The 55,842-nt window shown below is 63.8% G+C and carries 54 protein-coding genes, 1 tRNA gene and 1 pseudogene (1 of these 56 only partly in view); 23 read left to right on the forward strand and 33 right to left on the reverse strand.

Annotation, left to right across the window (positions count from 1 at the left end):
• Positions 1-510: 510 nt before the first annotated feature.
• On the forward strand, positions 511-699 hold the full coding sequence (locus PSUB009319_RS20090) for a hypothetical protein (RefSeq protein WP_124383960.1): 189 nt from the start codon (positions 511-513) through the stop codon (positions 697-699).
• Between the two features lie 388 nt (positions 700-1,087).
• Here the strand turns inward: PSUB009319_RS20090 and PSUB009319_RS22970 are convergent, their stop codons facing one another.
• Complete coding sequence (locus PSUB009319_RS22970; protein WP_185453512.1) at positions 1,088-1,321, reverse strand: hypothetical protein; 234 nt, start codon at positions 1,319-1,321, stop codon at positions 1,088-1,090.
• Between the two features lie 66 nt (positions 1,322-1,387).
• Here PSUB009319_RS22970 and PSUB009319_RS20100 point away from each other — a divergent pair, with 66 nt between their 5' ends.
• Positions 1,388-1,771, forward strand: coding sequence for a hypothetical protein (locus PSUB009319_RS20100; protein WP_124383962.1), 384 nt, complete (start codon positions 1,388-1,390; stop codon positions 1,769-1,771).
• Here the strand turns inward: PSUB009319_RS20100 and PSUB009319_RS20105 are convergent.
• Positions 1,726-2,889 carry an acyl-CoA dehydrogenase family protein gene (locus tag PSUB009319_RS20105; protein ID WP_124383963.1) on the reverse strand — a complete coding sequence of 388 codons (1,164 nt, stop codon included), beginning with the start codon at positions 2,887-2,889 and terminating at the stop codon, positions 1,726-1,728. The two genes, PSUB009319_RS20100 and PSUB009319_RS20105, sit on opposite strands and share 46 nt — an antisense overlap.
• Before the next feature lie 125 nt (positions 2,890-3,014).
• Here PSUB009319_RS20105 and PSUB009319_RS20110 point away from each other — a divergent pair, with 125 nt between their 5' ends.
• A complete protein-coding gene (locus tag PSUB009319_RS20110; RefSeq protein WP_124383964.1) occupies positions 3,015-3,935 on the forward strand; it encodes a LysR family transcriptional regulator in 921 nt (306 codons plus the stop codon).
• On the opposite strand, the gene PSUB009319_RS20115 is transcribed toward PSUB009319_RS20110, so the two are convergent.
• Entirely contained in the window at positions 3,936-4,853 is a 918-nt protein-coding gene (locus tag PSUB009319_RS20115) for a LysR family transcriptional regulator (RefSeq protein ID WP_124383965.1), read from the reverse strand.
• Positions 4,854-4,977: 124 nt separating this feature from the next.
• Here PSUB009319_RS20115 and metE point away from each other — a divergent pair, with 124 nt between their 5' ends.
• On the forward strand, positions 4,978-7,305 hold the full coding sequence (gene metE / locus PSUB009319_RS20120; RefSeq protein ID WP_124383966.1) for a 5-methyltetrahydropteroyltriglutamate--homocysteine S-methyltransferase: 2,328 nt from the start codon (positions 4,978-4,980) through the stop codon (positions 7,303-7,305).
• A 68-nt stretch (positions 7,306-7,373) separates the two neighbouring features.
• Here metE and PSUB009319_RS20125 read toward each other — a convergent pair whose 3' ends face one another.
• The 6 genes from PSUB009319_RS20125 to yddG all read right to left on the reverse strand — a co-directional run bounded on the left by PSUB009319_RS20125 (position 7,374) and on the right by yddG (position 15,426).
• Positions 7,374-8,159, reverse strand: a complete 786-nt coding sequence (locus PSUB009319_RS20125; protein WP_124383967.1) for a crotonase/enoyl-CoA hydratase family protein — start codon at positions 8,157-8,159, stop codon at positions 7,374-7,376.
• A gap of 42 nt (positions 8,160-8,201) precedes the next feature.
• Positions 8,202-11,303, reverse strand: coding sequence for an efflux RND transporter permease subunit (locus tag PSUB009319_RS20130; RefSeq protein ID WP_124383968.1), 3,102 nt, complete (start codon positions 11,301-11,303; stop codon positions 8,202-8,204).
• Entirely contained in the window at positions 11,300-12,472 is a 1,173-nt protein-coding gene (locus tag PSUB009319_RS20135) for an efflux RND transporter periplasmic adaptor subunit (protein WP_124383969.1), read from the reverse strand. Before PSUB009319_RS20135 ends, PSUB009319_RS20130 begins: the two co-directional genes overlap by 4 nt.
• Positions 12,469-14,028, reverse strand: coding sequence for an efflux transporter outer membrane subunit (locus tag PSUB009319_RS20140; RefSeq protein WP_124383970.1), 1,560 nt, complete (start codon positions 14,026-14,028; stop codon positions 12,469-12,471). Before PSUB009319_RS20140 ends, PSUB009319_RS20135 begins: the two co-directional genes overlap by 4 nt.
• A gap of 132 nt (positions 14,029-14,160) precedes the next feature.
• The gene (locus PSUB009319_RS20145) at positions 14,161-14,316 is read right to left on the reverse strand and encodes a DUF3309 family protein (protein ID WP_004634893.1); all 156 of its coding nucleotides are present in this window, start codon (positions 14,314-14,316) and stop codon (positions 14,161-14,163) included.
• 177 nt (positions 14,317-14,493) lie between these two features.
• Positions 14,494-15,426 (reverse strand): aromatic amino acid DMT transporter YddG, encoded by a 933-nt coding sequence (gene yddG / locus PSUB009319_RS20150; protein ID WP_124383971.1) that lies wholly within the window; start codon positions 15,424-15,426, stop codon positions 14,494-14,496.
• A 171-nt stretch (positions 15,427-15,597) separates the two neighbouring features.
• On the opposite strand from yddG, the gene PSUB009319_RS20155 reads away from it, so the two are divergent.
• On the forward strand, positions 15,598-16,479 hold the full coding sequence (locus PSUB009319_RS20155) for a Rossmann-like and DUF2520 domain-containing protein (RefSeq protein WP_124383972.1): 882 nt from the start codon (positions 15,598-15,600) through the stop codon (positions 16,477-16,479).
• Positions 16,480-16,570: 91 nt separating this feature from the next.
• A complete protein-coding gene (locus tag PSUB009319_RS20160) occupies positions 16,571-17,800 on the forward strand; it encodes an MFS transporter (protein WP_124383973.1) in 1,230 nt (409 codons plus the stop codon).
• Between the two features lie 18 nt (positions 17,801-17,818).
• Here the strand turns inward: PSUB009319_RS20160 and PSUB009319_RS20165 are convergent, their stop codons facing one another.
• The 5 genes from PSUB009319_RS20165 to PSUB009319_RS20185 form a co-directional block, all read right to left on the reverse strand.
• Complete coding sequence (locus PSUB009319_RS20165; protein ID WP_124383974.1) at positions 17,819-18,364, reverse strand: NADPH-dependent FMN reductase; 546 nt, start codon at positions 18,362-18,364, stop codon at positions 17,819-17,821.
• A gap of 54 nt (positions 18,365-18,418) precedes the next feature.
• The gene (locus PSUB009319_RS20170) at positions 18,419-18,994 is read right to left on the reverse strand and encodes a DNA-3-methyladenine glycosylase I (protein ID WP_124383975.1); all 576 of its coding nucleotides are present in this window, start codon (positions 18,992-18,994) and stop codon (positions 18,419-18,421) included.
• Positions 18,995-19,003: 9 nt separating this feature from the next.
• Entirely contained in the window at positions 19,004-19,975 is a 972-nt protein-coding gene (locus PSUB009319_RS20175; RefSeq protein ID WP_124383976.1) for a magnesium and cobalt transport protein CorA, read from the reverse strand.
• A gap of 29 nt (positions 19,976-20,004) precedes the next feature.
• Positions 20,005-20,502, reverse strand: coding sequence for a MarR family winged helix-turn-helix transcriptional regulator (locus tag PSUB009319_RS20180; RefSeq protein WP_124383977.1), 498 nt, complete (start codon positions 20,500-20,502; stop codon positions 20,005-20,007).
• Between the two features lie 80 nt (positions 20,503-20,582).
• Positions 20,583-22,175: an MFS transporter gene (locus tag PSUB009319_RS20185; protein ID WP_124383978.1), complete on the reverse strand. Its 1,593-nt coding sequence runs from the start codon at positions 22,173-22,175 to the stop codon at positions 20,583-20,585.
• A gap of 260 nt (positions 22,176-22,435) precedes the next feature.
• Between PSUB009319_RS20185 and PSUB009319_RS20190 the strand changes: the two genes are divergently transcribed.
• From PSUB009319_RS20190 to PSUB009319_RS20235, 9 genes are all read left to right on the forward strand, one after another.
• Positions 22,436-24,451 (forward strand): glycoside hydrolase family 28 protein, encoded by a 2,016-nt coding sequence (locus PSUB009319_RS20190; protein ID WP_124383979.1) that lies wholly within the window; start codon positions 22,436-22,438, stop codon positions 24,449-24,451.
• 80 nt (positions 24,452-24,531) lie between these two features.
• The gene (locus tag PSUB009319_RS20195) at positions 24,532-25,524 is read left to right on the forward strand and encodes a TRAP transporter substrate-binding protein (RefSeq protein ID WP_124383980.1); all 993 of its coding nucleotides are present in this window, start codon (positions 24,532-24,534) and stop codon (positions 25,522-25,524) included.
• A 138-nt stretch (positions 25,525-25,662) separates the two neighbouring features.
• Positions 25,663-26,151: a TRAP transporter small permease gene (locus tag PSUB009319_RS20200; protein WP_124383981.1), complete on the forward strand. Its 489-nt coding sequence runs from the start codon at positions 25,663-25,665 to the stop codon at positions 26,149-26,151.
• Between the two features lie 6 nt (positions 26,152-26,157).
• Complete coding sequence (locus tag PSUB009319_RS20205; RefSeq protein ID WP_124383982.1) at positions 26,158-27,510, forward strand: TRAP transporter large permease; 1,353 nt, start codon at positions 26,158-26,160, stop codon at positions 27,508-27,510.
• 70 nt (positions 27,511-27,580) lie between these two features.
• On the forward strand, positions 27,581-28,789 hold the full coding sequence (locus PSUB009319_RS20210; RefSeq protein WP_124383983.1) for a porin: 1,209 nt from the start codon (positions 27,581-27,583) through the stop codon (positions 28,787-28,789).
• A gap of 228 nt (positions 28,790-29,017) precedes the next feature.
• Entirely contained in the window at positions 29,018-29,671 is a 654-nt protein-coding gene (locus tag PSUB009319_RS20215; RefSeq protein WP_124383984.1) for a GntR family transcriptional regulator, read from the forward strand.
• 212 nt (positions 29,672-29,883) lie between these two features.
• A complete protein-coding gene (locus tag PSUB009319_RS20225) occupies positions 29,884-31,011 on the forward strand; it encodes an acyltransferase (RefSeq protein WP_124383985.1) in 1,128 nt (375 codons plus the stop codon).
• An 85-nt stretch (positions 31,012-31,096) separates the two neighbouring features.
• Complete coding sequence (locus PSUB009319_RS20230; protein ID WP_260393064.1) at positions 31,097-31,327, forward strand: alpha/beta fold hydrolase; 231 nt, start codon at positions 31,097-31,099, stop codon at positions 31,325-31,327.
• Positions 31,328-31,402: 75 nt separating this feature from the next.
• Complete coding sequence (locus tag PSUB009319_RS20235; protein ID WP_124383986.1) at positions 31,403-32,023, forward strand: TetR/AcrR family transcriptional regulator; 621 nt, start codon at positions 31,403-31,405, stop codon at positions 32,021-32,023.
• A gap of 19 nt (positions 32,024-32,042) precedes the next feature.
• Here PSUB009319_RS20235 and paaE read toward each other — a convergent pair whose 3' ends face one another.
• From paaE to PSUB009319_RS20280, 9 genes and pseudogenes are all read right to left on the reverse strand, one after another.
• Positions 32,043-33,137: a 1,2-phenylacetyl-CoA epoxidase subunit PaaE gene (gene paaE, locus PSUB009319_RS20240; protein ID WP_124383987.1), complete on the reverse strand. Its 1,095-nt coding sequence runs from the start codon at positions 33,135-33,137 to the stop codon at positions 32,043-32,045.
• Between the two features lie 21 nt (positions 33,138-33,158).
• Positions 33,159-33,671 carry a 1,2-phenylacetyl-CoA epoxidase subunit PaaD gene (paaD, locus tag PSUB009319_RS20245; RefSeq protein WP_124383988.1) on the reverse strand — a complete coding sequence of 171 codons (513 nt, stop codon included), beginning with the start codon at positions 33,669-33,671 and terminating at the stop codon, positions 33,159-33,161.
• Positions 33,665-34,465 (reverse strand): 1,2-phenylacetyl-CoA epoxidase subunit PaaC, encoded by an 801-nt coding sequence (gene paaC, locus PSUB009319_RS20250; protein WP_124383989.1) that lies wholly within the window; start codon positions 34,463-34,465, stop codon positions 33,665-33,667. Before paaC ends, paaD begins: the two co-directional genes overlap by 7 nt.
• A 9-nt stretch (positions 34,466-34,474) precedes the next feature.
• Positions 34,475-34,762 carry a 1,2-phenylacetyl-CoA epoxidase subunit PaaB gene (gene paaB / locus PSUB009319_RS20255; RefSeq protein WP_124383990.1) on the reverse strand — a complete coding sequence of 96 codons (288 nt, stop codon included), beginning with the start codon at positions 34,760-34,762 and terminating at the stop codon, positions 34,475-34,477.
• Between the two features lie 19 nt (positions 34,763-34,781).
• Entirely contained in the window at positions 34,782-35,801 is a 1,020-nt protein-coding gene (paaA, locus tag PSUB009319_RS20260; protein WP_124383991.1) for a 1,2-phenylacetyl-CoA epoxidase subunit PaaA, read from the reverse strand.
• Positions 35,802-35,956: 155 nt separating this feature from the next.
• Positions 35,957-37,405: a DHA2 family efflux MFS transporter permease subunit gene (locus tag PSUB009319_RS20265; RefSeq protein ID WP_124383992.1), complete on the reverse strand. Its 1,449-nt coding sequence runs from the start codon at positions 37,403-37,405 to the stop codon at positions 35,957-35,959.
• Positions 37,406-37,445: 40 nt separating this feature from the next.
• A pseudogene (locus tag PSUB009319_RS20270) lies at positions 37,446-37,798 on the reverse strand (SRPBCC family protein).
• 229 nt (positions 37,799-38,027) lie between these two features.
• Positions 38,028-38,459 carry a VOC family protein gene (locus PSUB009319_RS20275; RefSeq protein ID WP_124383993.1) on the reverse strand — a complete coding sequence of 144 codons (432 nt, stop codon included), beginning with the start codon at positions 38,457-38,459 and terminating at the stop codon, positions 38,028-38,030.
• 73 nt (positions 38,460-38,532) lie between these two features.
• On the reverse strand, positions 38,533-38,805 hold the full coding sequence (locus PSUB009319_RS20280; RefSeq protein ID WP_185453513.1) for a nuclear transport factor 2 family protein: 273 nt from the start codon (positions 38,803-38,805) through the stop codon (positions 38,533-38,535).
• 189 nt (positions 38,806-38,994) lie between these two features.
• Here PSUB009319_RS20280 and PSUB009319_RS20285 point away from each other — a divergent pair, with 189 nt between their 5' ends.
• Complete coding sequence (locus PSUB009319_RS20285; RefSeq protein ID WP_124383994.1) at positions 38,995-39,639, forward strand: TetR/AcrR family transcriptional regulator; 645 nt, start codon at positions 38,995-38,997, stop codon at positions 39,637-39,639.
• A gap of 75 nt (positions 39,640-39,714) precedes the next feature.
• On the forward strand, positions 39,715-40,227 hold the full coding sequence (locus PSUB009319_RS20290) for a hypothetical protein (RefSeq protein WP_124383995.1): 513 nt from the start codon (positions 39,715-39,717) through the stop codon (positions 40,225-40,227).
• Between the two features lie 46 nt (positions 40,228-40,273).
• Here PSUB009319_RS20290 and PSUB009319_RS20295 read toward each other — a convergent pair whose 3' ends face one another.
• Positions 40,274-41,218, reverse strand: a complete 945-nt coding sequence (locus PSUB009319_RS20295) for a chemotaxis protein (RefSeq protein WP_092971204.1) — start codon at positions 41,216-41,218, stop codon at positions 40,274-40,276.
• A 468-nt stretch (positions 41,219-41,686) separates the two neighbouring features.
• Here PSUB009319_RS20295 and PSUB009319_RS20305 point away from each other — a divergent pair.
• Positions 41,687-41,763 (forward strand) — tRNA-Gly (locus PSUB009319_RS20305).
• Between the two features lie 294 nt (positions 41,764-42,057).
• On the opposite strand, the gene PSUB009319_RS20310 is transcribed toward PSUB009319_RS20305, so the two are convergent.
• Together PSUB009319_RS20310 and PSUB009319_RS20315 are read right to left on the reverse strand one after the other, a co-directional pair.
• Entirely contained in the window at positions 42,058-42,474 is a 417-nt protein-coding gene (locus tag PSUB009319_RS20310) for a cupin domain-containing protein (RefSeq protein ID WP_124383996.1), read from the reverse strand.
• A 495-nt stretch (positions 42,475-42,969) separates the two neighbouring features.
• Entirely contained in the window at positions 42,970-43,971 is a 1,002-nt protein-coding gene (locus PSUB009319_RS20315; RefSeq protein ID WP_011805635.1) for an IS1595-like element ISCsp2 family transposase, read from the reverse strand.
• Between the two features lie 58 nt (positions 43,972-44,029).
• Here PSUB009319_RS20315 and PSUB009319_RS20320 point away from each other — a divergent pair, with 58 nt between their 5' ends.
• Positions 44,030-45,598, forward strand: coding sequence for an IS91 family transposase (locus PSUB009319_RS20320; protein ID WP_112189113.1), 1,569 nt, complete (start codon positions 44,030-44,032; stop codon positions 45,596-45,598).
• A 410-nt stretch (positions 45,599-46,008) separates the two neighbouring features.
• Here the strand turns inward: PSUB009319_RS20320 and PSUB009319_RS20325 are convergent, their stop codons facing one another.
• From PSUB009319_RS20325 to PSUB009319_RS20355, 7 genes are all read right to left on the reverse strand, one after another.
• A complete protein-coding gene (locus PSUB009319_RS20325; RefSeq protein WP_066705043.1) occupies positions 46,009-46,284 on the reverse strand; it encodes a KTSC domain-containing protein in 276 nt (91 codons plus the stop codon).
• Between the two features lie 197 nt (positions 46,285-46,481).
• Positions 46,482-47,273 carry a phosphodiesterase gene (locus PSUB009319_RS20330; protein ID WP_066705045.1) on the reverse strand — a complete coding sequence of 264 codons (792 nt, stop codon included), beginning with the start codon at positions 47,271-47,273 and terminating at the stop codon, positions 46,482-46,484.
• Positions 47,274-47,290: 17 nt separating this feature from the next.
• On the reverse strand, positions 47,291-48,553 hold the full coding sequence (locus PSUB009319_RS20335; protein ID WP_066705047.1) for an ABC transporter substrate-binding protein: 1,263 nt from the start codon (positions 48,551-48,553) through the stop codon (positions 47,291-47,293).
• 57 nt (positions 48,554-48,610) lie between these two features.
• Entirely contained in the window at positions 48,611-49,456 is an 846-nt protein-coding gene (locus tag PSUB009319_RS20340) for a carbohydrate ABC transporter permease (RefSeq protein ID WP_066705049.1), read from the reverse strand.
• Positions 49,457-49,466: 10 nt separating this feature from the next.
• Complete coding sequence (locus PSUB009319_RS20345; RefSeq protein WP_066705051.1) at positions 49,467-50,339, reverse strand: carbohydrate ABC transporter permease; 873 nt, start codon at positions 50,337-50,339, stop codon at positions 49,467-49,469.
• A gap of 2 nt (positions 50,340-50,341) precedes the next feature.
• Positions 50,342-51,526 (reverse strand): ABC transporter ATP-binding protein, encoded by a 1,185-nt coding sequence (locus PSUB009319_RS20350; protein ID WP_124383997.1) that lies wholly within the window; start codon positions 51,524-51,526, stop codon positions 50,342-50,344.
• Positions 51,519-52,265, reverse strand: coding sequence for an HAD family hydrolase (locus tag PSUB009319_RS20355; RefSeq protein ID WP_084382773.1), 747 nt, complete (start codon positions 52,263-52,265; stop codon positions 51,519-51,521). The genes PSUB009319_RS20350 and PSUB009319_RS20355 overlap by 8 nt, the downstream gene beginning before the upstream one ends.
• An 85-nt stretch (positions 52,266-52,350) precedes the next feature.
• Between PSUB009319_RS20355 and PSUB009319_RS20360 the strand changes: the two genes are divergently transcribed.
• The 4 genes from PSUB009319_RS20360 to PSUB009319_RS20375 all read left to right on the forward strand — a co-directional run.
• On the forward strand, positions 52,351-53,145 hold the full coding sequence (locus PSUB009319_RS20360; protein WP_066705054.1) for a DeoR/GlpR family DNA-binding transcription regulator: 795 nt from the start codon (positions 52,351-52,353) through the stop codon (positions 53,143-53,145).
• Between the two features lie 63 nt (positions 53,146-53,208).
• Complete coding sequence (locus PSUB009319_RS20365; protein WP_124383998.1) at positions 53,209-54,147, forward strand: polysaccharide pyruvyl transferase family protein; 939 nt, start codon at positions 53,209-53,211, stop codon at positions 54,145-54,147.
• A gap of 221 nt (positions 54,148-54,368) precedes the next feature.
• The gene (locus PSUB009319_RS20370; protein ID WP_124383999.1) at positions 54,369-54,749 is read left to right on the forward strand and encodes a PHA-granule associated protein 4; all 381 of its coding nucleotides are present in this window, start codon (positions 54,369-54,371) and stop codon (positions 54,747-54,749) included.
• Positions 54,750-54,992: 243 nt separating this feature from the next.
• Positions 54,993-55,842, forward strand: the 5' portion of a protein-coding gene (locus PSUB009319_RS20375) for a ligase-associated DNA damage response exonuclease (RefSeq protein WP_124384000.1). The gene runs 206 nt beyond the window's last position; the window shows 850 of its 1,056 coding nt (coding positions 1-850); the start codon lies at positions 54,993-54,995; the stop codon falls past the right edge of the window.

The raw sequence follows: 55,842 nt of genomic DNA on the forward strand, positions 1-55,842 counted from the left end.
TCCTAGTCGGCGTCAGCATACGGAATGTGGCAATTCAGGCCCACGGAATTGTTCGAAGAACCCTTTCTTTGCTGACTTTCTTTGGCAAGACAAAGAAAAGTAATTCAGCCCCGGCAGGAGATGAAACAAGGGATGGACCACCAAGATAACAACCAAAATGCCCCGACCGCAGGCCCCGGCAGCCCTCGGATGAGCCCCGCCAAATTGTGATTTATAGTGACAACTTCGCTCTGACGAAGCAGCGGTCATTACACTCGGCGCCATCGCTTTCGTGCCATAGAGAAAGTGGTCAAGGTCTGGAAACCCTTGGAGATGGCGGGGCAAGTGCCGAGCATAGGTGCTTTGCCCTCAACCGCTATGGCTTGGCTTCGTCTCCCTCTTGGGGCGGGCCAGGCTTGAACGGCTTCGGCCGTACCGATTGCCATCTCTCGGGTTTCCAGCTTGCCTGTGCTCGCCCACCCTCCCCCAGGGTTGGGCGCGCTTCCATTCATCACATGAAAGGAAAGCCCGATGACCCGCTTACCCGCCGACTCTTCCGACTTCCCCGCTTGCGAAACAAGCCACGCATACCAGCAAGGCGCACACGCTGCACGCGCGTTCATCCGCATCGTCTACACGTGTTTGCAGGCCGGGCGAACCAACAAGACGCCTGACGACCCGCCTGCCCGCAAGCAAAAACATCAGGACCAACAACGCTGACCTTATGGGCAAGCCAGCGTGCATGGCTTCGGCCATACCGATGTTGCAGCATCGGTGGCTCCCCCGCGTCTGTGCTTGCCCACCCCTTGCCCGAAAAAACCGCCCTGAAAAGCACAGCGCCGCAGCGCGCTCTGAGGCCAAAGCCAGGTCAATAAGCGCCATTAATGATCCGTTTTTTGCCTGATCAAAAAATTGACTCATAAAAATTACACTCAGTGTTTAACAAATGAATCAAATTTGCGGCAATTCGAACGGCATCGCGCATCTTTAAATTATGAAATATAGTGAGTAAGGAAAGCGCGGACACCCACTTCTTCCGGCTTGCCTGGATTATCTGGTGCTCTGGCAGTCATTGATTGGGGGCCGGTATGTCTACACATTCATACTTTCACCCATTCACCATGTTGGTGATGGGATTAGCCTTGCTGGGTTGCAGTGAATCGGCACCTGTTGTTGCGTCGATGAGCGCCAGCACGATGTTGGCCAAGACCACCGAAGCCCCACCTGCGGCTCCATCTGCGGCCCAATCTGCCGTAAGCCCGCCTGCCAATGCCAAAAACGCGGTTGCAGCAACCCCTGGAAGTGTCGTGATCGAGAGATGCAGGGAGGCCGATGCAACCACGGGGAAATGCGTGGATGCGATGTGCGTAAGCTACATCGGCAAAGGCGTTTGGAGCGAGCACTTTGAATGCGTGCCTTGACGTTCCAGCGCGCCAAATCAGTGCTTGCAGAAGACGGCCAAGAAGCCTGGATTTTCAGCTTCTCGACTCATCGCGGGAAAGCGCGGCATCCGAGCGCGTCGGTCAATATCCGATGGGGCGATAGCGCGTTTCCGCAAGAACGCGAGAATACCCGCATTAGAATCAAGCGCCCTGATCATTGTCACGTTCTCCAACAAGGGCTTTTCAAAACAACACCGGGCGCACCCTGGAGCCGATCGCTCAAAAGTTCACTTCGCCATAATGCCGCGCAGGCACAAAAAACCGGGCATGCAGCCCGGTTTTGGTTGGCGATGGCGATGCGCACTCAGCGGTCGTCGCGCAGCAGGTTCTTCGCGATGATGAGCTGCTGAATCTGCGTGGTGCCCTCGTACAGGCGCAGCAGGCGCACATCGCGGTAAAAGCGCTCGGCCTTGTATTCGGCAATGTAGCCCGCGCCGCCGTGAATCTGCACGGCGCGGTCCGCCACCCGGCCGACCATCTCGGTACAGAACATCTTGGTGCACGAGGCCAGCATGCTGACTTCGTGATCCTGCCTGGCCATCGGCTTGGCGTCGTAGCGCCGCGCACAGTCGCGCACCATCGACATGCCGGCGTACAACTCCGCTTGGCTATCGGCCAGCATGGCTTGAATGAGCTGGAAGTCGGAGATCGGCTGGCCGAACTGCTTGCGTTCCTTGGCATAGGCAACTGCATCGGTAATGAGCCGGTGCGCCATCCCGCACGCAAGTGCCGAGATATGCAGGCGCCCCCGGTCCAGCACCTTCATCGCTGTCTTGAAGCCCTGCCCGGGCACGCCGCCAATGATGTTGGCCGCCGGCACACGCACGTTGTCGAGCATCACATCACACGTTTTGGTGCCGCGCTGGCCCATCTTCTTGTCCGGCTTGCCGAGCGTGATGCCCGGCGTATCGGCCGGCACGATAAAAGCCGAAATACCACCGGCGCCCTCACCGCCCGTACGCGCCATCAGCGTAAAGGCCCCGGCGCGCGGCGCGTTGGTAATGAAACGCTTGGTGCCATTGATGACGTAGTGATCGCCATCCAGCGTGGCACGCGTCTGCAGCGATGCCGCGTCCGAACCTGCGTTCGGTTCTGTCAGCGCGAACGAGATGACCAGCTCGCCGCTGGCGATGCGCGGCAGGTAATTGGCCTTCTGCGCATCGGTGCCGTCCATCAGGATGCCCTGCGAGCCGATGCCGACGTTGGTGCCAAACACGGAGCGGAACGCCAGCGCCGTGTGCCCGAGGTCATACACCACCTCGCATTCCTGCGCCATTGCCAGGCCAATGCCGCCGTATTCCTCCGGAATCGACAGGCCGAACAGGCCCATCTCTTTCATGTCGGCGACGATCTCGGCGGGCACGTCATCCTCTTCTTCGAGGATGTTCTCCGCCGGCACGAGCCGTTCCCGGATGAAGCGCTGCACCGATTGTTGCAGCAGGCTGAAGGATTCGTCGTCGAGCGCCATGTCGCTTAGCTCCTGTGGGATTTTCCCGAAGATGTTACCGGGTTGCCGTGTTTTGACAATCTTGGCCCGCATCAACAGAATGTCGAATCCATTTCACCAATGTGGCAAGCCGGGATGGCGCCGATATGGACCTGAATGCACTCAAGCTGTTCGTCGAAATCGTCGATGCGGGCAATCTGTCTGCCGCGGCACGCCGGTTGCAGACCACGCGCTCCAACGTGAGCCATCGGCTCAAGGCATTCGAGCGCGCGCTGGGCGTCCAGTTGCTGCGCCGGACCACGCGCCGCGTGGAGCCCACCGAGGTGGGCGCGGGCATCTATGAACACGGCCGCAGCATCCTGCGCGAGATGGCCGCCGCCGATGCGCTGGTGTCGTCGCTGGGCAAATCGCTGCAGGGCAGCGTGCGGCTGTCGGTGCCCACAGGGCTGGGGCACTTGCTGATATCGCCGCTGCTGGTGGCGTTCAAACGCGCGTATCCGGACATCCGCCTGGATGTGCGATTCGACAACCGCGTGTCCGACCTGATTGGCGAGGACGTGGATGTGGCACTGCGCATCGTGTCGAATCCGCCGGAATCACTCGTGGCAACGTTCATCGATGAGGTGGACTGGGTGCTGTGCGCGGCACCGGATTATCTGGCTGCGCACGGTGTGCCGAAGTCGATCGATGCGCTGGTCAACCACACCATCGTCAGCGCGCCCGCCGACGGGCAACCTCTGCGACTATCCGCCCAATCAGGCGATGAGCGCGAGGTCGTCACGCTTGATCCGGGCGTTTCCTCCCACAGCTACCTGTTCCTGCAAGCCGCCGTGCGCGCCGGCAATGGGCTGGGCATCCTGCCCTACTACGCCGCTGCGGAAGATTTGCGTGAAGGGCATGTCAAGCTTGTGCTGCCGGGGTATCGGTTCAGCGTGTTTGGTAGCCGGCTTTATATGCTGGCAATGCCCAGCCGCTATCGCACGCTCGCAACGCGGCATCTTCTGGACTTTCTGAAAGACGGGTTGCAAGGCAAGCTGCCACGCTTGCCCATGAAGGAACGCGGGTGACTACGCCTCCAGCGGCATCAACCCCGGCAACTGCGCAAAGCAGATCGACTTTGCCGTCTCAATAAAGTCCTGCGCAAATGGCGCCTGCGCATAGTCGCGCGTCATGGCCGCGTACAGATCACTCCACACGCCTTCTTTGCCAACGCGCTTGGCCACCACGTATTCGTAGTCGACGTAGTTCCTGATGCCCCAGCTCGGCAGCGCGGCCAGCCCGCGGCGGCTGGCAACGAGTTGCAGCACGGCGATGGTCAGCTCGGCCGTGCGGCGGTTGAATGCGATCCCGGCGGGTGTCAGCACCTGCCGGATCAAATCGATGCGCTCTTCCGGCACGGGATACGTGATGAGCGTCTGATCGGTAAAGTCCTTCGCGTCCAGCCACTTCTTGTTGCGCAGCGCGTGGTCAACCGGCAGCACGGCCAGGATCTCGAAGCGGAACAGCGGCGCGAACACCACGCCCCGGCGCATCTTGGCGTCAGAGCCAATGATGACGTCGGCGCGGCCGTCCTTGAGCAACGCGAGCGGATCGGTATGGAAGCCGGAAACGAGATCCATCTCCACCTCGGGCCAGCGCTGGCGGAAAGCATCCATCACGGGCATCAGCCAGTCGAAGCAGGTGTGGCATTCAAGCGCAATACGCAGCGTGCCGGCCGCACGGCCCTTGATGCGCTCCAGATCGCGCTCGGCGGTCTGGATGTCGGCGACGACCTTTTGCGCAAGTTCGAGCAGTCGCTCACCTGCTTCGGTCAATTCCACCGTCTGCCCCTTGCGGCGCACCACGGCCAGCCCGTAATGCGATTCCAGCGCGCGCAATTGGTGTGACAGCGCTGATTGCGTCAGATGCAGCCGCTCGGCGGCGCGCGACACGGAGCCCCCATCGGCTAGGGCGATCAGCGTGCGTAGATGACGGATTTCAAGCATGTTCGTACGATTTTTGAAATATGAATCTCATTCAACGTTATCGAAAATAATATCATTTGATTCATGATCAAGTGTCGCCCATCATCGCAGAACTCAAAAACGAATGGCCTCTGCTGCGAAGACTATGACCACCATCCACACCCTCGGCTACCCGCGCATCGGCGCACAACGCGAGCTGAAGATCGCCCTCGAATCGTTCTGGAAGGGTGCCTCGTCCGAAGACGACCTGCGCGCCACCGGCCGCGCGTTGCGCGAGCGCCACTGGGCTGCCCAGCGCGACGCCGGGCTGGATTTCGTGACCGTGGGCGACTTCGCCTGGTACGACCAGGTGCTGCAGACGGCCGCCCTGCTCGGCGCCATCCCCACGCGCTATGGCTTTGACGCGGCACAACTGACGCTGGCGCAATCGTTCGTGCTGGCGCGCGGCAATGCCGACCACGCAGCCATGGAGATGACGAAGTGGTTCGACACCAACTACCACTACCTCGTGCCCGAACTCACGCCGGACCTGCACTTTGGCCCGGGCACCGAATGGCTGTTCGATGAGGTGCGCGAAGCCCACGGCGCGGGGCACCGCGTGAAGGTCGCGCTGGTCGGGCCGGTCACGTTCCTGCATCTGGCCAAGGCGCGCAACGGCTTGACCGACAAGCTCGCACTGCTGCCGCAAGTGCTGCAGGCTTACACGACTGTGCTGCAGCGCCTGGCCGCACTGAACGTGGAATGGGTACAGATCGACGAGCCCGCTCTGGTGCTGGATCTGCCGCAAGCCTGGGCAGATGCATTCGCCCCCGCCTACCAAGCGCTGGCTGCCGCCAAGGGCCCCAAGCTGCTGCTCGCCACGTACTTTGAAGCGGCGTCGCACCATGCGGCGCTGATCAAGTCGCTGCCGGTCAACGGCGTGCATCTGGATCTTGTGCGGGCGCCAGAACAGCTTGACGCCTTCGCACCGTGGCCGGCAGACAAGGTGCTCTCGGTTGGCGTGGTGGATGGCCGCAATATCTGGCGCTCAGACCTTGCACGCGCGCTGGAACGCGTGGCCCCGCTGGCCGAAACCTTTGGCGATCGGCTATGGGTCGCACCGAGCTGTTCCCTGCTGCACGTGCCGGTGGACTTGTCTGCCGAAACCAAGCTGGACGACGAACTCAAGGGCTGGCTGGCCTTTGCCCGCCAGAAGCTGGACGAGCTGGCGACTCTCAAGCGCGCGCTGGCTGAAGGCCCCGCTGCCGTGCAGAAGGCGCTCGATGACAACCGTGCCGCCATCGCCTCGCGCACGGAATCGCGCCGCGTGCACAACGCCAGCGTCAAGAAACGCGTGGCCGCCATCCGTGCAGAAGATGCCGACCGCGCCGCGCCCTACGTGGCCCGCGCCGAAGCGCAGCAAGCGCGCCTGAACCTGCCGTTGCTGCCGACCACCACCATTGGCTCGTTCCCGCAGACGGCCGAGATTCGCCAGGCACGCGCACAGCACAAGCGCGGTGACTTGCCCGCGCTGGATTACCTGCAACGCATGCGCGCTGAAATCACCGACGTTGTGCGTCGCCAGGAAGCACTGGGCCTCGACATGCTCGTGCACGGTGAAGCCGAGCGCAACGACATGGTTGAATACTTCGGCGAGCTGCTGTGGGGCTACGCCTTCACCGCCAACGGCTGGGTGCAGAGCTACGGTTCGCGCTGCGTGAAGCCGCCCATCATCTACGGCGATGTGTACCGCCCGGAACCGATGACGGTCGAGTGGTCCAAATACGCGCAGAGCCTGACGGCCAAGCCGATGAAGGGCATGTTGACTGGTCCCGTGACCATGCTGCAATGGTCTTTCGTGCGCGATGACCAGCCGCGCGAGCAGACTGCGCTGCAGATCGCTCTGGCACTGCGCGATGAGGTGTGCGATCTGGAAGCGGCCGGGATTGCCGCCATCCAGATCGACGAACCGGCCTTCCGCGAAGGTCTGCCGCTGCGCGCTTCTGACGTGCCGGGCTACCTGGAATGGGCAGCGCGTGCGTTCCGCGTGTCGGCCTCGGGCGTGCGCAACGACACGCAGATCCACACGCACATGTGCTATTCGGAGTTCAACGACATCCTGCCGGCCATCGCGTCAATGGATGCAGACGTGATCACCATCGAGACGTCGCGCTCGAACATGGAACTGCTCGATGCGTTTGGCGAGTTTGCCTACCCCAACGAGATCGGCCCCGGCGTGTACGACATCCACTCGCCACGCGTGCCGCGCGTGGAAGAGATGGAAGCGCTGCTGGACAAGGCTGCGCAGGTGGTGCCGGTGCAGCGCCTGTGGGTGAACCCCGACTGCGGCCTGAAGACGCGCGGCTGGCCGGAAGTGGAAACAGCGCTGCAAGGCATGGTGGAAGCCACGCGCCGGTTGCGTGCAAAGCATGCGAAGGTGCAGCACGCAGGCAGCAAGGCTGCCCAGGCTGAAACTGAAACCACCACGGCTTAAGCCGCATCGGCAGCACAAAAAAAATAACGCCAACCGACGCAAGCCGGTTGGCGTTTTCTCATGCGCGCTCAAGTAGAGGTGTCCGCCTTTCCATGCCGGCCAGCGCCACCGGCAAACCGCGCAGCACCCTCCAACCCTTCGGCAAACACCATGGGCGTGCCGCGTGCACCTTCCTGTCGCAACGCCTCGCCCAATGGCAGATTCCACTGCGCATAGGCCGATGCCCGATCGGCCAGCATGCATTGCTGCGCAAACGCGGCAAGGCCCCGTGCCAACTGTTGTGCAACCGCAAGCGATTCACCGGATTCGACCAGCCGATTGGCAAGCCCCATGGCGAGCGCCTCGTCAGCAGGCACAGCGCGGCCGGTCAGGATCATGTCGAGCGCGCGGCCCATGCCGACAATGCGCGGCAAGCGCACCGTGCCACCGTCGATGAGCGGAACCCCCCAGCGGCGACAAAACACACCGAACACGGCGTCGCGCTCCACCACTCGCAAATCGGCGAGCAGCGCAAGCTCCAGCCCGCCCGCCACGGCATAGCCGCTCACCGCGGCGATGAGCGGCTTGGACAGCGCCATGCGCGACGGCCCCATCGGGCCAGGCACACTGCCATCGGGGTCGAGATGATTGCGTCGGGCTGGATCGCCAATGGCCGTCAGATCGGCGCCAGCGCAGAAGTGGCCGCCCGTGCCGCCGAGCACGGCAACGCGCAGCGCATCGTCAGCTTCGAAACGCTGGAATGCGCCTAGCAATGCGGCAGCGGTTGGCCCATCCACCGCATTGCGGCAGTCGGGCCGATTGAGCAGGATGGTGCAGACCGGGCCATCGGTCTGGAACAGCACGGCATCGGGCATGAGCGGTCTCCGCAGCGCGGTACGTTGACAGACCGCCCGATGCTACACCTGGTGTGGACCGTGATCCGATGCAGGTTCCACCTTGTGCCCGTGATGACGCACGCCACGCAACTTGCGCAACGTCCATTTCTTGAAGTCATCCACCTTCTCGAACACCACCGGCACCACCAGCAAGCTCAGCAGCGTGGAGGTCAGCAGGCCGCCGATCACCGCCACGGCCATCGGCGCGCGGAAACCCGCATCGCCCTCCAGGCCAAGCGCCATCGGCACCATGCCGGCCGTCATGGCCACCGTGGTCATGACGATGGGGCGTGCGCGCTTGTGGCAAGCATCAATGATGGCCTCGGTGCGCGACATGCCCAGATCACGCCGCGCGACGATGGCGTATTCCACCAGCAGGATCGAGTTCTTGGTCACGATGCCCATCAGCATCAACAAACCAATGAGCGCCGGCAGCGACAAGCTGAAACCAAACAGCGCCAGCAGCCCAAACGCCCCGCCAACCGACAGCGGCAGCGCCGCCAGAATCGTCACCGGCTGCGTGAAATCGTGGAACAGCAGCACGAGCACCGCATACACGCACAGCACGCCGGCAAACATGGCAAGGAAGAAGCTGCTGAACAGCTCCTGCATGCCCTCCACATCGCCCGAGGCGATACGGCGCACGCCTTGCGGCAGGTTCTTGATAGACGGCAATGCTTCCACCGCCATGTTGGTTTCGCCCAGCGCGCGGCCCTCCAGCCCTACGCTGATGGTGACGTTGCGGCTGCGGTCATAGCGGTCGATTTGCGCGGGGCCGCTGGCGATGGAGATGTCGGCGATGTTCTCCAGCGGCACCGCGCCGTTGCGGCCCGGCACGCGCAACTGGCGGATCGTGTCGATCTGGTTGCGCGCCTTCGGATCAAGCTCAACGCGGATGTACACCTGCCGCTCGGGCAGGTTCAGCTTCGGCAGGTTGACGTCATAGTCGCCGGCGGTGGCCACGCGCACGGCCTGACCGATGGCGGCAGCCGTCACGCCCTGCTGCGCGGCGCGCGCAAAATCCGGGCGGATGACGATCTCGGGCCGCAGCAGACTCGCTGACGAAGTCACTGCACCGAGCCCCGGCACTGTTCGCAGATCGCGCATCACATCGCGCGCAGCCTGCTGAAGCGTGGCGGGGTCATCGCCGGTCAACACGACCTGCAATTGCTCGCCAGAACCCACCGCGCCGAACGAGATCCGCACGCCCGGCACGCCTTCCAGCATTTCGCGCAATTGGCGCTGCACGTCCTGTTGCTTGATGTGCCGGTCATGCCGATCGGTGAGCGAAATGGTGAGCGTGCCATTGCGCACCTCGCCGCCGCTGGAGCCCGGCACGCCGGCCATCACGCCGGAGCCGATGGCCGTATAGACGTGACGGACTTCCTTGTGCTGCATCACGATCTTGCGCACGCGCTCGGTGTTCTCGCGCGTCTGGGCGATCGTGCTGCCGGGCGGGCTTTCCACCGTCATCTGCAGTTGCGCCCAGTCTTCGGGCGGCAGGAACGTCGCGGGAATCAACCCGATGATGGCGACCGACACGACAAAGAACGCCGCCGCCATGCCGCCCGTCTTCCACGGGTGCACAAGACACCAGCGCGCCGCCTGCAGGTAGCGCGTCATGATCCAGCCGTCGCGGTTGGGCTCGTCCTGCGGCTTGAGCATGTAGGCCGCCATCATGGGCGTGAGCAACCGCGCCACCAGCAATGACGCCAGCACCGCCAGCGACGCCGTCCACCCGAACTGCTTGAAGAACTTGCCCGAAATGCCGCCCATGAAAGCCGTCGGCAGAAACACGGCCACCAGCGTGAGCGACGTCGCAACGACGGCCAGGCCGATCTCCTGCGCCGCTTCCATGGCGGCTTCCAGCGGCTTCTTGCCGTTGCGCAGGTGGCGCACGATGTTCTCCACCTCCACGATGGCATCGTCGACGAGAATCCCGACCACCAGCGTGAGCGCCAGCAACGTGATGCCATTGAGCGTGAAGTCGAGCAACTGCATGGCCGCAAACGTCGGGATGATCGACAGCGGCAGCGCCACGGCCGACACGAATGTCGCCCGCCAATCGCGCAGGAACAGCCACACCACGATCACTGCCAGGATGGCGCCTTCATACAGCGCGTCCATCGACGCCTTGTACGAATCGGCCACCGGCTTGACCATGTTGTAGACCTCGGTCACGTGCACGTTGGGGCGTTCGGCCTGCAGCCTGGCAATCGCCTCGCGCACGCCCTTGGCGACCGACACCTCGCTCGCGCCGCGAGATCGGAACACCTGGAAGCTCACCACCGCCTTGCCGTCGAACAGCGCCATCTGGCGCGGCTCGGCAGCCGTGTCGCGCACATCGGCCACATCCGACAGGCGAATGCGCCGTCCGTCTGACAGTGGGATATCCATCTGCGCCAGTTCGCGCGCGCTCTTGACGGTGCCCAGCGTGCGCACCGCCTGCTCCTGCCCGCCGATGTTGCCGCGCCCGCCCGGCGCCTCCTGCTGCATGCCGCGCACTTGCGCGCTGATGTCCGCCGCCGAGACGTTCAACGCCTGCAGGCGCACGGGGTCGAGCTGCACGCGCACTTCGCGGTTCACACCGCCCTGGCGCGTGACCTTGGCCACGCCATGCACTGACAACAGCCGCTTGTTGACCGTGTTGTCGACAAACCAGGAGAGGTCCTCCGCGTCCATATCCTTCGCTTGCACGGCGTACGTCAGCACCGGCAGGCTGGCAAACGTCACGCGTGAGATGACCGGCTCCTGCACGTCAGACGGCAATTGCGCGCGGATGCGGCTGACTGCATCGCGCACGTCGTTCACGGCTTCCTGCACATCCTTTTCAAGCTGGAACTCGACCATCGTGGTCGAGCTGCCATCGTTGATGGTGGACGTGATGTGCTTGATCGCGCCGATGCTGGCAATGCTGTCTTCGATCTTGCGCGTGACTTCGGTCTCCATCTGCGTGGGCGTGGCGCCCGGCAGGCTGGCCGTCACGGAAACAGCAGGAAAGTCGATGTCCGGAAAGTTCTGGATCGACAGCATCTTGAACGACACCAGCCCTGCCACCGTGATCAGGATGAACAGCAGAATCGACGGAATCGGCTTGCGGATCGCCCAGGCAGAGAAGTTCATCGCTGGGCTCCGGCTGCTGTGGGCGTCGATGCTGGGGCGGCGGGTGCTGAGGCTGCTCCAGCGACTGCTCCAGCAGCTATCACGCGCACCACATCCCCGTCGCTGAGGAAGGCGGCGCCTGCGGCAACCACACCATCATTTGCGCCGACGCCCTGCACGATCTCGACTTGCCCGTCCTGGCGGCGGCCGACTGTCACCTTGGTCTGGCGCACGCGGCCTTGCTGGCCGATCACCATCACGTAGTCGTAACCGTCGCGCGAGAACACGGCGGTTTCGGGCAACGTCGTGGCCGGGGCATCGCCCAACAGCACGTCGCCTGAGAGGTACATGCCGGCCTTCACGCCAGACGTGGCGGCTTCCGGCGGCAGATCAACATAGACGAGCCCATTGCGCGTGTTGGCATCCACCGTGGGCGCGACCTGGCGCACGCGGCCGTTAACCACGCCGCCGTCCATGCGGCGCAGGCGTGCAGCCTGCCCGGGCTGGATGCGCGGGAGCACGTCACCGTGCATCTCGGCGCGCCATTCCAGCCGGTTCTTGCGGATGAGCTTGAAGAGTTCGGTGCCGGATGACACCACGGCGCCCACGGTTGCCGTGCGGGCACTGATCACGCCATCGTCCGGCGCAACCACCCGCGTGTAGCGCAAGCGCAGTTGCTGGCTGTCGAACTGCGCGCGTGCTGCAGCCAGTTTGGCAGCGGCCGTCTTGGCCTGCGTGTCGTACTGGATCAGATCCTGCTGGCTGATGGCGCCGCTCTTGTCGAGTTCATGCGCGCGGCGGGCCTCGCCGGCGGCCTGAGCGGCGGAGGCTTCCGCTTCAGCCAGGCTGGCGCGTTGAGCGGCCACATCGGCACGCACAGTGTCATCCGACATGCGTGCAAGCAATTGACCTTGCTTGACGACATCGCCCACGTTGACGCGCACTTCTGCCAGTTTCAGGCCGTTGACCTCGGCGCCAATGCTGGCTTCCTGCCACGGTTGCACAGCGCCGCTGGCCGTGGCGATACGCGGCCACACATGCTGCGCCAGATGCGCAACATTAACGGCCAGCGCCGGCTTGGCAGGCTGCTGTTCTTTGCCCTTGCTCTCGGGCGCGGATTTGCCGCACGCCGCCAGCGCGGCGGCCAGCATCATCGCCAGCGCGGCCATCCAAACACGTTGTCCTGTCATGAAGCGTTTCCGGTATGCGCGCGGCGCTGTGCGGCCGGTGCAGTGGTATTGGTATGGATATCGGGATGAGGATGAGGGGCATCGTCGCGCCAGCCGCCGCCGACGGCCTTGTACAGTGCCACCCACGCCTGCGCGCGTTCGAGCTTCACGGCCGCCAGGGATTGCGAAGCCTGCAACGCCGTACGCCGCACGTCTTCCAGTTGCAGCAGGCTGCCAGCACCCAGTCGGTAGCGGGCGCTGGCAGCCTCCAGTACTTTTGCGTATTGCGCATCGGCCGTCGTAGCCGCATCGACCCGGCGGTCAGACGCATCCAGGCGCACCAGCGCATCTTCCACTTCCTGCACGGCCTGGCGCACCTTGCCGCGGTAACCGGCCAGCGCCTGGTCATAGCGTGCACGCGCCGTTTCCACGCGCGCCGCGCCTGTGCCACCGTCAAAGATCGGTAACGACACCGACGGCCCGAACGACCACGATTTGCTCGTCAACGATTGCCCGCCGAGGCGGTACGAATTGATGCCAATCGAACCCGCCAGCGTGATCGACGGCAAACGGCTCGCCACGGCCACGCCAATATCGGCGCTTGCGCCCGCCACTGCCCGTTCGGCAGATGACACATCCGGCCGTTGCGACAGCACATGCGCTGGCACGTCCGGCACACCTGCGTCGGGCGGTGCGGGAATCTGCGCACTGGCCCTTGCAAGCAATCCGTTCAACGCATCGTGGTCAATTCCGGTGAGCATGACGAGCTTGTCGATGCCCTGTGCGCATTGGGCGCGCTGGCCCTCCAGCGCATTGACCGCATCACCTACAGTGGCCTGCGCCTGTGCGTAATCGGCGGGAGCAACAAAGCCCGCACGGAATTTGCGTTCGGTCAGTTGCAGCGTTTCTTGCCGGGACGACAGCGTTGCCGCACCGATATCGACCAGCGCCTCGCACTCGCGTTGCTGCAGGTAGGCATTGGCGACCTCGGCGGCGAGCAAGACGCGGGCGTCGTGCCAATCGGCTTCGCTGGCGGTCAGGCGCGCATCGGCGCCTTCCAGGCTGCGGCGCTTGCCGCCGAAGAGATCGATCTCCCACGACGCATCGGCCTGCGCCGCGAGGGTGGTGATCGTGCCCAGCCCCAGCGTTGGGTTCAACGCGCCAGCGGACAACCCGCCGCCCGCAAACTGACTGCCGCCAAACCCACCCTGCCGCGTGGCGGAGCCCGTGCCTTTCAGTTGTGGGAATAGCACCGCCTGGCTGGTGGAAACGCTCGCGCGGGCCTCGCGCACCCGGCCGACGGCCTGCGCGATGGTCGGGCTGGTGCTGTCCGCCTGCTCCACTAACTGTGTCAGCACAGGATCGTGAAACTGCTCCCACCAGCGTGCAAGCGCTATGCGGCTGCCGTGGTGGGCAAGCGTGGCATGCCAGCCTTGCGGTGCTTCGGTGCCGCTCAGCGGCGGCGTGCGGTAATCGGGCCCGACCGCGCAGCCTGCCAACAACATGGCAGCCACCAGCGAAGCATATCGGGCAGGGCCACCGGGCCATCGGCTGCCGGCGTGTCGACCTGTCTTCATGGGAAGTGTCCTTCGGGAACGCAACCGGAATTATGCCCAGTCAAGCGTCCGCAAGACACTCGCCCCGCTTCGGTGCTCAGCCCACCGTCGACCGCCGGTCAGGCGATGCTCAGAGACCCGCCTACGCCGGTGTCAGATATAGCCCAGCAGCACCAGGATGACGACGATCACCACAATCAGCCCAAGCCCGCCCGTGGGCCCGTAGCCCCAGCCACGGCTGTAGGGCCACGACGGCAGTGCGCCGATCAGCAACAAGATCAGAACAATGATGAGAATGGTGCTCAACATGATGCCTCCTGATTCGGTGTTGGTATGCCGCCGCCATAGCTGGCGCAGCGGCTTACCCCGCATCTAGCACGCCCCGTTCCCGTGGAGGCTACATCTGCTGCTTGATGGAAAATCTGGCGGTTAATTGCGAAATATCGCTGCAAACCGGACCGTGGGACCGTGGCCGGCCCTTTAGTCTTAGTCTGTCGGCGCCTGAGAACGCTTCGGCGACGATTGGGCGCGTGCGCGTTGACCGCGTGTGGCGAGCCAGCACAGGATCGAGCCCGCAACCACCATCGATGCGCCCTTCCAGAACGCGAACGAGAGCGGCGCATGCAACAGCGCAGCCGCCAGCGCGGCCGACAACACGGGAATGAAGTAGGACGCCCCGGCCAAGACTGTGACATTGCCGTGCAGGATGCCGACGTTCCACGCCGCGTAGCCGAACCCCATCGCGGAAGCGGCCAACGCAAGGTAGACGACTGCCGAGATACTGAAGTGCATCGCGCCACCGCCGGTGGCGAAGAACTTGATCCACAGGGCGAGCGCCGTCAACATGAAGAACAACGTGACGCCGTTCTTACCCTCGGCGATGCGGTTGGTAACCGTGCAATACGCAGCCCAGATCATTGCACCCGTGAAAGCCAATCCGTAGCTGAGCGGGTTGTCTGCGACGTTCGCGGCCATGCCGGCGAGATCCAGCCCCTGGTCACCGCCAAGCACCAAACCGATCCCCAGAATGGAGATCAAAGCGCCCGGAACGATCAGAGCGTTCGCGCGCTGCTTGTTGAACGCGATGGCCGACAGCATCGTGAAGGTCGGCCACAGGTAGTTGACCATCCCGACCTCAATCGCTTGCCGGCCGCTGTTGGCGTAGCCGATCGAAAGCGAAAGGCACAGCTCGTACGATACGAACAGGAGACTGCCCCACACCAGATAGCGCCGCGGAAACGCCTTCAGGCTGCTGAAGCCGACGGAAAACAGCAGCAACACCGACGCGACGGAATAGATCATGGCAGCGCCGCCCACAGCGCCCAGGTTCTGGCTCACGCCACGGATCAATCCGACGATCGAACTCCACAGCAGCACCGCGATGAGCCCGATGAGTGTTGCCCTGCTCTTGCTTTGCATAACGCCTGCCTGCACTGACCTGCCTGTCTGAAAAAACTGCTCGCGCACGGCCAGTCCAACACTGGCGGGCGAAGGCGAGCAGTGTACCCGTCACACCCCCAGGATGCTGCACCGTGGTTCCCAAACACCGCTCCGCTATAAGATTCGGACAATTCAGAACAGAGATTTGGCATGACGTCTTTTGCGATCGAAACACCGGTGTCGGTAGGCTGGATTGGCGCGGGTCGGCTGGCCCGGGCGCTCGCCACGCGGGCACACAACGCGGGCATCCGCACAGTGGCAGTGGCCAACCGCTCACCGGAACCCGCCGCGTGGCTCGCGCAAGTGACCGGCGCCAGGGCCGTCGATGCCCAAGGCGTGGCGGACGCCGCCGACTGGGTGTTCGTGACAGTGCCGGACGACGCCATCCCACGTGTGGTCAGCAACGTGCGCTGGCGCCCTGGGCAGCTTGTACTCCATTGCAGCGGCGCAGGGGAACGCGACGTGCTGAGCGCGGCAAATCAGGCGGGGGCGGACACGGCCAGCTTCCACCCGCTGTTTCTCTTTGCCGGTTTGCCGGATGATGCCGAGCGGCTGGGTGGTGCATCCATAGCCATCGATGCCGATGCCCCGCACGACGCGGCACTCGCCAGCTTTGCGTCGCGGCTCGGCTGCATGCCGCTGCAGGTACGTGCCGGGCAACGCGCGCTCTATCATGCGGGCGCCAACTACGCGGCGAGCTTCCTGCTATGCGTACTGCACGAAGCGGCTACCCTGTGGGAAGCCGCAGGCATCGACCGCGATGCCGCCGTTGCCGCCATGTGGCCGTTGGTGGAAGGCACGCTGGCCGCAGCCCGTGCACGTGGCTTGGCTGGCGCACTGGCTGGCCCGGTGTCACGCGGCGACGGCGGGGTGATTGACAAACACCTGCACGCGCTCAACACACTCGGCGCGGATCATGCTGCGCTGTACTCCGCGCTTACGCGACGCGCACTTGCTCTGGCGGCCGAACGCGGCGCACCTTCCGCCGATGTGCTGGCTGAGCTTGCCGCACGTGTGGACCGTCAGCAATAACGGTATCGGCATCATTGGGATCGGGCTACGCGCGAGCGCCAAACCGGCACGCACCCTACAATCGAAAATTTGCCCGCAAGCCTGCTCCGCCATGTCCCAATTACCGCAGTCTCCGCAACCCTCTGCCACCACGCATTCCGCCACTGAACACCGCTCGGCCGGCGCGCTGGGCCTGCTCGTGGCCGGTCTGGTGCTGGTGGGCGTAAACCTGCGGCCGGCGCTGTCGAGCCTGTCGCCCGTGCTCAAGCAGGTGGCGGCAGGCACTGGGTTGTCGGGCGCCACCGCGGGCCTGCTGACGACATTGCCGGTGCTATGCCTGGGGGTGTTTGCGCCGGCGGCAGCGGTGCTGGCCCGTCGCTTCGGTGCAGAACGCGCGGTAGGCGGCTTGCTGATCGCACTTGCGGCCGGCATTGCCTTGCGCAGCGCGGGCGGCGTCGCACCGCTGTTCATCGGCACACTGGCGGCGGGTGCCTGCATTGGCGTGACGGGCATCCTGCTGCCGGGCATCGTCAAGCGAGACTTTGGCCGACAGGCCGACCTGATGACCGGCGTCTACACCATGGCGCTGTGCTTTGGTGCAGCGGTGGCAGCCGGCGCGAGCGCGCCACTGTCGGCATGGCTGGGCGGATGGCAACCGGCGCTCGCGTTCTGGGCGCTGCCGGCGCTGCTGGCCTTTATCGGCTGGTGGCCACACATGCGGCATGCGCACGGCAAGGGTGCGGCAATGCGGCTCGAACGCGTGTCGCTCTGGAACAAGCCGATCGCCTGGCAGGTGACGCTGCACATGGGCCTGCAATCGTCGCTGGCGTATTGCGTGTTCGGCTGGCTGCCGGTGATCCTGCAAGACCGTGGGCTGTCAGCGGTGCAGTCGGGTGTGGTGGTGGCGGTGTCGGTTCTCGTGCAGCTCATCACCGCGCTGGGCGGGCCGTTCGTGGCACGCCTTGGCCAGGACCAACGCCCCGCCGTCGTGCTGATGATGCTGATGTGCTGGGCCGGCCTGATAGGCTGCCTTTACGCGCCACTCTCAACGCTGTGGTGGTGGGCGGTGCTGCTGGGGCTGGGCCAGGGCGGCAACTTCAGCGTGGCGCTGTCGCTGATCGTGCTGCGCTCGGCCGATGCGCGGGTGGCGGCCAGCCTGTCGGCCATGACGCAGGGCATTGGCTACACCATGGCAGCAGCGGGGCCGTATCTCATGGGCGTGCTGCACGACCTGACCGGCAGTTGGGCCGTGATGGGGTGGCTCTTCAGCGCGATTGCGCTGGCGTCCATCGTGATGGGATCGCTCGCCGGGCGCAATCGCACGCTGCACGCCGGCGAGTGAACGCTGTCAAGGCTGTGCTCAAGCCTTGTGCTTCAAGGTCCAGTTGGCAAGCGCCTGCATCTGCTCGGTGATCAGGCCGGCGATGCGCTCGTCAGTCAGATCACCATCGGCCGTGAAACCGCCGGCAAACGCGTTGGCAAACACTTCCGGCTTGTTCAGTGGATGCAGATCCAGATACACGCACACCTGACGCAGGTGGTACTGCGCGCGCGACGTACCCATGCCACCGCCCGCACCCAGGATCGCGACCGGCTTGCCGGCCAGCAGCGCGTTGTCCGGTTCGCGCGAGGCCCAGTCGAGAATGTTCTTCAGCGCCGGCGCCAGCGAGTAGTTGTATTCGGGGCAAGCCAGCACGAGTGCATCGGCGCGCTTCATCTGCTCGAACACGCGCAGCACCGAGGCCGGCTTGTCCGTGATGTCGGCGTTGTAGAACGGAATATCCGTCAGGTCGGCCAGATCCATTTCAACGCCGGCGGGCAGCCGGGTGGCCGCCGCGCGCAGCAGGCCCTGGTTGGTGGATTTTCGGCGCAGGCTACCGGCAATGCCGAGAAAATTGAGCGACATGAAGAACGACTCCGTCAAGGTTGGGAGTGGCGAGAATAGCGGACATTCGCTCCATCAAAAAGAGGCATCGCGCTTGGCTTTGCCGGCGCGGAAGCAACCGCCTTCATGATCATCGACCATGCCGGTGGCCTGCATGAAGGCGTAGCAGATGGTGGGGCCGACGAACTTGAAGCCGCGCTTCACCAGTGCCTTGCTCATCGCCTTCGATGCATCGGTAGCAGCAGGCGCATCGCGGTAGCTATCCCACCGATTAACGATGGTCTTGCCGTCGACGAAGCTCCATAGGAACGCATCGAGCGAACCAAGCTCTTCCTGCAGTTCCAGCACCTTGCGTGCATTGGTGACGGCGCTCTCCACCTTGGCGCGGTTACGCACGATGCCGGGGTCGGCCAGCAGCTTTTCAATGCGTGCCGGCGTGAAGCGTGCCACGCGTGCTGCGTCAAACCCCTCGAACAACGCCTGGTAGCGCGCCCGCTTGCGCAGGATGGTCTGCCACGACAACCCCGCCTGCGCACCTTCGAGGATAAGCATCTCGTAGAGGTGACGATCATCGTGCGAGGGCACGCCCCACTCGGTATCGTGATACTCGATCATCAGCGGGTCTTCGCCCGCCCAGCAGCAGCGCGCCATTCTTGCCTCCTAGATCCAGCCCGACTTGCGCAGCTTGCAATACAGCCACACGCAAGCGGTGGCCGTACACGCCAGCACGATGGGATACCCCGCCGGATGCTCCAGCTCCGGCATGCCCTTGAAGTTCATACCGTAGTTGCTGAACACCACGGTCGGGATCGCCAGGATAGCGCCCCACCCTGCCAGGCGCTTGACGATATCGTTCTGTGTGACCGACACCAGCGCCACATTCACAGAGATGGCCGTGGTCAGCATTTCTCGAATCACATCAAGCGCGCCCACCACCCGGTGCGCATGGTCGGCTATGTCGCGGAAGTACGCGCGCAGCTCCTTGGGCACCACGTCTTCGTGCAGCCGTACGAGCTGGCCAGCAATGTCTTCCACCGGCAGCGCGGCGTTGCGCAGGCGCAGCAACTGGCGCTTGAGCATGTAGAGCCGCTCGATGGCCGCTCGGTCAAACGTGTCGCCAAAGATCTGGCTTTCGATGTGCTCGAACTCTTCCTGCATGCGCTCAAGCACGGGCTGGTAGTTATCGACCACGAAATCCATCACCGCGTACAGCGCAAACGGCGCACCCTTGGCCAGCAGTTGCGGCGATCGCTCACAGCGCTCGCGCACCGGCGCATACGACGCCGACGGCCCATGTCGCACAGAGACGAGGAAGTCCTTGCCGACAAACAGATGCGTCTCGCCAAACAGCACGTTGCCGTTTTCCATCTGCGCGGTATTGAGCACGATGAAGAGCACGTCGCCGTACACCTCCAGCTTCGGGCGCTGGTGCGCGTTGCGCGCGTCTTCAATGGCGAGATCGTGCAGCCCGAATTCTTCCTGCACGCGGTCGAGCATGGCGTTGTCCGGCTCGTGCAGACCCAGCCAGACAAACGAGCCCGGCGTGTGCAGCACGTCGCTGACGGCCTCGACGGAAAGGTCACGCTCGCGCTTGCCGTTGCGGTACAGCGCGCTGTTGATCACCATGGACATGGTTGTCTCCGGAACGCATTCAGCGCGCATTAGCGGTCTGCGGGCTGATCTGCGGGCTTGATATCGGATGGGGTAGATACCGCTGCGGCCAGCGCAGGCACTTCGGACAGGCGCGTCTCGATTTGCGCCAGCGCTTGAGACAGCGCATGAATGAGATCGTCGGGCAGCCCGTCGAGCGTGGCATTGACGAAGGCGATGCGGCGCGGCATGCAATCGAGCACGATGGCCACGCCAGCGTCGGACAGCGACACGTTGGTCAGGCGGTTGTCGCGTGCGTCAGTGGTGCGCTCAATCCAGCCAAGCTGGTCGAGCACCTTGAGCTGGCGGGTCAGCGCGCCCGGGTCCATCTGCAGACGTTCGGCAAGCTGCTTCTGGGCCATGCCGCCGCCCGTGTTGTCGTGCAGCGCGAGCAGGATGCGCCAGCGCGGCATCGGCTGGCCGACATGCGCCTCGAAGGCGGCCATGAACGCACGGTAGGTGCGGCCGAACTGGTGCATGACGGCGAAGCGTTCGCGTTCAGAAGTCATCGATCAGGGGCTGAGATTGCTGGGGAACCGCGCATCCTAACCGTTCCGGCTTGTGGGTGCCCATTCAGCGTATTTGGCGCTTATTCAGTGTGTTGCACAGGTTCAACATGGTGCAGCACCACCGGCGGCACCCGGCGCACATACCAGAGGCCGACCAGCGCCACCACCGTCGCTACGATCAAGCCGATATGGATGGCGCTCACCAGCACATGCCGCGCGGCTTCAAGCAGCGCCGCGCCGTCATGGCCGGCAGCATGCAACTGCGAGAGCAAGCCGGCTTGCGCGTCATGATCGATGAGAATTTCGGGATCGGCAAGCTGGTGCAGCCACTGGGTCGCGTTGTCAGCGCTCAATGCGTTTCCCACTCCCGACGCATAGCGCTCGCTCACCAGCGTGCCGACCAGCGCTGTGCCGACCATGCCACCCACCATACGCAGCGATTGCAGCAGCGCCGTGGCAATACCCAGATGCGCGCGCCCGGCCGTCTGCTGTGCAAACACGGTCAGGTTGGGCAGCACAAAACCGAGGCCCAGACCGGCCAGGAGCATCAGCAGCGTCAGCATCGCGTGCGGCATGCCCTTGGACGACACCGACATGCCGGCCACCGCCACCGTCAGCAACGCAAACCCGGCATACAGCATGGCGTTGGGTTGAGGAATGCGCGTGACGATACGCCCGTTGATGATGCTGCCCAGCGTGATGCACACCACCAGTGGCGTTATCACCAGACCGGCCTCCTGCGGCGACATGCCAAAGCCGCCCTGGAACAGCAGCGGCGCGTAAAACAGCACGGCAAACATCGAGAAGCCCGACAGCAGCGCCAGCATGAACAGCGCGGCCAGCGACGGATTGCGCAGCATGTCGAACGGCAGCAGCGGCTGCTCGGCACGCTGCTCCCACCACCACAGCGCCACAAACGCCGCGGCCGACAGCACGAGCCAACCGAACAACGCCAGCGACAGGCCATGCCGCGGCAGCCACTCCACAAACAACTGCAGTGTGCCGAGTGCCACCGTGATCAACACCGCGCCCTGCCAGTCCAGCCGGATACGCCCGGCATGCAGGTTCTGGCGCAGATGCGGCAGAAAGCGCCAGGCAAACCACAGCCCCAGCATGCCAAACGGAATGTTCACGTAGAAGACCGAGCGCCAGCCGAACGCCTGCGTCATCCACCCGCCCAGCGTCGGGCCAATCGCGTTGGCGATACCGAATGAGGCACTCAGCATGACCTGCCAGCGCAAACGTACACGCGCATCGGGAAAAAGATCAGGAATGCACGCGTAAGCCGTGCCGACCAGCATGCCGCCGCCAATGCCCTGCAGCGCACGCGACCACACCAGGAACGTCATGCTGCCCGCCATGCCGCACATGACCGACGCCAGCGTGAACACCACGATGGACGCAATCACGAACGGTTTGCGCCCATAAAAATCCCCCAGGCGGCCGAAGATTGGCACCGTCACCACCGACGTCAGCAGATATGACGTTGCCACCCACGCATACAGCTCAAAGCCCTTCAGTTCGGCCACCACCGTTGGCAACGCGGTGCCGACCACGGTCTGGTCAAACGCCACCAGAACAACGACAAAGCAAATGCCGATCATCGCCAAGAGCGATTCTTTGAACGGCAGAACCTGAGTATGGGAGTGCGGTAGCGCGGTGTGGACGGCCATGGCGGAGCGGCGGGAAGACAAATGATACATCAACGATTGATGCGTCAACTATCAGTGTAGCCGAAGTCTGAAAACGCTGCTGGCTGTTGTCAGCCGGTCTGCGGCAGACGTTGCAGCCCAGCGGATCGGGGGGGACGGGAAAACCCGCCCTTGACCTCTAATATATCAATCAATAAATTCTGATATATCAAAAGGCGTGTACTGATTCAGCAGTTCGCTGTCAGGTCGACACGTCAGAGAAAAACCAAAAGAGGAGACCCATGAGCGCACCCTTTCGTAACCGGCGGCGGCAGGCACCTGATGCCCGCGCCCCGCACAATCCGTCGCGACGTGCCTTTCTAGGCTATGGCGGCGCCGTGGTTGGCGGGGCGCTGGTGAGCGCCTGTGGCGGCGGTTCCGACGACGCCGCAGCACCGGTTGCCACGGCTCCCACGGCGCCCGTGCAGGCGGACCCGATCTGGGGTGCGAATGGCGCGGCCACCACCATCATTTCGTCACTGCAGGGCGTTGCGCAGAGCGCGTTTCCGGCTGTCGATTTCCAGGTCGAGGCGTTTGGCGCGCAGCCGTGCGGCGTGATTGCGCAGACGAGCCCCTATACCGATCCGGCCAAATCGCCTGTCAGTTCCGGCGCTGGCGCCACGCAGGCCACGGGCGCGTTCGACTCACGCCGCGCATTCCTGGCTGCAATTGCCGCATGCAATGCGGCAGGTGGCGGCCGCGTGGTGGTGCCCGCCGGTACGTGGTATTGCGCTGGGCCGATCGTTCTCCAGAGCAACGTCAACTTCCACCTGAGCGCCAACTGCACGATCTACTTCAGCGTCGATCCGGCTGACTACGCCAAGGATGGCCCGGTCGATTGCGGCACCAACGGCAAGCTCTTCTACAGCCGCTGGCAAGCCGACGATTGCCTGAACTACGGCTCGCCCATCTATGCACGCAACGCCAGCAACATCGCACTGACAGGCGAAGGGTCAACCTCGGTGCTCAACGGCCAGGCCATGACGCCGTTTGCTGGCACAGGCAACACCAGCACCTGCTGGTGGACCTTCAAGGGCACCAACGGCGCCTATGGCTGCGCCAGTTCAAGCACGCCGTCGCAGGCCTACAGCAACCCCAACAACGTGGACTTGCAGACCGCGGTGCCGGGCATTCCGAGCGCGCTTTACACGCTGCTTACCAACCCGGCAACGCCCTGGCAGCAAGACCAGAACTACCTGCCCGCACTGTCCGAAGCTGGCGTGCCGGTGGAAAAGCGCATCTTCGGGCTCGGACACTATCTGCGCCCCTGCATGGTGGAGTTCATCGGGTGCACGAACGTGCTGATGGAGAACTACCGCACGATCAACACGCCGTTCTGGCAGCACCACCCGGTGCACTGCACGAACGTGGTCATCCGTGGCGTGACGGTCGACAGCATCGGCCCCAACAATGACGGCTTCGACCCGGATGCCTGCAGCAACGTGCTGTGCGAAAACGTCACCTTCAACACGGGCGACGACTGCATCGCCATCAAGTCCGGCAAGAATCTCGACACCGGCTATGGCCCGGCGCAAGACCACGTCATCCAGAACTGCACGATGAACAGCGGCCATGGCGGCATCACGCTGGGCAGCGAAATGGGCGGCGGCGTGCAGAACATCTATGCACGCAATCTGGCGATGCTCAACCAGTTCTGGGCGACCAACTCGCTGAACATCGCCATCCGCATCAAGACGAACATGAACCGCGGCGGGTTCGTGAAAAACTTCTATGTGACCAACGTCAGCCTGCCCAACGGCGTGAACCTGACGGGCGCCGGTTACGGCAGCAAGATGCTGGCGGGCAGCCCCGTCAACAGCACGGTGCCGCTGGGCGTGGTGACTGCCACCGCAGCAAACCCGTCGGCATCGCAAGGCGGCCTGATCACGTTCGACTGCGATTACCAGCCGGCAGCGGACGCCATCCGCACGCGGCCGGCGCTGGTGCAGAACGTGAACATCTCCAACGTGACGGCCGGCAACGTGACAACCGGCGGCCTGACGGGCTCCTGCTTTCAAGCCATCGTTGCGCAGGGCCCCGTGGCGTTCGACTACAACGGCACGCTGCCTGCGCCCACCGTGGCGCCCATCACAGGCGTGACGATCTCGAACTGCAACTTCGGCACGCCCACGGCAGCCGGCCCGGCAAGCGCCACTACGCCGGGGCCGATCTATGCCTACAACGTGCGCGACATCACGCTGCAGAACGTGGTGATCGGTGGCCAGACCTTCAACACCACCGTGACCGACGCCCGCTGAGTCATCTGCCTCCTTCGCGCTCGGCTGGCTCGGCTGGCCAGCGCCCTTTTTATTCCGACCTTGCTGCCAACACATCCATCATGAAACGACCTACCGCCATCGCCCGCTCCTCTTTGCTGTTTGCTGCTCTGCTTTCCGCCTTCGCAAGCGGCGCAGCGCAAGCGCGCACCTTCCGCGTTGCCGACGTGCACGGCGACACCTACCCGACCAACATGGCCGTCAAGTTCATGGGGGAGGAAATCAAGAAGGCGACCGACGGCAAAGACTCCGTCAAGGTGTTCGGCAACAGCGCGCTGGGCTCCGAGAAAGACACCATCGATCAGGTACGCATCGGCGCAATCGACATGGTGCGTGCCAACGGCGCGGCCTTCAACGAGATCGTGCCGGAATCGGTCATCCCCTCTCTGCCCTTCCTGTTCCGTGACATCGAGCACTTCCGCAAGGTGATGTACGGCCCGGTCGGCCAGAAGATCCTCGACGCGTTTGCTGCCAAGGGCTTCGTCGCACTCACGTTCTATGAAAGCGGCGCGCGCTCGATCTACGCCAAGAAAGCGATCCACACGCCGGCAGACATGAAGGGCGTGAAGATCCGCGTGCAGCCGTCGGACCTGATGGTCGACGAGATCAGGGCCATGGGTGGCACGCCCACGCCGATGCCCTTCAGCGAGGTCTACACGGGCCTAAAGACGGGCCTGGTGGATGCGGCGGAAAACAACATCCCGTCGTATGAGGAAACCAAGCACTTTGAAGTCGCACAGGTCTACTCTGAAACGCAACATGCAATGACGCCGGAAGTGCTGGTGTTCTCCAAGAAAATCTGGGACACGCTCAAGCCGCAAGAGCAGGCCGCCATCCGCAAGGCCGCTGCCGATTCCGTGCCGTACTACGTCAAGCTCTGGACCGCGCGCGAGCAGGCCGCCACAGCAACCGTGACCAAGGGCAACGCCACCATCGTGCCGGCTTCGCAGGTTGACCGCGCCGCCTTCGTCAAGGCCATGCAGCCGCTCTGGACCAAGTACGAGACCACGGCGCAGATGAAGGACATCGTCAACGCAATCGTGGCCACCAAATAAGCCTGCATCGCCGCTCAAGCGCAGGGCCTGCGCCTTTCCCGCGGACCTTGCGCCGGGCAGGCTGCCGATGTGCACCGTTGGTAGCAACCGGCCCCGCCTGCCCGCCCTCCCGATACCGCGCTCCCCTCCAGGTTCAGCATGCAATCGATGTCCTTACTCAAGCGCACAAACGATGCGTTTGCGCTCGTGCTCACGCTTGTGGCCGCGTTATGCCTGGCCACGCTGACCGTGCTCGTCTTCTACGGCGTGGTCATGCGCTACGTCTTCAACAACGCGCCGGATTTTGTTGAACCCATCGCCCTGCTCATGGTGGTGGCCATTGCCATGTTCGGTGCCGCACTCAAGGTGCGCGAAGGCGGCCATATCGGCTTGGATTCCTTTGTTGAACGCCTGCCCGCAGGCGGCAAGCGCGCCGCGCACGTGTTGCAGAAGCTGTGCCTGATCGCCTTTGCCGGGGTGATCTTCATCGGCTGCTTTGACATGGCCGAGACCACGTTCGGTGACCGCATTCCCATCCTCGGTCTGCCTGAAGCGGTTCGCTATTGGATTCCTATCGTGGCCAGTGTGGCCATCGCCCTGTTCGCCCTCGAACGCCTGATCGGGCTGTTCGCGCAAGACGCAAGTTAAGTCACCATGGATCTCGCCATTCTTTCCGTCAGTTTTCTGGCGTTTCTTTTGCTGGGCGTACCGGTTTCGTTCGCGCTCGGCCTGTCATGCGTACTGACGTATCTGCACGAGGGCCTGCCCGCGGCCACCGCCATGCAGTCGATGATCTCGGGCATGAACGCGTTCTCGTTCCTGGCCGTGCCGTTCTTCATTCTGTCGGGTGAGCTGATGCTGCACGGCGGCATTGCAGACCGCATCCTGCGCTTCGCGCAATCGCTGGTGGGGCACTTCCGCGGTGGCCTGGGCATGGCCAACGTGGTGGCCTGCACGCTGTTCGGCGGCGTGTCGGGCTCGCCCACTGCTGACACGTCGGCCATGGGCGGCGTGGTGATCCCGCTGATGAAGCGCGAGGGTTACAGCGCGGCCTACGCCGTGAACGTGACCACGCACGCTTCGCTGGCCGGGGCGCTGATGCCAACCTCCACCAACATGATCATCTACGCCTTTGCGGCGCAGGGCATCGTGGGCTCGCTCAACGGCCAGCAGGTGAGCGGCGTGTCGATTGGCGATCTGCTGTTCTCCGGTCTGCTGCCGGTGCTGTGGGTCATGGGCTTCGTGCTGATCGCCGCCTACTGGCAAGCCAAGCGCTACGGTTTCCCGCGCCGCGCCGATGGCTCGACCGAGTTGCCGCCCTTCCCTGGCTGGTTTGCCGTGGCACGTGCCTTTGTGGGCGCAGTACCGGGGCTGATGGTGATCGCGCTGATCCTGGTGTGCGTGGCCATGGGCATTGCCACCGCCACAGAAGCCGCCGCCATTGCGGTGGCGTATTCGCTGTGTCTGACGGTGCTTGTCTATCGCTCGATGACGTGGGTCAAGTTCCGCCGCGCACTCGCGCACGCTGCCAAGACCACTGGCGTGGTGCTGCTGCTGATTGCCGTCTCGAACATGCTGCGCTTCCAGATGGCCTATCTGGAGATTCCGGACGCCATCGAGCAGATGCTCACACAGACCAGCGCTGCACCGTGGCTGATGCTGCTTTACATCAACATCCTGCAGGTGTTCCTCGGCACGTTTGTCGACATGGCGGCGCACATCCTGATTACCACGCCACTGTTCCTGCCCATGGCCATGCATTGCGGCGTCGGCCCGGTGCAGTTCGGGATCATGCTGCTGCTCAACTGCTCGCTGGGCCTGGTGCATCCGCCCATCGGCTCGGTGCAGTTTGTCGGCTGCGCGATCGGCGAGGTCTCCATCGGCGAGACCACCAAGATCGCCTGGCCCTACTACCTCGCCATCTTCACCGCCATCAACGTGGTGACGTACATGCCGTTCTTCTCGACCTGGCTGCCGAGCGTGATCAACGGGCATCCGGTGTATTGAGCCGCTCCAATGCATCGCTAACGAATAACCAACATGCAGCCATGGCTGCGACATCAAGGAAGGAGTCATCATGAAGAGCCAAGTAGCAATCGCGGCAGCGATCGCGCTCACGGGGGGTGTGGCCGGATCGGTCTATGCGCAGAGCAGCGTCACGCTGTACGGCAACATCGATGTGTCGATCGGGTATCAGAGCAACCAGACCTCGGTCGGCTCCACCTCGAATGGCCATTCGGTCGTCAAGCAGAACAGCGGCATCTGGTCGGGCAGCCGCTTCGGCTTCAAGGGCAACGAAGACCTGGGCGGCGGCAACAGCGCGCAGTTCGTGCTTGAGGAAGGCTTTAACGGTGATACGGGCTCGCAATCGGTCTCGGGCCTGATGTTCAACCGCCAGGCCTTCGTTGGCCTGACCAATCGTGACCTGGGCGCCGTCACGCTGGGCCGCCAGTACACGGCCTACTTCTCGATCCTGGCCCCGTACAGCCCGATCAACTGGCTGACGGGCTTCTACGGCGCGCATCCCGGCGATATCGACTCGCTCGACACGAACTACCGTGTCAACAATGCCATCGTCTACACGTCGCCCACGCTGGGCGGTGTGACGTTCAGCGGCTCCTACGGCATGGGCGAAACACCGGGCAGCGCGGGCAACGGTTCCACCTGGAGCTTTGCCGCGCGCTATGCCAATGGCCCGGTTGGCGTTGGCGCGGGTTTCATGCGCGTGAACAACTCGACAGTGGGCGGCGGTGCGTGGGGCGCGAACTCGTCACTGTCCAACAACGGCAGTGAACCTGCGGTGTCGGCCATCAACGCCGGCTACCAGCTGGCGGCTGCGCAACAGCGCTTTGCCGTGCTCGGTTCGTACACCTTCTCGCCAGCGTGGGACGTATCGGTGTCGTACTCCAACGTGCAGTACATCCCGGGCGTGAACTCCAAGTTCGCCACCCAGGCGATCTTCAATACCGGCGGCGCCGTGCTGCACTACAAGGCCACACCGACGCTGGATCTGGCGGCCGGCTATTCGTACACGCGCGCCACCAAGGCCAACGGCATTGCCGATGCAGCCACGTATCACCAGTTCAACCTGTCGCAGTACTACAGCTTCTCCAAACGCACGGGCCTGTACGTGCTGGAGGCCTATCAGAAGGCAAAGGGTAAGACGATCTCGCCCACGGGCAGCATCATCGATGCCACCGCGTCCATCGGTGACGGCCAGAACGGTGCGCCGTCGGCAACCGGGTCGCAGCTGACCGTGGCTGTCGGCATGATTCACCGGTTCTGACCGGTTTGAGCGCCGGGCACTGCTTTCGCTTGGACGCCGAGCCCGGGTTCACCTCAGTTCAAGGGCGCGGAGTTTGCCGCTATCATGGTGCCCGCGCTGCCCTTTGGTCTCTGACCGCATCGACAATCTCAGGCCGCGCCGTTGCGATCCCTTCCTCTACCACCCCAACTCGTTGCGAGCTGTATGACTTCGCGCCCTTTCCCCTCGCCCGCTGAGGACGAGGCCACCATGACCGCCGCCCGACGCGTGTATCTGAGCCTGCGCGAGCGGATTGTCGAGATGGAACTGCTGCCCGGAACGCGCATCGTCGAGAAGGATCTTGCAGAAGAATTCGGCACCAGCCGCACCCCCGTTCACGAGGCTGTCCAGCGGTTGGCGGAAGAGGGTTTGATCGAAGTCCAGGCACGCGTCGGCACCTTCGTCTCGCGCATTCCGCTCAATACACTGGAAGAAGCGATGCTCGTGCGCGGCGCGCTGGAAGTCGCCATCATCGAAAAAGCCGCCGAGCGCATGACGCCGGAAGGCATCCACAAGCTCAACGTCGTGCTCGAACGGCAAGCGCAATGCGTGCGCGAGAGCAACCGCCGCGGGTTCTTCCGCACCGATGAAGCCTTTCACGCCACGCTGGCCGAGCTGTCGGGCTACCCCGGCGTCTGGCAGATCATCCTGGAAGTCAAAACCCAGATCGACCGCTACCGGCTGCTGACACTCCCCCTGGAAGGGCGCATGACCGAGGTGCTGGCCGAGCACCGCGCCGTGATCGATGCCCTCGCTTCCAACAACCCGAAACGGGCCGTGCGCGCCATGCGCGAGCACCTGGATCACGTGCTGCCAGTGCTGGAAATCACGCGCCGGCTGCGTCCGGAATATTTCAGCGTTTAGCGCACATGCGGCCGAACAGAAGCGGCCCGCATGGAATACGAACGCGCTGCGGCACTCACACACAACCGGCAGGAACGTGCCCTGTTGCCGGAGCGCGCAGACCAATGCGCGGCTCCGGAATAGCCACGCGGCACACAGCTTGCTAAGCAGGTTGAGTTGTCGATAACGCGACGGCGGCGGAACCTCCGTTGCGCTGGTGCCGTCCACTCCGTGTGAACCGGTCTTCGTCTTCCCTTCTGAGCATCCAGGCGCTGCGGGGCTTTGCCGCGCTGTATGTGGTGGTGTACCACTCGGGGCTCGCCTTGGCCCACGCCGACATCCCTGCGCTTGCATGGCTGACCACGCATGTGATCAAGCGCGGGCATGTGGGTGTGGATGTGTTCTTCGTCATCAGCGGTTTCATCATTGCGTGGGTTGCCGTTCTCGGCCCCAAGGGGCCGGAACCCGCCGGCGAGTTTCTCGTCAAGCGCGCCTTCCGGCTGGCGCCGCCTTACTGGCTGATGACGGTGCTGCATTCCACGTGGCTCAATCCGGTGTCGGCAGGCGTGCTGCTCACCTCGCTCGCGTTTGTGCCGCAGGCCAATGCGGATGCACCGTACTTCGGCTATCCCGCGCTATATGTCGGCTGGTCGCTCAACTACGAGGTGTTCTTCTACGTGCTGTGTGCGATTGGTCTGGCAGTGTTCGGCCGCCGTGCGCTTGCCTTGGTTGCACTGGCATTGTTCGCCACGACGATCATCGTGCCGTTCTGGCACAGCGGCATCGTGCAGCGCAATCCGGAAGCGCTATATGGCTGGGCCACGCCGCTGCAAGCCATGGCAGCCAACCCGCTCGTGCTGGAATTCCTGCTTGGCGCAGGGCTGGCGTGGTTGTATGCGGCACATCGGCATCGCCTGACACCCGCCTTTGCGCGCGTGCTGATGGCAGTGGGCGTGGCGGCGTTCACGATGTCGGTGGCGGGCCCGGTTCCCAAGTTCGATCTGCTTGCGCGCGGACTGCCTGCAGGCGCGTTGCTGATCGGCATGGTGGCCATGGAGCATTGCGGCGAATTGCGTGTGCCGCGCGTTGCAGTGTGGCTGGGCGAGCTGTCGTACGCGCTGTACCTCGCGCACCCGAGCGTGATCGAAGCCACGCACCGACTGGTAGGCAGATTAGCGCCCGAATGGATCGGCACGCAGTTGATGCTCTTTGCCGTCAACGTTGCGCTCACGCTGGCGCTGGCTGCATTGCTGCATCGCTATGTCGAGCTGCCGTCCATCGCGCTGGGGCGCCGCACCATCGAGTGGATGCGCAACCGCCAGCGCACGTGGCGCACGCGCCTGGGCCCCCAGAAGCCTTGAACGGCGCGCTTGGCCGACACGCTGTTCTTCCGGGTGGTGACGTTGATCTTGCTGCACAACGCTGCGTTTCGGCGGTTGGACTGCGGTGCGCGATGCGAATCTGCGCCGTACCATCGCGCTGATCAAGCAACCGGCGCCGGTCATTGCCGGCCAGCACGACACCGTGCCCTCCGCCCGCCACCGCGAGGAAATTGCCGCCGCCATCCCGGGCGCGCAGTTGCGCATGCTGGACACCGTGCATCTTGCCAACGTGGAGCAGCCGGACGCGTTTCTTGAGGCTGTGCCGGATTTCCTCGCGGTGCCGGAAACGGCCTGACGCATCGGGTCAGCATCGACACGGCAGGACCCCGCCGGTTAACATGACGGCCATCCAATCGATGTGCCGCCAGACATGTCCCGCGTCAAGAACGAAGACGAATTCGAGCTGCGCCGCGAAAGCGTGCTCGATACCGCCGCCGAAGCCTTTGCGGCCGACAGCTACCCGAGCGTGTCGATGAACCAGCTTGCCGCTGCGTGCGGCGGCTCGAAATCACGCCTATATCACTACTACGAAGGCAAGGAAGCCATCCTCTTTGATCTGCTCGACCGCTACACCAAGCGGCTTGCTGATCTGGTTGAACGCGCCGAGAGCGACGCGCACCACGCCAGGCTCTCGGCCCGCGCTACGCTGCATCTGCTGATCCGGACATTCCTGGCGGAATACGCCACTTCGCGCACGCGGCATGTGGCCTTGCTCAATGACGTGAAATACCTATCGCCCGAGCAGCGCGACATCGTGCTCGCACGCGAGCGGGACGTGGTGGCTGCCGTGGGCCGGCGACTCGGCGCGGCTTACCCGGACAGCGTGGACGAGGCCAACCGCACGCCCATCACAATGATGCTGTTCGGCATGATGAACTGGACGTTCACCTGGCTCAAACCCGACGGACCGCTGTCGTACGAGGGCTATGCCGAGATGGTGATCGGGATGCTGGAGAACGGGCTGGGCGGCCCGAACGGCAAGAAAGGCTGAGGCTGAGGCTCAGCACCCATCATCGTTCGTCGTAACTGACCACCACGCGCTGCGTCAGCGGCCGCGCCTGGCAGGTCAGCACAAACCCCTGCTGGATCTCCCAATCTTCCAGCGTGAAGTTCTTCTCCATCTCCACACGGCCTTCCAGCACCTTGGCGCGGCACGTGCAACACACACCGCCCTTGCAGGCATAGGGCAGATCAAGCCCGGCATTCAACGCGCTGTCGAGCACCTTGGCATCACCCGCCATCGGCACCTCGTGCGATTTGCCGTCGAGCACCACGGTCAGCGCCACATCACCTGCCACCGCAGCGCGCTTGCGCGGCCTGGATGACGCGTCGCCGACTGGCACACCAAAGCGCTCCGCGTGCACGCGCTCGCGCGGCACACCGCGTTCGAGCAGCGCGGCCTCCACAGCATCGATCATGGTGGACGGGCCGCAGATAAACGCGGCGTCAATATCGTCGGGCAGGATCAGCGTATCGAGAAAAGCATGCGCCTTCGCACCATCGAGCCGGCCGTTGAACAGCGCAATCTCCTGCGCCTGGCGCGACAGCACGTGATACAGCGCAAAGCGATCGAGGTAGCGGTCTTTCAGATCTTCAAGCGCTTCGCCAAAGATGATGCTGTCGACGCTGCGGTTGCCGTAGACCAGCGTGAAGCGGCTGCGGGGCTCGGCGGCCAGCGTGGTCTTGATGAGCGAGAGGATAGGCGTGATGCCGCTGCCCGCCGCAAAGGCAACATAGTGGCGCGCGCTTTCGGCGGCCAACGGCACGTAGAAGCGGCCATCGGGCGGCAATACGTCAAGCGTCTGGCCCACGCGGATGCGGTCGTGCAGATGGTTGGAGAACACGCCCGCATCAACACGCTTGACTGCCACGCGCAATTCGCCGTGCGCGTCGTAGTCCTGCACGGCGCAGCAGATCGAATACGAGCGTCGCAGTTCGTCCTGTCCGGGCAACTGACCGGACGGCACACGCAGCGTCAGGAATTGACCCTGCGTAAAACGATACGCATCACGCAGATCGTTCGGCACGTCAAAGCGCACGGAAATCGTGTCGGCCGTCTCACCGCGCACTTCGGCAACGCGCAGAGGGTGGAATTGCGGAGTCATGGCGATCGCGTCCGTGGCGGCTTAGTAGGGCTTGAAGTAGTCGAACGGCTCATGGCACGAGCGGCAGCGGTACAGCGCCTTGCACGCCGTCGAGCCGAAGGCGGATATGAGCGCGGTGTCGTGCGATCCGCATTGCGGACACGTAACGTGCGCGACCCGCGCAGGACGCGTCAGCCGGATGGGGCGTGCATCACCCACTGCCTCCACATGCGCCGGCGGTGCAATGCCAAAGGCGCGCAGCTTAGCGCGCCCTTCAGCGGTGATCCAATCCGTCGTCCACGCCGGTGACAGCACCGAACGCACGCGATACGCACCCACTTCGGCCGCTTGCAATGCGCGGCCCACATCGTCGGCAATCTGGCCCATGGCCGGGCAGCCCGAATACGTGGGCGTGATGGTTGTCACCAGCGTGCCGGCCTCGTCCACGTGCACATCGCGCAGGATGCCCAGCTCGGCAATCGTGACCACGGGAATCTCCGGATCGGTCACGGCTTCCAGCGCAGCACGTGCGCGGCTCAACCGCTCGCTTACCACGACGCCCCCGGGAATTGACGCGCCAGTCCCTGCATCTCCGTCAGCAGATAGCCCATGTGTTCAGAGTGAACGCCCAGCTTGCCGGTGCTGACATAAGCGCCCGGCTCCGGCCAAGTGAGCGTGGCCTCGTCCAGCGCATTGCGCACCGTGGCTTCCCATACATCGCGCAAATCTGCCGGACGCACGCCGATGCCGTCTTCCGCCACCGCATTCTCTACCGCATCGGTGGCAAAGCATTCGTTGGTGTAGGGCATCAGCCAATCCAGCGCGGCCTGGGCGCGTGCATGCGATGCCTCCGTGCCATCGCCGAAGCGCACCAGCCAGTCGCGCGTATGGGCAAAGTGATAGCGCATCTCCTTGACCGACTTGGCGGCAATGGCAGCCAGCTCGGTATCGGTCGAACGGGTCAACGCCTCCCACAGCGGCACCATCAACGCGGCATACAGGAAGTGCCGGACGATGGTGACGGCATAGTCGCGTGTTGCGGCCGAGGTTGCGACCATCGGCCCCGCATGCGGCAGTTCGAGCAGCGTGTAGTTGCAGAAAGCGGGCTCGGTCCGCCAGTAGGCGTAGTCGTCCTCCGTGCGCGGCGTGCCTGTACGTGCGCCTTCGATCTGCCCCGCGTGCGTGTAGAGCAGCCGCGCCTGGCCGATCAAGTCCAGGCTCAGGTTGGACAGCGCGATGTCCTCTTCCAGCACAGGGCCGTGGCCGGTCCATTCCGCATTGCGCTGGCCGAGGATGAGCGCGTTGTCGGCCAGACGAAGAATGTATTGCAGATGCGCGTCGGAAGTCATCACCGCGGCTCACATGTGGTTGACTTCATCGGGCAGCCGGTAGAACGTCGGGTGCCGGTAAATCTTGTCGGCCATCGGGTCGAACAGCATGGGCTTGTCGTCGGGCTCGCTGGCGGTGATGGCGGCCGAGGGCACAACCCAGATCGAGATGCCTTCCTGCCGGCGTGTGTACACATCGCGTGCCATCTGCAGCGCCTGCCTGGCGTCTACTGCGTGCAGGCTGCCGCAATGCTTGTGCTCCAGACCCTGCTTGCTGCGGATGAACACCTCCCACAGCGGCCATTCGTGTTGATGCATGGTCGGCTCTCCTTCCGGTTCAGGCAGCTTGTTCGGTAACGGTGGCGCGTTCGGCCTGCTTGCGCGCATAGGCGAGCGCGGCTTCGCGCACCCACTCGCCTTCTTCATGTGCGCGCTTGCGGGTGGCAAGGCGCTCTCGGTTGCACGGGCCATGGCCATCGAGCACGCGCTTGAATTCAGACCAATCGAGCGGTGAGAAATCGTAGTGGCCGCGCGCTTCATTCCACGTGAGGCCGGGGTCGGGCAACGTCACACCCAGCACGCGCGCCTGTTCGACAGTCGCATCAACAAAACGCTGCCGCAGATCGTCATTCGAAATGCGCTTGATGCCCCAGGCCATGGTCTGCGCGCTGTTGGGCGACGCGGTATCGGGCGGCCCAAACATCATTAGTACCGGGAACCACCAGCGATTGACGGCCTCCTGCACCATGTCGCGCTGTGCCTGCGTACCGCCCATCATCGTCAGCAACGATTCGTAGCCTTGGCGCTGGTGGAACGACTCTTCCTTGCAGATGCGGATCATGGCGCGCGCATAGGGGCCGTATGAGCAGCGGCACAGCGGCACCTGGTTCATGATGGCCGCGCCATCGACCAGCCAGCCGATCACACCCACGTCTGCCCAGGAGAGTGTCGGGTAGTTGAAGATCGATGAATACTTGGCGCGCCCCGCATGCAGCGCGTCGATCATCTCGTCGCGCGAGCTGCCGAGCGTCTCGGCGGCGGAATAGAGATAGAGGCCGTGACCCGCTTCGTCCTGCACTTTGGCCAGAAGAATGGCCTTGCGTTTGAGCGACGGCGCGCGGCTGATCCAGTTGCCCTCGGGCAGCATGCCCACCACCTCCGAGTGCGCGTGCTGCGAAATCTGCCGCAGCAGCGTCTTGCGATACGGCGCGGGCATCCAGTCTTGCGGCTCGATCTTGTGGTCGGCGCCAATGCGCGCATCGAAGCGCGCCTGCAAATCGGCATCGCCTTGAGAGGCGGCGGCCAGTTCCTGCTCTGTGGGCAGACCACCGGGCTGGTCGAGGCTTTGGGTGTACATGCGATCCTCCGGCCGCTTTCGTGGCGTGTGCACGGCACATCGTTCGTACCGTGTTTGGGATGGATCGATTATAAATCGTCCGACCGGTCGGTCAATAAAGGGTTTCACCGCATGCCTCGTTTGAGACACGCGGTAAGCCCTTTTTCCGGTGTGATCTAGACGGAGGCCGCGGACGACACCTCGCCCTGGGCTGCGCCATGCGCGCGAGTGCGCACAAACACGCCCGCCAACACCGAGGCAAGCAGCGCCGCGGCAGCGCCCAGCAAGAAGGCAAGGTGGTAACCACCATTGAGCGCGGTCGCGACATCGGCGCCCGCCGCGGCAAGACCTTCCGTGCGCGCAGCGGCCAAGCTCGCCAAGATGGCCAGCCCCAGCGCACCGCCCATCATGAACGACGTATTGACCACGCCCGACGCCAGCCCCGATTCATCCGGCGCCACGTCGCTCATGGCCGCCAGCAGCACCGGGTTGAATGCAACACCGGCACCCAGACCCAGCAACAGCATGCCGGGCAGCACGTCCAGCACGAGGTTGCCGCCGGCCGGCGCGCGCGCAAACAGCATCAGCCCCACCGCCGCTACCAACAGCCCCAGTGACAGCGGCGCGCGAATGCCAAAACGCATCACCAGCCTGGCCGACAAACCCAGCGAGAACACCGCCATGATGATGTTGGCGGGCAAGAAGGCCAGCCCAACCTGCATTGCGCTGTAGTTCAGCACGCGCTGCATATAGAGCGCCGAGATGAAGAACCACGCGAACATCGCAGCAGCCCACAGCACGCCCACCACGTTGGCCGTCGCCACATTGCGCAGCGCGAACATATGCAGCGGCATCAACGGATGCGACACGCGCGATTCGATGATCAGAAACGCGATCATCAGCGCGATGGCGATGCCCAGTTGCGTAAGCGTTTGCGCGGAAGTCCAGCCGGCTTCGTTGCCATGCACGACCGCGTACACCGCCAGCATCAGCGAGGCTGTCACGGCAATGGCACCTGCCACGTCCAGCTTCGTGCGATCGGCCAGCGGCTTGCCCGCGGGCAGCAAGGCCACGCATGCGGCATACACCGCCACGCCAATCGGCAGGTTGACCAGAAAGATCCAATGCCAGCTCAGCGCGCTCGTCAGCAGCCCACCGAGCAACACGCCGATGCTGCCGCCGCCCGCGCACACAAAGCCGTAGATGCCCATGGCGCGGGCGCGATCCCCGGGCGACGTGAACAGATTCATGATGAGTGACAGCGATACCGCCGACACCACCGCCCCGCCCAGCCCCTGCACAGCCCGCGCCGTAATCAGCAGCCCCTGCGAATTTGCCAGCCCGCACGCAGCGGATGCCAGCGTGAACAGCGTAAGGCCGAGCAAGAACAGCCTGCGATGCCCGAACAGATCACCCAACCGGCCGCCCAGCAACAGGCACCCGCCAAAGGTCAACATGTAAGCGTTGACCACCCACACCAGGGAGGTTTCGGTAAAGGCCAGATCTGCCTGAATGGAGGGCAATGCAACGTTCACGATGGTCGTGTCCAGCACGATCATCAGCACGCCCAGGCAGAGCACGATGAGGGCAAGCCAGCGCTTGCGTTCGTCAATGCCATGCGTCATGGAATCACTCCTATGATTTGCCGCTGCGCCTGAAATGTACTCATTGCGCAGCCGATTTGAGATTGGCGAGTCCGGCCTCGAAATCCTTGCCGATCAATCACCTTAGAGATGAGCGGCCTCGGGCCATGCACGGCCCAGGTCACGTGGGTCAGGTCGCCCCGGGGTTGCAGCGTGAATTCCGCCGTGTTGTGGGCTTCGAGGGGTTTCAGGAAATCCAACTGGATCTGGATGCGGCTGGGCGACGTTGAATTGACGATTTTCATGCGCCCCGCGCCCACCTTGCTGGAACCTTCCCACGTCGCGCTGCACACGGAACGTATCGGGACGCATGGCAGCAAAACACAGCACAGCAACAATCGCGACGACGATAACGATCGCAATGCTCTTCAGCATGACGAGCGCACCAAGAGATGGGGCAGCAGGTGAATCGACGCTTTTGCGCACATCGTGCAAAAAGGGACGTAGCCAGAACAGCCGGTCGTCACTCAGGGGGGCGTCGATATTGGTAAGGCCCCGGTGAACGCACAGTCTAGCGCCGCGCCATCACCCTATGCCAAGGCAGATTCCTACGGTTTTGCGCAGAACGGCCATCGCTCGATGGCCGTTTGCACACACACGGCAATTACATCGGCTTGGGTGCAATCACCATCCACGTAATGCCAAAGCGGTCGGTCACCATGCCGAACGCGTTGGCAAAAAACGTTTCAGACATCGGCATCGTGACTTGGCCGCCCTCGCCCAGCGCCTTGAACGTACGCTCGGCGGCAGCGTTATCGGGCACGCTCACAGACAACCCGAAACCCTTGAAGTCGGTCTTGCCGCCGGCCATGCCGTCAGAGGCAAGAATCTGGGTTTCGCCCACGCGGAAGGCGGCATGCATCACCTTGTCGAGCGGGGGCGCCATGCCGCCGCATTGCTCGGCGGTGGGCTGCGCATCCTTGGGCGCATCCTTGTAGTGCATCACCACGTCGACCTTGGCGCTAAGCGTCTTCTTGTAGAACTCGAGCGCTTCTTCACAACGACCTTCAAAGAACAGATACGGTTGAACTTGCATCACAACTCCTTGGGGTGGACTCGGGGGACTGCAAAGCCGCGCATTGCGCCACGCGGTCGGGGGAAAATCTCAATCATGTGCACGCCGGTTCGGGCACTGGCATCGGCACCGAGGCATGCTCGTGCACCACCTGCCAGCGGCCATCGCGCTTGCGCAAACACACGGTGGCGCGCGTTTGCGCATTCACGCTAAAGCAATAGGCCAGATCGCCGCTCACTTCAAAGTGCAACTCGGTGAACCGGAAATCGACCTGGCCTTCCAGCGCATCAAACCAGCCTTGCCAGTTGCGGCGGTAAGCGTGCGCGCCTTTTACAAACAGCGGCGGCATCACGTCGAGCCACCACATCGCGCGCGCAGTTGCGCTTCATCGTCCGCAGCGTTTGTGGCAATCGTCATGCTGGCCTCTGAAGAATCCGTCGCAATAAGGGCTTGGAAAGTTGCGCAACAGCGTCTACGGTTGATTTGTGAACACTGTCCACAAACGATAGCAGACATAATGGACGGTGTCCACATAGAACTTGCGGAGATTCTTTGCATGACCCAGGAACCACCTCGACCCCCCGTGCGCACGACGTATCGCCATGGCGACTTGCGGCGCGCGCTGCTCGACGCCGGCATTGAACTGGCGCGCGCCGGCGGGCCCGACGCCATCGTGCTGCGCGAAGCCACACGCCGCGCTGGCGTGGTGCCGAATGCCGCCTACCGGCACTTCGAGGGGCGACAGGATTTGCTGCAAGGTGTGCGGGCCGAGGCATTGGCCGCCTTGGCGCGCGCCATGGAAGCCGAGCTGGACGCCATTGACCCGACATGGCCCGACGATGCACGCGCACGTGCATCGCTGCGCGCCGTTGGCGTGGGTTACCTGCGTTTCGCGCAGAAGGAGACCGGCCTGTTCCGCACCGCCTTTGCGGTGCCCGACGAAGTGGAAAACGATGCGGACCCTGCCAAAGCCGGCAACAGTGGCCTGAACCCGTTCCAGTTGCTGGGCCTTGCGCTGGACCGGATGACCGCCGCCGGGGTATTGCCGGCTGAACGCCGGCCGGGCGCCGAATACCTCGCCTGGTCTGCGGTGCACGGCTTGGCCCTGCTCATCATCGATGGCCCATTGCGCGGGCGGTCGCCGGAGCAAACCGGCGCCATTGCCCTGCGTGTGGTGGAGATGGTGGAGAACGGCCTGTAGAGGTTGCCGGCACGATGGAATATTGCGTGCGCCCGAAGCGTTTACCATCAGGACAAGCCATTCCGGAGAACCACCATGCAGTTGCGACCAGGCAGATGGATCAGCGCAGCCGTGTTCGTGCTGAGCGCGTGCGCATCGCTTTCACCAATGCAAACGGGGCACAAGCTGATCGGCCAGCCCGAAAGTGCCGTGCGCGAGACCTTTGGCGCGCCCACCGAGACTTACCAACTGGCAAGCGGCACGCACCGCTGGATTTATTCCAAGCAGCCGATGGGGCACGAAGTCTATGCCGCCGACTTTGACGCGAGCGGCAAGCTCACCAACTTCCGGCAGATGCTGACTGAAAAGGAAATCTACGAAGCCCGGCCAGGCGTCTGGACCAAGCATGACGTGGCCGAGCGCTTTGGCATGCCGCGCGAGCCGACGCAGTACTACCCGCTCATGAAGCGCGAGGCATGGTCATACCGGATGTATATCGCCGGGTATCAGCAGGCGCACTTCAATGCGCTCTTCGACGACAGCGGCGTACTCGATCGCACGATGATCGTCGTCGACCCGCTGGGCGGCGACCACCAAAGCCGCAAGTAATGCAGAGGCCCGGCGGCGCATTGCACGCCGCCCAGGCCTTCAACGCTTAGCCCAGCGCAGACGCGATTGCCTGCGCGAGTTCGTTGGCTTCGAACTTGGCGACGTAGCCGTTGGCGCCAACGCGGCGCACGTGGTCTTCATTGGCCGAACCCGACAGCGACGAGTGAATCACCACCGGAATCGATTGGAACGCTGGTTCGGTCTTGATCTTGCGCGTGAGCGTGAAGCCGTCCATCTCGGGCATTTCCAGATCGGTCAGCACCAGAGCGATCTTGTCGCGCACGGTCTTGCCTTCGCGGGCGGCATCGCGGGCGATGTTCTGCAGCGTATCCCACGCTTCCTGGCCGCTCTTGGTCATCACGTAAGGCGTGCCCATTGCCTCCAGGCCGTTGGCGATCAGCGAGCGCGCGAGGCCGGAATCATCTGCCACCAGCAGCTTCGCACCCGGAGGCAGCTTGATCGGACGCTCGTCATTGTCTGGCGCCAGATCGGTGCGGCGGGTGGGGAACACATCTACCAGAATCTGTTCAACGTCAATCACCTGCGCCAGGCGCGAGTTGTCGGCGTTGCCGTCCAGGCGCGCCAGGCTGGTGATATTGCTGCTGCCCACGCTCGCCTCGGCCGGGAAGATCTGGCTCCATTCCAGACGCACGATCTCGTCCACTTCTTCCACCGCAAAGCCTTGGGTGGAGCGCGCATACTCGGTAATCAACAGGATGTTGGCATTGCCGTTCTTGGTGCCGATCACGCTGGCCAAGTCAATCACGGGAATGATCTGGCCGCGCACATTGACGGCACCCAGGATATGGGCGCCGGCATCGGCCACGTGCGTCACAGGCGGCATGACCATAATCTCGCGCACCTTGAACACGTTGATGCCGAACATCTCGCGCTGGTTGGAGCGCGCGGATTCGCCCAGGCGGAACAGCAACAGTTCAAATCGGTTGTTGTTCGTCAGATTGGTCCGTTCATCGACTTCATGCTGCGACATCGTCTTCCCCCGTTCACGCACACGTTATGTGGCGGTAAACGGCAGGGTGTTGGGCAACTTGAAGGGGGTTTTGCGAATGTGAGCGCCGCGCCCTTCCAGCGTAGGGGAACAGCAGCCCAGGCAACCTTCACATGCCACTGAAATGCCCGCAGGCACGTCGGCAGATGCGCATCTTGGTCGACATAGATGGCGTGTCCCCAGCCTCGCCGGGCTGCTCCCCCCGCGCCACGGTGTGTCTTGTGGGACTACGACATAGTTGGTGACGGCTCCAAGGTGCGCCGCTTCGGCTTTCACGAATACGTTGAAACGAAAGCGATGTTCATGCGCATCTTTGACGACTTGCGCCCAGCGCAAGATCATTCCGGGGTAGAGCATCCGGATGCCTCGTCCGGCCGCGCTCACTGGCCGATCCGGCTAGGGGGATGTCCCGACTCGGGTTTCCTCATGAAGGGTCGATATAGTGAAGGCGGGACGGTAGCTCATGGGTCGAGCGGCAGCGGCCAACCGTTGCAGGCAGGCAGGTTCAAGTCCTGTACGTCCCACCAATTTTTCTGCGCAGTGGCAGTTGATGGCTGTGCCGTTAAGCATAAAGTGGCTGGACAGGTTGTTTACCCGTTGGGCCACATTATGTTGTATCGAAAAACGGTCTTGGCCAGACTGGTTTTTTCCCGCGCACACCGGGGAACGATAGACGCAAAAAAGCCGACCACTTGGTCGGCTTCTTCTTTGGTTCGACAGGGTTATGACGGAGTGGCCCCTTGAACCGAGGGCCGCGAGACGGAGGGAAAGGCGCACGCCCAACTGGGCGCTTTTCGCGCGCGCTCCCGTCGAACGTGAGCTCATGGGACCTTCACATCGAGTTCGGGACGCATGACGACACTTTCCTGGGCGGTAGATTCGTTGCGTGCGGTGACGAAGACGGCGGGCGTCTGGCCGTGGTTGACAGCGATATGGGGAACGCCCGCTGGTGTGAAGATGAAATCGCCGGGATGCGCCAGTTGCCGGTCTTCAAGCTCGTCACCGGTACAGAATTCGACTTCCTCGCCACTCAGCATGTAATGCGCGGAGTCGTGAAACTCATGAACATGGGCTTTCGTCCTGCCGCCAGGAGGGAGGGTCACCACGCCGAGAAACAGAACCTCTGAACCCACTGTCTCCTTACTGATACCGGGAGCATAAACGGAGCCTTGCTGGGAAACATAGCTGGCTGCGCTGGGAACGACACGGCCAACCTTCGATTTGGATGAGGCTTCCATTTCGCACCTCCGGCAACCCGCCCAATTTTCTGTCAATGACGGCAATCACTATAGGCGACGTTGTCTCCACCATGAAGACCCGCGGTTCTGCCTGGCCTGAAACTCCGCAATTGGGCACTTCCAAAAAGCGCGCCGAAAAAATCATCCGCCTCGCGGCATCAAGCCTCAAGGGGTAACTCCGTCATCATGCCGTGGTTCGATGGGGTCAACCTGTCTCCATGCGCCCTTTGGCATCTTGGAGCAGGCTGATGACACCCTTGACGCTACCAAGGACTTCTTGTCTTGAGGGACTCGCTCCCTCACCTCTCGGAGGTTGATTGCTTTGCCCTGACTGGCGATGTCCTGGCAGGTTAAATCGATGGCCTCCCGCGCGGCCGAAGAACGCTTCTTGTGCTGACGTGCAAGGCCGGAAAGTCACGTGCTGCCACAGTCAAAAAACTGTATATTTATAAGGGGTATCTATTTAGCTCCAGCAGCCCCATTGATACTGTGATTTCATCCAGCAATGGTATCCGATTGGCTCTCCCCGGTGTTCTTGCTCACGACATCCCCATACGTCACTGGCGGCGTAACCACCGCTTGCTGCAGCAAGCGGTAAAACAGCATCCCGCGTGAGCTGGATGTGCGCCGGTTGAAACGGAACACGAATTCATCGAGATAGGCGTCCAGGTGGTCTGGCTGTACAGAGCCATGATGTGTTCCCAGCACCCAGCGCTGTACCAGTGAGGCGACCCGGTGCACTCCCGCCATGGAGACATGGGCAGGTACGCCTGAGCCGAGCATGACGGTGCGCTGGTGGGTGTAACCCAGTTCTCCCAGAGCGCGGTATGCCGCCGAACCATCCGTGCGTACCTGGGCTCCAGGCTCGACCACCTCCTGCACAAAGGGGATTACGTGGGTGGCGGCGTCTCGGTCAATGCGGCGTAACCGGATGCGCCCAAACCCCTTGGGCTCCACGATCTCCACCGCCATGACCATCAACACTTTGGTGGTGCTGCTCTTGCGCCCTGCAGGGGTGGCGGGATTCTTGCGATCCGTGATGGACAGGTACGTTTCATCCACCTCCACAAGCCCCTTGAGCTTGTCCCGGCCCGGGCGGACCATGGCACGTCGAAACCGGTGCAGCATGGTCCAGGCGGTCTGGTAGCTCCCCAAACCCAATACGCGCTGCAGCCCCAGGGCGCTCACGCCTTGTTTCTGATTGGTCAGGTACCAAGCTGCAGCCAGCCAGACACGCAGCGGTGTGCGCGTCTTGTCAAAGATGGTTCCAGATGTCACTGTGCCTTGGTACTGGCATGAGCGGCACATCAGGCGGGTGCGGCTGGCGCGGTACACATCGCCAGCGTTGCCGCAACGCGGGCAGACGAAGCCTTGGGGCCACCGAAGCTTCTCCAGGAACGCCTGGCAAGCCTCTTCGGTGGCAAACCAGTCAAGAAATTCGTTCCAGGTGCGGGGGTAGTCCCCTCCAGGAGTTGGCGTTAGCATCTGGGTTTCCATCCAGCTATTCTCACGTCACTGGAGCTAAATAGATACCCCTTGCATTTGTACAGTATTCATGTCAGCCACTTCCAAGCCCAAGCTCTACAACCCACGCCACCCCGAACGCACGCTGCTCTACCAAACGGTAGCCGAGCACTACGAGACCTGGCTAGAGTTGGCCAGCGCGGGTCAGTTCGACGGCCAGGGCGACCACCACACCCCCAAGCCCTTCGTGCGCAAAGCGTTTGCCAAGTATCTTGAGTGCGGCATCTTTGCCCATGGCTTTGCCCGCGCTCGCTGCGGCGACTGTGGGCACGACTACTTTGTAGCCTTCTCCTGCAAAGGCCGGGGAGTCTGCCCCTCGTGCACCACGCGGCGGATGGTGGAGACGGCGGCACACCTGAGCGACCACGTCTTCCCCCGCCTGCCGGTGCGCCAGTGGGTGCTCTCCGTGCCCAAGAGGTTGCGGTACTTCATGCAACGCGACGGAGCGGTGCTGAGCATGGTGCTGCGCATCTTTCTGCGGGTGATCGCACAAACTCTGCAGACCCACAGCCCCGGTGCGGCCCATATGGACAAGGCAGGCCTGCACATCGGTGCCATCGCCTTCATTCACCGATTCGGCTCCAGCCTCAATGAACACGTCCACTTCCACGTTTGTGTGGTGGACGGGGTGTTTGAGGAAGTGGAGGGCGAGGGCGATGCTGATGCGACCCCTCGAATCTCATCGCCGGGTGTCATCTTTCACGCGGCCACCGGCATCGATGCGGCTACCGTGGCCCCAGTGCAGACCACACTGCAAAAACGCATCCTGCGCGCCTTCGTTGCTCGGGGCCTGCTGGAGAACTGTGACGCCAAAGACCTGCTGGGCTACAAACACAGCGGCTTCTCGGTGGACGCCGGTGTCTGCATCGAAGCCCACGACCGCGCTGCGCTGGAGCGGCTGCTGCGCTATTGCGCGCGTCCACCGTTTTCCATGGATCGACTGCGCAAAGAGGGAAGCGAACTGGTGTACCGCTGTGCCAAACAACGCAGCGAGCCCACCAGTGACCAGCGCGGTGCCAAGGCAGACGAACTGCACCTCACACCGCTGGAGCTCATCGACCGCATTGCCGCCCTGGTACCCCCACCACGCACCCACCGGCACCGCTACTTTGGCGTGCTGGCACCGAACTCGCCGCTGAGGGAGGCGGTGACGGCTCTGGCCCAGCCTGCTGCGGCGCAACCAGCCACGGTCGAGACTGCACAATCTGGCGCGGGCGTGGGCGTGGGCGTACCTGGGGTGGCGGCGCCGGGCAACGCGGCCACACCCACACCAGAACCTGCAGCACCTCCCAAACGCCCAGCGCACTACCTATGGGCGGTGCTGATTGCCCGCATCTACGAGGTCTTCCCACTGCTGTGTCCGAACTGCGGGGGGCAAATGCGCATCATTGCCTTCATCACGCACAGCGCCGAAATCCGCCACATCCTGAACCACATCGGGGTGGACTCGCAGCCACCGCACATAACCCCGGCACGCGGGCCACCGCTGTGGGAGGACTGCGACGCGCCGGTGGATGACGGGGTGCAAGGCGAGCCCGATTGGGATCTGGCAGCTCAACCCGCACCCGATTACGAGGTGGACCAGCGCGTCAATTGGTGACCCAGTGAAGCGGCGGTATCAATCGCTGCGGTGAGTAGCTGCGTGCGCGCCAGACCCAAACGCATATTGCCTCCCAAGCTCTTGCCATTGAGCGGCAAGCGAGCGCTCAAACTGCTTGTGTCGAACGTGTTTCGAGGCCCAAAACGCGTGCCATACTTGGCCTCATGCGGTTGAATTTCCTATCCGTACGGATTTGATGGACATTGCAACTCCATGAGGGCGGATGGCCGCCCGACGTGATGCGGACCGCGAAGTACGGAACGCCTGGAACCGGCGACCTCATGCCGGCCGCCCGCTTTGTTGTCGAGTGCCTGATTTATAGCTGAAATGCCGCCAGCCTCCGGCCTTCGTGATGACATCACCGACCCTGCCAACCGCAGGAACGCGCGTGCCGGCTGAATCGCGAGGCCTCATTCCCCGCCGCCAAACAGATCCCGGAACTTCTGAGCCGCATCTTCCGCACCCGTGTTCTTGCTCATCGGCGTGCCCTTCGGATACTCCTCCGCAATGCGGTCTTCCCAATAGGTGGTGGGATACGGCGCGCTGCACAGACGGCGAAACACTTCCTGCGGCACGTGCTTGTAGGCGCGCACCGTCTTGTCGTCCCAGTGCAGCTCGAGCTGCTGGGTGCTGGCGTCGTAGTCGGCGCGGCGGATGCGCCCGTTGGTGAAGGTCTTGCTCTGCATGTTGGGCTCCGAAGGGAGCTCGCGACGGGGCGGGCCCTGCCGGATCGTCGCACATCCCAGAGCCGCTCCTGTTTTGATAGCTGGTGGCGCTTATTTAAAAAGCCCAAACGACCGATTTGACTTGGAAAAAGACAGCACCCACAGGTGCCGTCTTGGCCGCCCCAACCAGCACGGAGCCGCAGCGCCGATGCCCCGCCTTACTCGCCGAGCCAGAAGCGTTCGCTGCGGTCGAGGAAGTCGTGCACGTGGACGGTGACCGTGTCTTCACCCAGCAGCACCACGCCGTACTGTGGCGGCTCGTGGCTGCCACCGATCTTGGGCGTGTCGTCCAGCCGCAGCGCCACCTGGTGGTTGGTGCCGCGCAACGTGGAGTACGGGATGCCGAGCCAGGAGCCGAAGATGGGCCGGTGCACGTGGCCGAAGAACAGGTGGCGGATGCGGTGCTCCTGCCCCTGCAGGGCGCGCCGCAGCGGTGCGGGGTCGAGCAGGGCGATGCGGTCCATGGACGGGATGCCGAGCGCGAAGGCCGGGTGGTGCATGAAAAGCAGCACCGGCTCGTCGCTCTGCGCCAGCCGCTCGGCCAGCCACTGCGCGCGCTGTTCGCACAGCACGCCGTGGCTCACGCCGGGTTCGTTGGTGTCGAGGAAGAGGCCGCGGTAGCCACCGATGGCCACCTCGTACTGCACGAAGCCGTTGGCGTCCACCGGCACCTGCGGGAAGTGCTCGCGAAAGCGCTCGCGGCTGTCGTGGTTGCCCAGGATGGGAAACACCGGCATGGGCAGGCGGCCGAGCTGCTGCGCGAGCTGGCGGTAGGCGTCCGGGTGGCCGGTGTCGGCCAGGTCGCCGGTGACAACGCACAGCGCGGCGTCGCCATGCTCTGCGATCACGCTGTCGATGCAGCGGGCCAGGCGGCGGTACGGGTCGAGCCCGTAGAGCGCCTGCCCCTGCGCCACCAGGTGCGTGTCGGTGATGTGGATGAACTTGAACACGATGCGGTCTCTCCTCTTCAGCGCGGTAGCAGGGCCTGCACGTCGCGCGTCATGGTGGCCAGCGCCTTGTCCGGGGCCACGTCCTTGGCCACCACGGTCTGGATGTGGTCCTTGATGACGTCGGTGATCTTCAGGCCGCTCTCACCCGGGAAGGCATACCAGCCGGTCAGCACCGGCAGCTGCTTGATGGCGGTGAGGTAATTGGGGTTCTGCTCGTAGAAGGGCTTGAGCAGGGCCGGGTCGTTGGCCGGCAGGGCGTTGGCCGGGAAGTAGCCGGTGCCCTTGACCATGACGGTGGCGCCCTGCGGGCCGGTGGCGAACTTGATGTATTCCCAGGCGGCTTTCTGCTTGGCCGGGTCCTTGGCGAACAGCATTGCCACATTGCCGCCGGCGGGCAGGCGGCCGTTCTTCTCGATCGGCATGCGCGCGGTGCGCAGGTCAAAGCGCTTGCCGACCTGCTTGGTGGTCAGCCCCAGGCGCGAGGTGGAGGTGACCAGCACGGCCAGATTGCCGGTGATGAAGTCCTGGTTGGCGTTGCTGAAGGAGATGTTGCGCATCTCGCCTTCGTTCACGGCCTTGGCGAAGGTCTGCATGGCGGTCTTGCCGGCAGCACTGTCGAAAGCCACCTTCTTCTCGTCCGGCGTCAGCATGGTGCCGCCGTTGGAGAAGACCAGTGCCTGCCACATCCAGTTGCCGGTGATCTCCCAGTCCATGTGCAGGCTGTGGGTGCCGGGGTTGGCGGCCTTGGCTTTCTTCGCTACCTCGACGATGCCGTCCCAGGTGGCGGGGAACTGCTCGGGAGTGACGCCGGCCTTGCGCACCAGGTCGGCATTGAAGTAGACGATGGGGGTGGAGAGCGAGAAGCCGATACCGACCTGCTTGCTGCCGATCTGGCCCAGCGAGAGCAGCGCCTTGTCGTAACCCATCTTGCCCCAGTCCTTCTCGGCCTGGATGAGCGGAGTCATGTCGACGGCAATGCCGCGGTCGACGAACACGCGCTGGCGGTTCAGGCCCTGGTAAGACACGTCGGGCAACTGGTTGGTAACCGCCTGGCGCAGCGCCTGCTGCGTAGCTTCCTCGTAGCCCGGCGTGGACGCACGGAAGACCACCTTGTACTGCGGGTACTTCGCCATGAAGTCCTTGGCGATCTTCTCGTGCACGTCCTTGAAGATTTCCGGGTAGGGGTAGTCCACGACGATTTCCAGCGGCTGCTGCGCATGCGCCCAGCCGCAAGCCAGCAGCACGCCGGCTGCGATGGATTTCAGGACAACTCGTTTCATGGGATGCACTCCTTGATGGATGAAGGGAGAAAGAAAGGGAAACGGAAAGAGGAAAGATCAGCCTTTGACGCCGGTCAGCGTCACGCCTTCGATGAAGCGCTTCTGGGCCGCGATGAACAGCAGCAGCAGCGGTGCCGTGATGAGCACGGTGCCGGCCATGAGCGGGCCGTAGTTGATGCCGGCCTCCTCGTTGCGGAAGAACATGGTGCCCAGCGGCGGCGTGGCCAGCTCGGGGGAGGAGATCACCAGCAGCGGCCAGAAGTAATCGTTCCAGTGCCAGACGACCGAGAAGATGGCGAAGGCAAACAGCGCCGGCACGGCAGTGGGCAACATCACACGCCAGACCAGCTCGAACTCGCTCATGCCGTCCAGGCGCGCGGCGTGCACCAGGTCGTCCGGCACGGTGCGGAAGAACTGGCGCATCAGGAAGATGCCGAAGGCCGAGATGGAAAACGGCACGATCAACGCCGACATGGTGTTCAGCATGCCCAGGTGGTGCAGCATCACATAGGTCGGAATGGCCGTGGCCTGGTGCGGGATCATCAGCGCCAGCAGCACCAGGCGCCAGGCCCAGGTCTTGCCGCGGAACTGCAGCTTGGCAAAGGCGTAGGCCGCCGGCAGCAGCACCACGATCTGCAGCACCAGGATGGCGGTACAGACCAGCAGGCCGTTCCACAGGTAACGCAGCAGGGGCACACGCGTCAGCGCCTCGGTGTAGTTCTCCACCAGCGCCAGCCGCGTGGGCAACAACGTCAGTTCGCGCGTGAACACCTCGTCCATCGGCTTGAGGGAGGTCAGCACCATCCAGATGAAGGGCGCCAAGAAGACCAGCGCACCCGCCATCAGCAGCAGGTGGCGCAGCGCGCGGAAGAGGAAGGTGCGTGCGGAGAAGGTGAGCATCATCGGGCGTTCTTCAGGCGTAGTGGGTCTTGCGTTCCATGGCGCTGTGCTGCACCTGGGTCAGGAAGAAGATGCCGGCGATGAACACCACCGTCATGGCGCTGGCGTAGCCCATGCGGAAGAAGCCGAAGCCTTCGGCGTAGATGGTGTGCAGCAGCACCTCGGTCGACTTGTTGGGACCGCCGCGCGTGAGCACGTGCACGGTGTCGAACACCTGCAGTGCGCGGATGGCGCAGACGGTGACGACGAACAGCGTGGTTGGCCCGAGCAGCGGCCAGGTGATGCGGCGGAAACGCTCGCACGGGTGCGTCACGCCGTCGAGCGCCGCCGCGTCGCGCACGTCCTGCGGAATGCTCTTGAGGCCGGCAAGAAAAAGCACCATCGCCAGCCCGGCCATCTGCCACACGCCAATGGCCGCCAGCGAGTACAGCGCCAGCCGGCGGTTGTTGAGCCAGTCCTGCGGCTGCAGGCCGACCCACTGCAGCATGTGGTTCACCAGCCCGGCGCTCGGGTGCAGCAGGAATTGCCAGACCACGGCCATGGCAATCAGCGTCGATGCCACCGGCATGAAGAAGGCGGTGCGGTAGAAGCCGCGCAGCTGGGTGTCGGATTCGATCAGCAGCGCCGTCCCCAGGCCGATGGCCACGGCACCGGCAGTCACCAGCACGAGGTAGAGCAGCGTGTTGGCGAGCGACTGGCGGAACACCGGGTCGCTCCAGAGTTCGGCATAGTTGGCCAGGCCGACCCAGTTCAGCGTGGCGGCGCCGAACTGCCAGTCGGTCAGCGACAGCATGGCGACGACGGCCACCGGCCCGAGCAGGAACACAAGCAGCAGCACCGTGGCCGGTGACAGCAGCAGCAGGGTATTGAGCGGATGCACGCGCATGGTCAGCCCCGTGCCTTCAGGCCGCTGCGTCCAGCGTCCAGCTGCGTTGACAGCGGCTCGAACGCCAGACGCTGGCCGTCGGCGCCGAACACGTGCAGCTGGGCCAACGGCACCCAGGCCTGCAGTGGCTCCCCCACGCGCAGCCCGGCTTGCTGCGCCGGCAGGCAGAAGACCACCTGCTCCTGCGCTTGGGCCTGGGTTTGCGTCAGCTGCACGGTGACGATCAGTTCGGCACCGGTGTATTCCACGCCGCTGATGCGACCCTGCAGCGCCAGCCCCTTGTCATCATCCTGCAGGCCCAGCTGCGGCCGGAAGCCGACCTGGCAGGCTGCGCCCTCCTGGCCCGGCGGCACATGACCGATCTGTTGGCCCTGCACCCAGATGCCGGCGCCGCGAATTTCGGCCGGCAGCAGGTTGATGCGTGGTGCGCCAACGAAACGCGCCACCTCCACGTGCGCCGGCTGGCGGTAGATCTCGTCCGGCGTGCCGAGCTGCAGCACACGGCCTTCGCGCATGACGGCCACACGGTCGGACATGGACATGGCCTCGTGCTGGTCGTGCGTGACGTAGATGAAGGTGACGCCGAGCTGGTCGTGCAGTTGCCGGATCTCGGCGCGCAGGGCCTGGCGCAGGTTGGCGTCGAGGTTGGACAGTGGCTCGTCGAACAGGAACACCGCCGGGTGCCGCACCATGGCGCGCGCCAAGGCCACGCGCTGACGCTGGCCACCCGAGAGCTGCGCCGGCTTGCGCCCCCACAACGCGTCGATGCCCAGGCTCTGCGCCACCTTGCGTGCGCTGGCCTCGGCCGCGGCATGCTGGCGCCGTACCGCCGGCAGCAGCCAGCGCATGCCCGGCAGGCGCTGCCAGAAGTTCAGGCCGCGCATCAGCAGCGGCGTGCAGATGTTTTCGCCCACCGTCATGTGCGGGTAGAGGGCGTAACTTTGGAACACCATGGCGCAGTCGCGTTCGCCGGGCGACAGCGGCAACAGGTCCCGCTCGCCGAGGTGCAGGGTACCGGCGTCGGGCTGGTCCAGGCCGGCGATCAGGCGCAGCAGGGTGGACTTGCCGCAGCCCGAGGAGCCGAGCAGGGTGAGGAACTCGCCGTCGCGCACGGTGAGGTCCAGGCCCTTGAGCACGTGGGTGGCGCCGAACTGTTTGCTCAGGCCGTGGATGTGGATGTCAGGCATGGCAGTTCTCCGGAGAAGAGGTCAGGACGTTGGACAGCTGGCCGAGCAGCCAGGGAGTGAACGTGTCGTAGTGGTCGAAGCCCGTCACCTGGGGCAGCAGGTCGGCCGGCTGGCCGGCGTAGCCCGCGCGGTGGGCCGCGAAACGCACGCCGGCGGCTTCGGCGCAGCGTGCATCCATGGCCGAGTCACCGACGAACAGCACCTGCGCGGCCGGCACATCGAGCTGCTGCAGCACGCGCAGCAGCGGGTCGGCCGCCGGCTTGGGCCGCGCAGCATCACCCAGCCCGACCACGGCATCGAAACCGATGTCGAGCCCGGTGCAGGCCAGCAGGGCTTCAATGGAAGGCCGGTCGCGGTTGCTGCACAGGCCAAGCAGCAGGCCCTGCGACTTGAGTTCCGCCAGCAGGGCCGGCACACCGGCGTAAGGCGTGGCCTGGGCCAGCCAGTGCTGCGCATAACGGGTGAAGTAGCTGGCCTCCAGGGCGCTGGCCTGCTCGGCCGCGGCCGCCTCGGCCTGCAATGCCAGCGCGTGTTGGAACATCGGCCCCAATCCCTCGCTGAGCGCCGGCCGCAACCGGTCCGCCGGCACCGTGCGCAGCCCGGCTTCGGCCAGCACCTCATTGGCCGCCGCGGCCAGGGAAGGCAGGGTGTCGAGCAGCGTGCCATCGACATCGAAGACGACTGCTCGGATATGATCGTTTCTGTTCATATTAGCCATGTTATGAACAGAAGGTGTCATTTTGATGACTCAGCCTGAATCTATAGTGGCCGTACGCCCGGGCCTTGCACGGCCCGATCTGACCGTCTGAACTGCCCCGCCGCCCATGCTCAAAGCCGCACGCCACAAGGAAATCGTCGCCCTCGTCCAGGGCGGCGGCATCGTCGAAGTCAATGCCCTGGCACAGCGTTTCCAGACCTCGCCCATCACCATCCGGCGCGACCTGATCGAGCTGCAGGAACGCGGCCTGCTGGAGCGCACGCGCGGCGGCGCTGTCTCCGGTGAGGTGATTGCCGAGGGCTGGGCGCGTTACGAGAGCATCAGCTACGCCGAGCGCGAGCGCGAGCAGTTCCGTGAAAAACGCGCCATTGCGGAACTGGCGGCGCAACTGGTGTCGGACGGCGACTGCATCCTGGTCAACGGCGGCACCACCTCGCGCCACCTGGCCGAGGCGCTGCGCGGCCACCAGAACCTGCACGTTGTCACCAACGGCCTGACAGTGGCCATGGAGTTCGCACGCAGCCAGAACGCCGCGGTCTACCTGCTGCCGGGCATGGTGGACTTCAGGAAGATGACCTCGGTCAGCCGGCCGGCGCCGGGCAGCTTCGACGACATCACGGTGCGGGCCGCGTTCCTCGGCGTGCACGGCATCTCGCCGGCCGGCATCGGCATGCTGTCGCCGGAAGAAGCCGCGATGAACCGCGCCTTCATCGAGGCTGCCCAGACCGTCAACGTGCTCGTCGATTCATCCAAGTTCAACTCGCAGGCGATCTTCCGCATCTGTGAAATGAACCGTGTCACCCGGGTCGTGACCGATACCGGCATTGCGCCCGCAACACGCCAGGCACTGGAAGCCCTTGGTATCGAGGTCTTGCTGGCCTCCCCAGAAGAAGCCGCCTAGTTTCGCGCCGACGCGCGCGCCACTGTGGCGGCGCTTTTGCATGCCATGACCTACGATGCGGCCATGACACGGCCCATCATCCTGTTCGGTGCCTTCGACCGCCACAACTTCGGCGACCTGCTGTTGGCGCACATCGCGGCGGCGCTGCTGCCGGGGCAGGAACTGGTGTTCGCCGGCCTGGCCAACCGAGACCTGCGCGCCGACGGCGGCCATCAGGTCCAGGCCCTGACGCAGTTGGCTGCCGATTGGGATGCTCACCCGGCCACGCTGATCCACGTCGGGGGCGAAATCCTCAGCTGCAGCGCCTGGCAGGCGGCCGTGATGCTGCTGCCACCGGACGAACTGCAAGCCACCCTCGCTTACCTGGAAGCCCGGCCGCTGGAGCAGGCGGCCTGGGTGCAGCGCATGGTGGGCAGCGCGGCGCTGGCGCCCTACACGCTGTCGCGCTCGCTTTTTCCCGCGCTGACACGGGTGGCCTATCTCGCGGCGGGTGGCGTGCAGCTGGACACATGTGAACCGGCGCTGCGTGCCGAGGTACTGGCCAACCTGCAGGCGGCGGATGCAGTGAGCGTGCGCGATGGCCAGACCCTGGCGCATCTGGCGGCAGCGGGCATCACCGCGCATCTGCTGCCCGACCCGGCGGTGATGGTGGCCGAGCTGTTTGACGCACGGATACGTCAGCACGCAGCCGGTGGCGAGATGGCACAGGTGTTGCGCACGTTCCCGCAGGGCTATCTTGCCGTGCAGTTCAGCGCCGACTTCGGCGACGACGCCACGCTCACCACCATGGCCCAGCAACTCGACCAGGTAGCTGCGGCCACCGGTCTTGGCGTGGTGCTGTTTCGTGCCGGCGCTGCGCCCTGGCATGACGACTTGGCTTGCCTGCAGCGCGTCGCCGCGCGCATGCGCCTGCAGCAAGCGGTGGTTACGCCGCCAGTGACGTATGGGGATGTCGTGAGCAAGAACACCGGGGAGAGCCAATCGGATACCATTGCTGGATGAAATCACAGTATCAATGGGGCTGCTGGAGCTAAATAGATACCCCTTATATTTATACAGTATCGAAATTTAACGAATCCCACACGGGATGCCGCTTCTATGTGGCGCATAGGCCTCGTTCAACCACGTTAAACAGGGAATGCCCGTCTGGGCGCGCTCAACTCAACATGATGCAAACAGGACAAGTGGTACGCATGCCCTCGCGGGCTCCGGGGAACAATACGATGACGACAGCCACGGCGCGGGCCGGCAGCAAGGGGGAGGCGCTACGGCTGGTGGGGTCGGGCGATGTCGCGGTCGTCGAACTGGACTACGAGTCGGGCTGGCAAGACGCAGTTGAGCTGGGCCGGCTTGGCCGGGCGGTTGGCGTTCGCGTGGAGTTCCGTGGCCACGAGAGCGTTGCCGTCCAATCACCCGCAGCACTCGTTGCCGGACTTGCGCGCGCGAAAGCCACGTTCCGACAACGAAACCTCTACTGTCAGTTTGATCTTGACCTGTTGCCTGCCGGTGAGTTGGAACGGCTTGATTCGAAAGCAAAGAAGCTGGGGGACTACGTTCTAGCGGGCCACTTACTGCGCGGGGCCGATTCGATATGGACGGAGTAAGCCCATGTTCATTGCGTGCAGAGAAACCGGCCGCGCAGCCGGCTTCTCTTCCGCACAACGAATCGCAGGCTGCCCTTTTTTCGTCAGCATTGAAGAAATGGCCAACGGCCTCTGTTGTCTTGAATCCTGCTGCACCGCAACCACTGACCAATCGGCTGACACGCGTGGTGAACCCGTTCACAAGCAGCCATTGCGTTAAGTCTGCTGCGGGAGTCAGATGGGGCCACTCAATGAGAGCGAGCGATGACAAGCGCAGCGGACTTGATTGTGACAACGCCCAGCGGCCTCTACTGCCCAGCCGGCGACTTCTACGTGGACCCATGGCGGCCGGTTGACCGCGCCGTCATCACGCACGCCCACAGCGACCACGCTCGCATCGGGCACCACCATTACCTCGCAGCCGCGCCAAGTGCTGGCGTGCTGCGTGCGCGCCTGGGAGACGACATCCCCCTGCAGACGTTGCCGTACGGCGAATCCATCGTCCATCACGGTGTCCGGCTGAGTTTTCATCCGGCGGGGCATGTGTTGGGGTCTGCGCAGGTGCGGCTGGAATACGGCGGCCACGTGTGGGTGGTCTCCGGTGACTACAAGGTGGAAGCTGACAGCACCTGCACGCCTTTTGAGCCGGTGCGCTGCGACACTTTCATCACCGAGTCCACCTTTGGGCTGCCGATCTACCACTGGCGGCCGCAGACCGAGATCTTTGCGCAGCTCAATGCGTGGTGGCGCGGCAATGCCGACGCCGGCCGCACCAGCGTCGTGTTTTGCTACGCATTCGGCAAGGCCCAGCGCATTCTGTCGGGGCTCGAGACCAGCATCGGGCCCATTGTTTCGCACGGCGCCATGCTGCAATTGGACGCCACATATCGGCACGCGGGCATTGCACTGCCACCAACGCAACTTGCGACCGACGTGCCGCGCGCAGAATTGCGACGCGCACTCGTGCTTGCCCCGCCCTCCGCGCAACGCACGCCGTGGATGCGCCGCTTTGGCGACTATGCCGATGCCTTTGCGAGCGGCTGGATGCAGCTTCGCGGGGCGCGGCGGCGGCGCGGTGTCGATCGCGGCATCGTACTGTCCGATCATGCTGACT

Origin of the sequence: Ralstonia sp. SET104 (assembly GCF_003851545.1) — a bacterium.
In the GTDB taxonomy this organism is placed as follows: Bacteria; Pseudomonadota; Gammaproteobacteria; order Burkholderiales; family Burkholderiaceae; genus Ralstonia.

Bases quoted from the DNA above. Each gene is read 5' to 3' on its own strand.
- PSUB009319_RS20090 (WP_124383960.1), top strand. From the start codon at position 511: ATGACCCGCTTACCCGCCGACTCTTCCGACTTCCCCGCTTGCGAAACA.
- PSUB009319_RS20100 (WP_124383962.1), top strand. From the start codon at position 1,388: ATGCGTGCCTTGACGTTCCAGCGCGCCAAATCAGTGCTTGCAGAAGAC.
- PSUB009319_RS20105 (WP_124383963.1), bottom strand. From the start codon at position 2,889: ATGGCGCTCGACGACGAATCCTTCAGCCTGCTGCAACAATCGGTGCAG.
- PSUB009319_RS20110 (WP_124383964.1), top strand. From the start codon at position 3,015: ATGGACCTGAATGCACTCAAGCTGTTCGTCGAAATCGTCGATGCGGGC.
- PSUB009319_RS20115 (WP_124383965.1), bottom strand. From the start codon at position 4,853: ATGCTTGAAATCCGTCATCTACGCACGCTGATCGCCCTAGCCGATGGG.
- metE (WP_124383966.1), top strand. From the start codon at position 4,978: ATGACCACCATCCACACCCTCGGCTACCCGCGCATCGGCGCACAACGC.
- PSUB009319_RS20125 (WP_124383967.1), bottom strand. From the start codon at position 8,159: ATGCCCGATGCCGTGCTGTTCCAGACCGATGGCCCGGTCTGCACCATC.
- PSUB009319_RS20130 (WP_124383968.1), bottom strand. From the start codon at position 11,303: ATGAACTTCTCTGCCTGGGCGATCCGCAAGCCGATTCCGTCGATTCTG.
- PSUB009319_RS20135 (WP_124383969.1), bottom strand. From the start codon at position 12,472: ATGACAGGACAACGTGTTTGGATGGCCGCGCTGGCGATGATGCTGGCC.
- PSUB009319_RS20140 (WP_124383970.1), bottom strand. From the start codon at position 14,028: ATGAAGACAGGTCGACACGCCGGCAGCCGATGGCCCGGTGGCCCTGCC.
- PSUB009319_RS20145 (WP_004634893.1), bottom strand. From the start codon at position 14,316: ATGTTGAGCACCATTCTCATCATTGTTCTGATCTTGTTGCTGATCGGC.
- yddG (WP_124383971.1), bottom strand. From the start codon at position 15,426: ATGCAAAGCAAGAGCAGGGCAACACTCATCGGGCTCATCGCGGTGCTG.
- PSUB009319_RS20155 (WP_124383972.1), top strand. From the start codon at position 15,598: ATGACGTCTTTTGCGATCGAAACACCGGTGTCGGTAGGCTGGATTGGC.
- PSUB009319_RS20160 (WP_124383973.1), top strand. From the start codon at position 16,571: ATGTCCCAATTACCGCAGTCTCCGCAACCCTCTGCCACCACGCATTCC.
- PSUB009319_RS20165 (WP_124383974.1), bottom strand. From the start codon at position 18,364: ATGTCGCTCAATTTTCTCGGCATTGCCGGTAGCCTGCGCCGAAAATCC.
- PSUB009319_RS20170 (WP_124383975.1), bottom strand. From the start codon at position 18,994: ATGGCGCGCTGCTGCTGGGCGGGCGAAGACCCGCTGATGATCGAGTAT.
- PSUB009319_RS20175 (WP_124383976.1), bottom strand. From the start codon at position 19,975: ATGTCCATGGTGATCAACAGCGCGCTGTACCGCAACGGCAAGCGCGAG.
- PSUB009319_RS20180 (WP_124383977.1), bottom strand. From the start codon at position 20,502: ATGACTTCTGAACGCGAACGCTTCGCCGTCATGCACCAGTTCGGCCGC.
- PSUB009319_RS20185 (WP_124383978.1), bottom strand. From the start codon at position 22,175: ATGGCCGTCCACACCGCGCTACCGCACTCCCATACTCAGGTTCTGCCG.
- PSUB009319_RS20190 (WP_124383979.1), top strand. From the start codon at position 22,436: ATGAGCGCACCCTTTCGTAACCGGCGGCGGCAGGCACCTGATGCCCGC.
- PSUB009319_RS20195 (WP_124383980.1), top strand. From the start codon at position 24,532: ATGAAACGACCTACCGCCATCGCCCGCTCCTCTTTGCTGTTTGCTGCT.
- PSUB009319_RS20200 (WP_124383981.1), top strand. From the start codon at position 25,663: ATGCAATCGATGTCCTTACTCAAGCGCACAAACGATGCGTTTGCGCTC.
- PSUB009319_RS20205 (WP_124383982.1), top strand. From the start codon at position 26,158: ATGGATCTCGCCATTCTTTCCGTCAGTTTTCTGGCGTTTCTTTTGCTG.
- PSUB009319_RS20210 (WP_124383983.1), top strand. From the start codon at position 27,581: ATGAAGAGCCAAGTAGCAATCGCGGCAGCGATCGCGCTCACGGGGGGT.
- PSUB009319_RS20215 (WP_124383984.1), top strand. From the start codon at position 29,018: ATGACCGCCGCCCGACGCGTGTATCTGAGCCTGCGCGAGCGGATTGTC.
- PSUB009319_RS20235 (WP_124383986.1), top strand. From the start codon at position 31,403: ATGTCCCGCGTCAAGAACGAAGACGAATTCGAGCTGCGCCGCGAAAGC.
- paaE (WP_124383987.1), bottom strand. From the start codon at position 33,137: ATGACTCCGCAATTCCACCCTCTGCGCGTTGCCGAAGTGCGCGGTGAG.
- paaC (WP_124383989.1), bottom strand. From the start codon at position 34,465: ATGACTTCCGACGCGCATCTGCAATACATTCTTCGTCTGGCCGACAAC.
- paaB (WP_124383990.1), bottom strand. From the start codon at position 34,762: ATGCATCAACACGAATGGCCGCTGTGGGAGGTGTTCATCCGCAGCAAG.
- paaA (WP_124383991.1), bottom strand. From the start codon at position 35,801: ATGTACACCCAAAGCCTCGACCAGCCCGGTGGTCTGCCCACAGAGCAG.
- PSUB009319_RS20265 (WP_124383992.1), bottom strand. From the start codon at position 37,405: ATGACGCATGGCATTGACGAACGCAAGCGCTGGCTTGCCCTCATCGTG.
- PSUB009319_RS20275 (WP_124383993.1), bottom strand. From the start codon at position 38,459: ATGCAAGTTCAACCGTATCTGTTCTTTGAAGGTCGTTGTGAAGAAGCG.
- PSUB009319_RS20280 (WP_185453513.1), bottom strand. From the start codon at position 38,805: ATGTGGTGGCTCGACGTGATGCCGCCGCTGTTTGTAAAAGGCGCGCAC.
- PSUB009319_RS20285 (WP_124383994.1), top strand. From the start codon at position 38,995: ATGACCCAGGAACCACCTCGACCCCCCGTGCGCACGACGTATCGCCAT.
- PSUB009319_RS20290 (WP_124383995.1), top strand. From the start codon at position 39,715: ATGCAGTTGCGACCAGGCAGATGGATCAGCGCAGCCGTGTTCGTGCTG.
- PSUB009319_RS20295 (WP_092971204.1), bottom strand. From the start codon at position 41,218: ATGTCGCAGCATGAAGTCGATGAACGGACCAATCTGACGAACAACAAC.
- PSUB009319_RS20310 (WP_124383996.1), bottom strand. From the start codon at position 42,474: ATGGAAGCCTCATCCAAATCGAAGGTTGGCCGTGTCGTTCCCAGCGCA.
- PSUB009319_RS20315 (WP_011805635.1), bottom strand. From the start codon at position 43,971: ATGGAAACCCAGATGCTAACGCCAACTCCTGGAGGGGACTACCCCCGC.
- PSUB009319_RS20320 (WP_112189113.1), top strand. From the start codon at position 44,030: ATGTCAGCCACTTCCAAGCCCAAGCTCTACAACCCACGCCACCCCGAA.
- PSUB009319_RS20325 (WP_066705043.1), bottom strand. From the start codon at position 46,284: ATGCAGAGCAAGACCTTCACCAACGGGCGCATCCGCCGCGCCGACTAC.
- PSUB009319_RS20335 (WP_066705047.1), bottom strand. From the start codon at position 48,553: ATGAAACGAGTTGTCCTGAAATCCATCGCAGCCGGCGTGCTGCTGGCT.
- PSUB009319_RS20340 (WP_066705049.1), bottom strand. From the start codon at position 49,456: ATGATGCTCACCTTCTCCGCACGCACCTTCCTCTTCCGCGCGCTGCGC.
- PSUB009319_RS20345 (WP_066705051.1), bottom strand. From the start codon at position 50,339: ATGCGCGTGCATCCGCTCAATACCCTGCTGCTGCTGTCACCGGCCACG.
- PSUB009319_RS20350 (WP_124383997.1), bottom strand. From the start codon at position 51,526: ATGCCTGACATCCACATCCACGGCCTGAGCAAACAGTTCGGCGCCACC.
- PSUB009319_RS20355 (WP_084382773.1), bottom strand. From the start codon at position 52,265: ATGACACCTTCTGTTCATAACATGGCTAATATGAACAGAAACGATCAT.
- PSUB009319_RS20360 (WP_066705054.1), top strand. From the start codon at position 52,351: ATGCTCAAAGCCGCACGCCACAAGGAAATCGTCGCCCTCGTCCAGGGC.
- PSUB009319_RS20365 (WP_124383998.1), top strand. From the start codon at position 53,209: ATGACACGGCCCATCATCCTGTTCGGTGCCTTCGACCGCCACAACTTC.
- PSUB009319_RS20370 (WP_124383999.1), top strand. From the start codon at position 54,369: ATGACGACAGCCACGGCGCGGGCCGGCAGCAAGGGGGAGGCGCTACGG.